At 66.0% G+C, this 55502-nt stretch carries 55 protein-coding genes and 7 pseudogenes (2 of these 62 only partly in view); 39 read left to right on the top strand and 23 right to left on the bottom strand.

What is annotated here, in order from left to right; genetic code table 11:
- The 4 genes and pseudogenes from ACSQ76_RS01680 to ACSQ76_RS01665 form a co-directional block, all read left to right on the top strand.
- Window positions 1-867, top strand: partial view of an acyl-CoA dehydrogenase gene (locus tag ACSQ76_RS01680; protein WP_437155203.1) — the 3' portion only. 849 nt of this gene lie to the left of the window's left edge; only the last 867 of its 1716 coding nucleotides appear in the window; its start codon lies beyond the left edge, outside the window; it ends in the stop codon at window positions 865-867.
- On the top strand, window positions 867-1907 hold the full coding sequence (locus ACSQ76_RS01675) for an MBL fold metallo-hydrolase (protein WP_437155202.1): 1041 nt from the start codon (window positions 867-869) through the stop codon (window positions 1905-1907). Before ACSQ76_RS01680 ends, ACSQ76_RS01675 begins: the two co-directional genes overlap by 1 nt.
- A gap of 6 nt (window positions 1908-1913) precedes the next feature.
- Window positions 1914-2368, top strand: a pseudogene (locus ACSQ76_RS01670) (hypothetical protein).
- Window positions 2369-2452: 84 nt separating this feature from the next.
- Window positions 2453-2590, top strand: coding sequence for an aa3-type cytochrome c oxidase subunit IV (locus tag ACSQ76_RS01665; RefSeq protein WP_306130915.1), 138 nt, complete (start codon window positions 2453-2455; stop codon window positions 2588-2590).
- A gap of 95 nt (window positions 2591-2685) precedes the next feature.
- Here ACSQ76_RS01665 and ACSQ76_RS01660 read toward each other — a convergent pair whose 3' ends face one another.
- Window positions 2686-3009, bottom strand: a complete 324-nt coding sequence (locus ACSQ76_RS01660; protein ID WP_437155201.1) for an AzlD domain-containing protein — start codon at window positions 3007-3009, stop codon at window positions 2686-2688.
- Window positions 3009-3722 (bottom strand): AzlC family ABC transporter permease, encoded by a 714-nt coding sequence (locus ACSQ76_RS01655; RefSeq protein ID WP_306130913.1) that lies wholly within the window; start codon window positions 3720-3722, stop codon window positions 3009-3011. The genes ACSQ76_RS01660 and ACSQ76_RS01655 overlap by 1 nt, the downstream gene beginning before the upstream one ends.
- Window positions 3723-3783: 61 nt before the next feature.
- Between ACSQ76_RS01655 and fdhD the strand changes: the two genes are divergently transcribed.
- From fdhD to ACSQ76_RS01635, 4 genes and pseudogenes are all read left to right on the top strand, one after another.
- Complete coding sequence (gene fdhD, locus ACSQ76_RS01650) at window positions 3784-4668, top strand: formate dehydrogenase accessory sulfurtransferase FdhD (protein ID WP_437155200.1); 885 nt, start codon at window positions 3784-3786, stop codon at window positions 4666-4668.
- A pseudogene (gene mobA / locus ACSQ76_RS01645) lies at window positions 4665-5308 on the top strand (molybdenum cofactor guanylyltransferase MobA). The gene fdhD and the pseudogene mobA overlap by 4 nt, the downstream one beginning before the upstream one ends.
- Entirely contained in the window at window positions 5305-5796 is a 492-nt protein-coding gene (gene mobB / locus ACSQ76_RS01640) for a molybdopterin-guanine dinucleotide biosynthesis protein B (protein WP_437155199.1), read from the top strand. Before mobA ends, mobB begins: the two are co-directional and overlap by 4 nt.
- Entirely contained in the window at window positions 5793-7901 is a 2109-nt protein-coding gene (locus tag ACSQ76_RS01635; protein WP_437155198.1) for a molybdopterin-binding protein, read from the top strand. Before mobB ends, ACSQ76_RS01635 begins: the two co-directional genes overlap by 4 nt.
- A 57-nt stretch (window positions 7902-7958) precedes the next feature.
- Here ACSQ76_RS01635 and hemF read toward each other — a convergent pair whose 3' ends face one another.
- The 4 genes from hemF to clpS are packed head-to-tail and all read right to left on the bottom strand — an operon-like array spanning window position 7959 to window position 11082.
- Window positions 7959-8846 carry an oxygen-dependent coproporphyrinogen oxidase gene (gene hemF / locus ACSQ76_RS01630; RefSeq protein WP_437155197.1) on the bottom strand — a complete coding sequence of 296 codons (888 nt, stop codon included), beginning with the start codon at window positions 8844-8846 and terminating at the stop codon, window positions 7959-7961.
- 48 nt (window positions 8847-8894) lie between these two features.
- Window positions 8895-9695, bottom strand: coding sequence for an SDR family NAD(P)-dependent oxidoreductase (locus ACSQ76_RS01625; RefSeq protein ID WP_306130907.1), 801 nt, complete (start codon window positions 9693-9695; stop codon window positions 8895-8897).
- A 45-nt stretch (window positions 9696-9740) separates the two neighbouring features.
- A complete protein-coding gene (locus ACSQ76_RS01620; protein WP_437158141.1) occupies window positions 9741-10700 on the bottom strand; it encodes a class I SAM-dependent methyltransferase in 960 nt (319 codons plus the stop codon).
- A 43-nt stretch (window positions 10701-10743) separates the two neighbouring features.
- On the bottom strand, window positions 10744-11082 hold the full coding sequence (clpS, locus tag ACSQ76_RS01615; RefSeq protein WP_103763109.1) for an ATP-dependent Clp protease adapter ClpS: 339 nt from the start codon (window positions 11080-11082) through the stop codon (window positions 10744-10746).
- 92 nt (window positions 11083-11174) lie between these two features.
- Between clpS and ACSQ76_RS01610 the strand changes: the two genes are divergently transcribed.
- Window positions 11175-11876 (top strand): HAD family hydrolase, encoded by a 702-nt coding sequence (locus ACSQ76_RS01610; RefSeq protein ID WP_437155196.1) that lies wholly within the window; start codon window positions 11175-11177, stop codon window positions 11874-11876.
- A 119-nt stretch (window positions 11877-11995) separates the two neighbouring features.
- Here ACSQ76_RS01610 and ACSQ76_RS01605 read toward each other — a convergent pair whose 3' ends face one another.
- Complete coding sequence (locus ACSQ76_RS01605; RefSeq protein ID WP_437155195.1) at window positions 11996-12709, bottom strand: DUF1223 domain-containing protein; 714 nt, start codon at window positions 12707-12709, stop codon at window positions 11996-11998.
- Between the two features lie 218 nt (window positions 12710-12927).
- Between ACSQ76_RS01605 and acnA the strand changes: the two genes are divergently transcribed.
- From acnA to ACSQ76_RS01585, 4 genes are all read left to right on the top strand, one after another.
- Entirely contained in the window at window positions 12928-15717 is a 2790-nt protein-coding gene (acnA, locus tag ACSQ76_RS01600) for an aconitate hydratase AcnA (RefSeq protein WP_437155194.1), read from the top strand.
- A 265-nt stretch (window positions 15718-15982) separates the two neighbouring features.
- Window positions 15983-16327 carry a YbaB/EbfC family nucleoid-associated protein gene (locus tag ACSQ76_RS01595; protein ID WP_437155193.1) on the top strand — a complete coding sequence of 115 codons (345 nt, stop codon included), beginning with the start codon at window positions 15983-15985 and terminating at the stop codon, window positions 16325-16327.
- A gap of 16 nt (window positions 16328-16343) precedes the next feature.
- On the top strand, window positions 16344-16937 hold the full coding sequence (recR, locus tag ACSQ76_RS01590; RefSeq protein ID WP_437155192.1) for a recombination mediator RecR: 594 nt from the start codon (window positions 16344-16346) through the stop codon (window positions 16935-16937).
- 109 nt (window positions 16938-17046) lie between these two features.
- A complete protein-coding gene (locus ACSQ76_RS01585; RefSeq protein WP_437155191.1) occupies window positions 17047-17946 on the top strand; it encodes a DMT family transporter in 900 nt (299 codons plus the stop codon).
- Between the two features lie 75 nt (window positions 17947-18021).
- Here the strand turns inward: ACSQ76_RS01585 and ACSQ76_RS01580 are convergent, their stop codons facing one another.
- Entirely contained in the window at window positions 18022-18780 is a 759-nt protein-coding gene (locus ACSQ76_RS01580; protein ID WP_306128633.1) for a DUF1013 domain-containing protein, read from the bottom strand.
- A 131-nt stretch (window positions 18781-18911) separates the two neighbouring features.
- On the opposite strand from ACSQ76_RS01580, the gene ACSQ76_RS01575 reads away from it, so the two are divergent.
- Window positions 18912-19541 (top strand): ribonuclease T2 family protein, encoded by a 630-nt coding sequence (locus tag ACSQ76_RS01575; RefSeq protein WP_437155190.1) that lies wholly within the window; start codon window positions 18912-18914, stop codon window positions 19539-19541.
- 334 nt (window positions 19542-19875) lie between these two features.
- Here ACSQ76_RS01575 and ACSQ76_RS01570 read toward each other — a convergent pair whose 3' ends face one another.
- The 4 genes from ACSQ76_RS01570 to ACSQ76_RS01555 form a co-directional block, all read right to left on the bottom strand.
- Complete coding sequence (locus ACSQ76_RS01570; RefSeq protein ID WP_437155189.1) at window positions 19876-20427, bottom strand: hypothetical protein; 552 nt, start codon at window positions 20425-20427, stop codon at window positions 19876-19878.
- Window positions 20424-21542, bottom strand: a complete 1119-nt coding sequence (locus ACSQ76_RS01565) for an exo-alpha-sialidase (RefSeq protein WP_437155188.1) — start codon at window positions 21540-21542, stop codon at window positions 20424-20426. The genes ACSQ76_RS01570 and ACSQ76_RS01565 overlap by 4 nt, the downstream gene beginning before the upstream one ends.
- Before the next feature lie 4 nt (window positions 21543-21546).
- Window positions 21547-22530 (bottom strand): NAD(P)H-quinone oxidoreductase, encoded by a 984-nt coding sequence (locus tag ACSQ76_RS01560; RefSeq protein WP_437155187.1) that lies wholly within the window; start codon window positions 22528-22530, stop codon window positions 21547-21549.
- Between the two features lie 211 nt (window positions 22531-22741).
- Complete coding sequence (locus tag ACSQ76_RS01555) at window positions 22742-23431, bottom strand: COQ9 family protein (protein WP_437155186.1); 690 nt, start codon at window positions 23429-23431, stop codon at window positions 22742-22744.
- A gap of 292 nt (window positions 23432-23723) precedes the next feature.
- Here ACSQ76_RS01555 and ACSQ76_RS01550 point away from each other — a divergent pair, with 292 nt between their 5' ends.
- The 10 genes from ACSQ76_RS01550 (at window position 23724) to ACSQ76_RS01505 (ending at window position 33253) form a co-directional block, all read left to right on the top strand.
- Complete coding sequence (locus ACSQ76_RS01550) at window positions 23724-24953, top strand: CAP domain-containing protein (protein WP_437155185.1); 1230 nt, start codon at window positions 23724-23726, stop codon at window positions 24951-24953.
- Window positions 24954-25072: 119 nt separating this feature from the next.
- Window positions 25073-25279, top strand: a complete 207-nt coding sequence (gene rpsU / locus ACSQ76_RS01545; protein WP_007818122.1) for a 30S ribosomal protein S21 — start codon at window positions 25073-25075, stop codon at window positions 25277-25279.
- A 151-nt stretch (window positions 25280-25430) separates the two neighbouring features.
- The gene (rlmN, locus tag ACSQ76_RS01540) at window positions 25431-26612 is read left to right on the top strand and encodes a 23S rRNA (adenine(2503)-C(2))-methyltransferase RlmN (protein WP_437155184.1); all 1182 of its coding nucleotides are present in this window, start codon (window positions 25431-25433) and stop codon (window positions 26610-26612) included.
- Between the two features lie 64 nt (window positions 26613-26676).
- Window positions 26677-27090 (top strand): universal stress protein, encoded by a 414-nt coding sequence (locus tag ACSQ76_RS01535; protein WP_437155183.1) that lies wholly within the window; start codon window positions 26677-26679, stop codon window positions 27088-27090.
- A gap of 97 nt (window positions 27091-27187) precedes the next feature.
- The gene (locus ACSQ76_RS01530) at window positions 27188-29428 is read left to right on the top strand and encodes a mechanosensitive ion channel domain-containing protein (protein WP_437155182.1); all 2241 of its coding nucleotides are present in this window, start codon (window positions 27188-27190) and stop codon (window positions 29426-29428) included.
- A gap of 301 nt (window positions 29429-29729) precedes the next feature.
- Window positions 29730-29918, top strand: coding sequence for a hypothetical protein (locus tag ACSQ76_RS01525; protein ID WP_306128643.1), 189 nt, complete (start codon window positions 29730-29732; stop codon window positions 29916-29918).
- Window positions 29919-29986: 68 nt separating this feature from the next.
- Complete coding sequence (locus ACSQ76_RS01520; RefSeq protein ID WP_437155181.1) at window positions 29987-30859, top strand: S-methyl-5'-thioadenosine phosphorylase; 873 nt, start codon at window positions 29987-29989, stop codon at window positions 30857-30859.
- A gap of 14 nt (window positions 30860-30873) precedes the next feature.
- A complete protein-coding gene (locus ACSQ76_RS01515; RefSeq protein ID WP_437155180.1) occupies window positions 30874-31500 on the top strand; it encodes a LysE family translocator in 627 nt (208 codons plus the stop codon).
- Complete coding sequence (locus tag ACSQ76_RS01510; RefSeq protein ID WP_437155179.1) at window positions 31497-32777, top strand: DoxX-like family protein; 1281 nt, start codon at window positions 31497-31499, stop codon at window positions 32775-32777. The genes ACSQ76_RS01515 and ACSQ76_RS01510 overlap by 4 nt, the downstream gene beginning before the upstream one ends.
- Before the next feature lie 2 nt (window positions 32778-32779).
- Window positions 32780-33253: a DUF2269 family protein gene (locus tag ACSQ76_RS01505; protein ID WP_437155178.1), complete on the top strand. Its 474-nt coding sequence runs from the start codon at window positions 32780-32782 to the stop codon at window positions 33251-33253.
- A gap of 5 nt (window positions 33254-33258) precedes the next feature.
- Here the strand turns inward: ACSQ76_RS01505 and ACSQ76_RS01500 are convergent, their stop codons facing one another.
- On the bottom strand, window positions 33259-33426 hold the full coding sequence (locus tag ACSQ76_RS01500) for a hypothetical protein (RefSeq protein ID WP_306128648.1): 168 nt from the start codon (window positions 33424-33426) through the stop codon (window positions 33259-33261).
- A gap of 189 nt (window positions 33427-33615) precedes the next feature.
- Here ACSQ76_RS01500 and ACSQ76_RS01495 point away from each other — a divergent pair, with 189 nt between their 5' ends.
- Window positions 33616-34155, top strand: coding sequence for an adenine phosphoribosyltransferase (locus tag ACSQ76_RS01495; protein ID WP_306128649.1), 540 nt, complete (start codon window positions 33616-33618; stop codon window positions 34153-34155).
- 86 nt (window positions 34156-34241) lie between these two features.
- Here the strand turns inward: ACSQ76_RS01495 and ACSQ76_RS01490 are convergent, their stop codons facing one another.
- Window positions 34242-35060: an LOG family protein gene (locus tag ACSQ76_RS01490; RefSeq protein ID WP_437155177.1), complete on the bottom strand. Its 819-nt coding sequence runs from the start codon at window positions 35058-35060 to the stop codon at window positions 34242-34244.
- Window positions 35061-35148: 88 nt separating this feature from the next.
- Between ACSQ76_RS01490 and ACSQ76_RS01485 the strand changes: the two are divergent.
- The 5 genes and pseudogenes from ACSQ76_RS01485 to ACSQ76_RS01465 all read left to right on the top strand — a co-directional run.
- Window positions 35149-36060 (top strand): annotated as a pseudogene (locus ACSQ76_RS01485) (threonine/serine dehydratase); the annotation flags it as partial.
- A gap of 136 nt (window positions 36061-36196) precedes the next feature.
- Window positions 36197-36379 (top strand): annotated as a pseudogene (locus tag ACSQ76_RS01480) (SH3 domain-containing protein); the annotation flags it as partial.
- A gap of 90 nt (window positions 36380-36469) precedes the next feature.
- Window positions 36470-36799, top strand: a complete 330-nt coding sequence (locus ACSQ76_RS01475; RefSeq protein WP_437158140.1) for a DUF1236 domain-containing protein — start codon at window positions 36470-36472, stop codon at window positions 36797-36799.
- 173 nt (window positions 36800-36972) lie between these two features.
- Complete coding sequence (gene dapD, locus ACSQ76_RS01470) at window positions 36973-37800, top strand: 2,3,4,5-tetrahydropyridine-2,6-dicarboxylate N-succinyltransferase (protein WP_437155176.1); 828 nt, start codon at window positions 36973-36975, stop codon at window positions 37798-37800.
- Window positions 37801-37832: 32 nt separating this feature from the next.
- Entirely contained in the window at window positions 37833-38165 is a 333-nt protein-coding gene (locus tag ACSQ76_RS01465; RefSeq protein WP_437155175.1) for a hypothetical protein, read from the top strand.
- Window positions 38166-38178: 13 nt separating this feature from the next.
- Here the strand turns inward: ACSQ76_RS01465 and ACSQ76_RS01460 are convergent, their stop codons facing one another.
- Window positions 38179-39249: a Hint domain-containing protein gene (locus tag ACSQ76_RS01460; RefSeq protein ID WP_437155174.1), complete on the bottom strand. Its 1071-nt coding sequence runs from the start codon at window positions 39247-39249 to the stop codon at window positions 38179-38181.
- A gap of 2 nt (window positions 39250-39251) precedes the next feature.
- Window positions 39252-40838 (bottom strand): Hint domain-containing protein, encoded by a 1587-nt coding sequence (locus tag ACSQ76_RS01455; protein ID WP_437155173.1) that lies wholly within the window; start codon window positions 40836-40838, stop codon window positions 39252-39254.
- 277 nt (window positions 40839-41115) lie between these two features.
- Between ACSQ76_RS01455 and dapE the strand changes: the two genes are divergently transcribed.
- From dapE to rnr, 3 genes are all read left to right on the top strand, one after another.
- Window positions 41116-42294 carry a succinyl-diaminopimelate desuccinylase gene (gene dapE / locus ACSQ76_RS01450; RefSeq protein WP_437155172.1) on the top strand — a complete coding sequence of 393 codons (1179 nt, stop codon included), beginning with the start codon at window positions 41116-41118 and terminating at the stop codon, window positions 42292-42294.
- Window positions 42294-42872, top strand: coding sequence for a TIGR04282 family arsenosugar biosynthesis glycosyltransferase (locus tag ACSQ76_RS01445; RefSeq protein WP_437158139.1), 579 nt, complete (start codon window positions 42294-42296; stop codon window positions 42870-42872). Before dapE ends, ACSQ76_RS01445 begins: the two co-directional genes overlap by 1 nt.
- 89 nt (window positions 42873-42961) lie before the next feature.
- Window positions 42962-45253: a ribonuclease R gene (rnr, locus tag ACSQ76_RS01440; protein ID WP_437155171.1), complete on the top strand. Its 2292-nt coding sequence runs from the start codon at window positions 42962-42964 to the stop codon at window positions 45251-45253.
- Here the strand turns inward: rnr and ACSQ76_RS01435 are convergent.
- A pseudogene (locus ACSQ76_RS01435) lies at window positions 45250-46142 on the bottom strand (calcium/sodium antiporter). The gene rnr and the pseudogene ACSQ76_RS01435 sit on opposite strands and share 4 nt — an antisense overlap.
- 232 nt (window positions 46143-46374) lie before the next feature.
- Here ACSQ76_RS01435 and ACSQ76_RS01430 point away from each other — a divergent pair.
- The 3 genes and pseudogenes from ACSQ76_RS01430 to ACSQ76_RS01420 form a co-directional block, all read left to right on the top strand.
- Window positions 46375-46494: pseudogene (locus ACSQ76_RS01430) on the top strand (HTH domain-containing protein); the annotation flags it as partial.
- Between the two features lie 14 nt (window positions 46495-46508).
- Window positions 46509-47063, top strand: a complete 555-nt coding sequence (locus tag ACSQ76_RS01425; protein WP_437158138.1) for a helix-turn-helix transcriptional regulator — start codon at window positions 46509-46511, stop codon at window positions 47061-47063.
- Between the two features lie 240 nt (window positions 47064-47303).
- Window positions 47304-48506: a lytic murein transglycosylase gene (locus ACSQ76_RS01420; protein WP_437155170.1), complete on the top strand. Its 1203-nt coding sequence runs from the start codon at window positions 47304-47306 to the stop codon at window positions 48504-48506.
- A gap of 207 nt (window positions 48507-48713) precedes the next feature.
- Here ACSQ76_RS01420 and ACSQ76_RS01415 read toward each other — a convergent pair whose 3' ends face one another.
- From ACSQ76_RS01415 to ACSQ76_RS01395, 5 genes and pseudogenes are all read right to left on the bottom strand, one after another.
- Complete coding sequence (locus ACSQ76_RS01415; RefSeq protein ID WP_437155169.1) at window positions 48714-49343, bottom strand: class I SAM-dependent methyltransferase; 630 nt, start codon at window positions 49341-49343, stop codon at window positions 48714-48716.
- Window positions 49340-50302, bottom strand: coding sequence for an agmatinase (gene speB, locus ACSQ76_RS01410; protein ID WP_437155168.1), 963 nt, complete (start codon window positions 50300-50302; stop codon window positions 49340-49342). Before speB ends, ACSQ76_RS01415 begins: the two co-directional genes overlap by 4 nt.
- The gene (locus ACSQ76_RS01405) at window positions 50299-51153 is read right to left on the bottom strand and encodes an NlpC/P60 family protein (protein WP_437155167.1); all 855 of its coding nucleotides are present in this window, start codon (window positions 51151-51153) and stop codon (window positions 50299-50301) included. Before ACSQ76_RS01405 ends, speB begins: the two co-directional genes overlap by 4 nt.
- Window positions 51150-52528: pseudogene (locus ACSQ76_RS01400) on the bottom strand (leucyl aminopeptidase family protein). The gene ACSQ76_RS01405 and the pseudogene ACSQ76_RS01400 overlap by 4 nt, the downstream one beginning before the upstream one ends.
- A gap of 65 nt (window positions 52529-52593) precedes the next feature.
- Window positions 52594-52974: a hypothetical protein gene (locus ACSQ76_RS01395; RefSeq protein ID WP_306128666.1), complete on the bottom strand. Its 381-nt coding sequence runs from the start codon at window positions 52972-52974 to the stop codon at window positions 52594-52596.
- Between the two features lie 152 nt (window positions 52975-53126).
- On the opposite strand from ACSQ76_RS01395, the gene ACSQ76_RS01390 reads away from it, so the two are divergent.
- The 3 genes from ACSQ76_RS01390 (at window position 53127) to ACSQ76_RS01380 (ending at window position 55161) form a co-directional block, all read left to right on the top strand.
- Window positions 53127-53777, top strand: coding sequence for a carbonic anhydrase (locus tag ACSQ76_RS01390; protein WP_437155166.1), 651 nt, complete (start codon window positions 53127-53129; stop codon window positions 53775-53777).
- Between the two features lie 93 nt (window positions 53778-53870).
- Window positions 53871-54848 (top strand): sodium-dependent bicarbonate transport family permease, encoded by a 978-nt coding sequence (locus ACSQ76_RS01385; RefSeq protein ID WP_437155165.1) that lies wholly within the window; start codon window positions 53871-53873, stop codon window positions 54846-54848.
- A 1-nt stretch (window position 54849) separates the two neighbouring features.
- Entirely contained in the window at window positions 54850-55161 is a 312-nt protein-coding gene (locus tag ACSQ76_RS01380) for a P-II family nitrogen regulator (RefSeq protein ID WP_306128669.1), read from the top strand.
- Between the two features lie 298 nt (window positions 55162-55459).
- On the opposite strand, the gene ACSQ76_RS01375 is transcribed toward ACSQ76_RS01380, so the two are convergent.
- Window positions 55460-55502: the end of a mucoidy inhibitor MuiA family protein gene (locus ACSQ76_RS01375; protein ID WP_437155164.1), read on the bottom strand. The gene runs 1598 nt beyond the window's last position; 43 of the gene's 1641 nt are visible here — the last part of the coding sequence; its start codon lies beyond the right edge, outside the window; the stop codon is at window positions 55460-55462.

Here is a 55502-nt window from a genome sequence, read left to right as displayed (position 1 = left end):
CGCGCCATGTTCACCATGATGAACAACGCCCGCCTTGGCGTGGGCACCCAGGGTGTCGGCGTGGCCGAAGGCGCCTATCAACACGCGCTGGCCTACGCCCAAGAGCGCAAGCAGGGCCGCAGCACGATAGAGAACGGCACCGGCACCATCATCGACCACGCCAACGTGCGCCGGATGCTGGCCACGATGAAGGCCGAGACCTTCGCCGCCCGCGCCATCGCGCTCACCTGCGCCGCCGCAATCGACATGGAAACCGCCACCGCCGCGCCCGACTGGGCCGCGCGCGCCGCGTTCCTGACGCCCATCGCCAAGGCGTTCGGCACCTATACCGGCATTTCCGTCGCCAACATGGGCATCCAGCTGCACGGCGGCATGGGCTTCATCGAGGAAACCGGCGCCGCCCAATACCTGCGCGACGTGCGCGTGACCGCCATCTACGAAGGCACCAACGGCATCCAGGCGATGGACCTCGTGGGCCGCAAACTGATGGACGGGGGCGAGGCCGCCTATGCCATCCTCGACGAGATCGAAAGCACCGCCGAAGCCGCCCGCGCCAAGCATCCCGAGTTGGCCGAGCCGGTCTGGCAAGCCACCGAATCCCTGCGCGAGGCGACCGAGTGGATGGTCGCCCAGAACGACATGAACAACCGCTTCGCCGGCGCCGTGCCGTTCCTGCGCGCTTTCGCCCGGGTCCTCGGCGGCCACGCGCACCTGCTGGCCGCGATGCACGACACCGATGGCACCCGCAAACGTCTCGCGCGGTTCTACATCACCCGCATCCTGCCCGAGGCGCAGGCCCATATCGCCCACGCCACCGCCGGGGCCGACGACCTCTACGCCCTCGCACCAGAAGACTTCGCCGCCTGATGGCCGACGGAAGCAAGATCACCACCCCCTGGGACGAAGCGCCCGAGCATGGTGCGGCCGTCGAGGTCGCGCGCGGCATCCTGTGGATCCGCCTTCCCCTGCCCATGGCGCTGGATCACGTCAACATCTACGCGCTGGACGAGGGCGACAGCTGGACCATCGTCGACACCGGCGTGCGCACCAAACGCTCCATCGCGCTTTGGCAGGACGTGCTGGCCGGTCCGCTCGAGGGCAAACCCGTCTCCCGCGTGATCCTCACCCACCACCACCCCGACCATATCGGCATGGCGGGTTGGTTGATGGACCGCTTCGGCGCGGAGCTCGCCATGACCCGCACCGCCTACCTGATGGCCCGGATGCTGATCCTCGACGTCGAGGATCGCCCCACACCGCAGGCGCTCGAATACTGGCGCCGCGCGGGCATGGACCCGGACATCTTCGAGGCTCGCAAGAACGACCGCCCCTTCAACTTTGCCGACACCTGCGCGCCGATCCCGGTGGGCTACACCCGCCTGCAACAGGGCGGCACGCTCACCGCCGGCGGCCGCGCCTGGGATATCCATGTGGGCTACGGCCACGCACCCGAGCACCTCACGCTCTGGTCGCGCGACGACGCGCTTGTGATCGCGGGCGACCAGATCATCTCGTCCATCAGCCCCAATATCGGCGTCTATCCGACCGAGCCCGAGGCCGATCCCATCGGCGATTGGCTGGAAAGTTGCGAGCGTCTCTCGGCCCTCGCCCGCCCCGATCAACTGGTCCTGTCGGGTCACAAGCTTCCCTTCACCGGGCTGCCCACCCGAATGCGCCAATTGGCCGAGAATCACCACGGCGCGCTCAAGCGGCTGGAAAAGCACCTCGCCACGCCCCGCACCGCCGCCCAATGCTTCCCCCCGCTCTTCAAGCGCAAGATCGACGGCGGCACCTACGGGCTTGCCCTGGTCGAAGCGGTTGCACATCTCAACCACCTGCATCAGGCTGGCCGCATCACGCGCACCCTCAGCGACGATGGCGCGTGGCTCTGGCAGACGAAGGACTAGACCGGCATGGATGAAAAGATCGACACCACCGCCGAACGGATCGAGGGCGCGGTCCTCGCCCGCTGTCACGAGGTGCACGCCGATCCCGACACCCCTGCACCGAAGTGCCCGAGAAACTGGCCGACAAACAGGCCCTGGCCGAAAAAAGCCCCGCGAAATGGGCCTACGAGCGGCTGATTCTCTATATCCAGAATTTCGAGAAGACGCTCGACAACGAACACGAGGTCGCCATGGGCTTCGCCGGCGGCGGCCCCGGCACCCTGCGGATCGAGGGCATGGGCTATTTCGACCCCGACATCGTTACCTTCTACGGCTCCGATCCGTCGGGCGCCAAGACCCAGCTCATCCAGCATGTCAGCCAGCTTGGCGTCATGCTCCGCGCCCTGCCCAAACCGCCCGAGACCGCCGAGCCGGTGCGCATCGGCTTCCGGCTGGCGCAGGACCTCGAAACCTCTGCCTGACTGCGACGTTCCGGGCCGTGACAGCCGGATCGGAATCCGTTATCCAGACGCGAACAGTGACAACCGCACACGAGGATCGGGATCATGGCCAACGAACACAAGCACGGTGAAATGGATATCAGGGTTCAGGAAAAGACCTTCGAGGGCTTCCTGAAGGCGTCGGCCTACGTCGCGGCCGGCTCCATCATCTTTCTTATCCTGCTGGCGATGATCAACATCTAGGCCGCGCATCGGCCAACCGACAGAAATCCGACGCCCCCCGGGAAACCGAGGGGGCGTTCTGCTTTGCAGCAATGCTCCGGCCCTCGTCCGGCCCGTCACCCCACCAGGTACAGCATCAAGTAAAGGGCGGCACCGCCCGCAAGGATCGCCGCGATGATGTTCCGCGTCCATCCGCCCACCACGACAGTCACCGCCGCCGCTGTCAGTCGCGCGGGGTCCATCTCTCCCTCCGTCGCCGCGGGCCACAGGACCCGCGGTGCCACCAGCCCGGGCAGGATCGCGACCGCGGTATAGCGCAGGTGCCGCAAAAGCCAGGGCGGCATCGGCCTGTCCCCCACGATCCCGATAAAGAAAAAACGCAGCGCGTAACTGCCCAGCCCCAGCAGGATGATCACGGTCCAGATGGTTACGCTGTCCATCACGCGCCCCCCTCCGGCTGCGTCCGCCGCTCGATCTCGGCGCCTGTCATCATCGCCAGGATCCCCGCCACGAACAGGCCGAGGTTATAGGGCAGAAAGGCAAAGACCAAAGCTCCCACCACCGACACCAGCGCCGCGGCCAGATGCGCCCGCGTCCGCAACATCGGCATGATCAGCGCGATGAACGTGATCGGCACCGCGAAATCCAGCGCCATCCACTCGGGGATCGACGTGCCAAGAACGGCACCGACCACCGTGAACAGGTACCAGAACGGACAGACGGGCACGACCGTCCCCCAGAAATAGATCAGCTTCTGGCGCAGGCTCCATTGCCGGTTCTGTTCATAGCGGATCGAGGCGAGCGCATAGCTCTGGTCGACGATGAAATACGCCGCCAGCGCCCGGTGCCACAGCGGCGCCCCGCCCAGGTACGGCGTCAGCGCGGCGGAATACATCGCCATCCGCAGGTTCACCGCCAGCGCCGAGGCCAGCACCAGGATCACCGGCGCCTGGTCCACCATCAGCTGCAGTGCCGTGAACTGAGCCGCCCCCGCGATCACCGCAAAGGAAAAGGTCAGTGCCTCCAGCACGTTCAGCCCGGCCTCGGTCGCGACCACGCCAAAGAGCGTGGCAAAGGGCGACACGACCAAAACAAAGGGGGCCGCATCGCGTACCCCTTTGAAGAAAATCGACTTGTCGGTTTCCGTTGTCATCCCGACGCCCTAAGTTAGCATCTGTACGAAAGTGCCTATCCTGCAATTGGGGGGATCGCAATTGGCGAAGACCGACAATCTGAACGCGTACATCATCGCCCCCGACCCCAAGGCGCCGCGCCTGACGCGGGCCGTGGACGGGGTGGATCATGACGGCACTCCCACCAGCATCGCGGTGGTCGAGGAGCGCCCGCTGACCATCTTCCTCAACGGGCAGGAGATCGTCACGGCCATGACCATCGGCGACTATCCCGACTATCTCGCCCTCGGCTTCCTGCGGAACCAGGGGATGCTCAAGGACGGCGAGACGGTAAAGGGCGTCGACTATGACGAGGATCTCGAAACCGTCGTGGTGCGCACCGATGGCGAAACCACCTACGAGGAAAAGCTCAAGAAGAAGACCCGCACCTCCGGCTGTGCCGTGGGCACCGTCTTCGGCGACATGATGGAGGGGCTGGAGGACACGACCCTGCCCGACCTGCGGGTCAAGACCTCGGACCTCTACGCGCTGTCGGCGACGATCAACCGCACGCCGTCGCTCTACCTCGAGGCCGGAGCGATCCACGGCACCGTGCTCTGCCAGGGCGACCGCCCGCTGGTCTACATGGAGGATGTCGGCCGCCACAACGCCGTCGACAAGATCGCCGGCTGGATGCTGTCCGAAGGTGTCTCTCCCGACGACAAGCTGCTCTACACCACCGGCCGGCTGACCTCGGAAATGGTCATCAAGACCGCGCTCATGGGCATCCCCGCCCTCGCCTCCCGCTCCGGCTTCACCGCCTGGGGGGTCGAGATCGCCCGCGAGGTCGGTCTCACGCTTATCGGCCGGATGCGCGGCCGCCGCTTTGTCTGCCTTGCGGGCGAGGAACGGCTGGTGCGCGACGCCGACCCGTCCTCGATCCCCGAGGAGGACAAGAAACACCGCCGCAAAAGCGCCGACGCATGAGCAAACCCTTGGGCGTGATCCTCGCGGGCGGCCTCGCCACCCGGATGGGCGGCGGCGACAAGGGCCTGCTGCCATTGGGCGACGGCACGATACTCGATCAGGTCATCGCCCGCCTCGGTCCGCAGGTTTCCGGCATGGCCCTGAACGCCAACGGCGATCCCGAACGCTTCACGAATCTCGGCCTGCCCGTCCTGCCCGACCCCTGCCGGATTTTCCGGGGCCTCTCGTGGGTGTGCTGGCCGGTCTGGATTGGGCCGCGACCCAAGGCGCGGAGACCATCGCCACCGTCGCAGCAGACACGCCGTTTTTTCCCGAGGCTCTCGTCTCCCATCTCACCGAGACGGCAAAGGACATGCCCCATCCCTTGGTCCTCGCCGCCACCCCGCGCGGCGCGGACGAGAAAACCAAGTCCATGTCCCGCTCCGGCCTCATCCGCCACCCCACTTTCGGCCTCTGGCCCGTGGCCCTGCGCGACGACCTGCGCGCCGCCTTGCAGGACGGCCTGCGCAAGGTCGTCCTCTGGACCGAAAAGCATGGCGGCCGAGAGGCGCTGTTTGACATCCCGGGCGATCCGTTCTTCAACGTGAACACGCCCGAAGATCTGGCGCGGGCGCAGGACATGATGAAAGATCAGGCATGAAACTGTACGGTGTCGTAGGGTGGAAGAACGCCGGCAAGACCGGCCTGATGGAACGGCTCGTGACCGAAATCTCGGGTCGCGGCTTCTCCGTCTCCACTGTCAAGCACGCCCATCACCGCTTCGACGTCGACCACCCCGGAAAAGACAGCCACCGCCACCGGGTCGCCGGCGCCACCGAGGTGCTGCTGGCCTCGCGCAACCGCTTTGCCTTGATGCACGAACTGCGCGACGAGGACGAACCGTCCCTCGACACACTCCTGTCCAAACTCGCACCCGTCGATCTCGTTCTCATAGAAGGCTACAAGCGCGACGCGCATCCCAAGGTCGAGGCGCACCGCGCCGTCACCGGCAACCCGCTGATCGCGCCCGATGACCAGACGATCCGCGCCGTGGCCAGCGACACACCTCTCGACCTCGACCGCCCGGTCTTCGACCTCGACGACACCAAAGCCATCGCCGATTTCATCCTGGGGCAGGTCGGTTTGTGACCGGTTTCGACACGGTCGCGATCGTCGACTGGTCCGGCGGCAACGACACCGGCACACGCCCCCGGAAAGACGCCATATGGCTCGGGATCACCCGTGACGGGATCGATACCGAGCCGCGCTACATTCGCAATCGTGTGGACGCCGAGGCGATCCTCGCCGCTCTCATCGAAACCGAGACAGCCGCCAATCGCCGCCTTTTCATCGGCCTCGATTTCCCTTTCGCCTATCCCGCCGGTTTCTCCCGCGCCCTCACCGGCGCCGACGATCCCTTCGCCGTCTGGGCATGGCTGGCCGATCACGTCACCGACACTCCCAAAGCCAACAACCGCTTCGACGTGGCGGGGCGAGTGAACCGCGCTCTCGGCAACGGCACCGGCCCGTTCTGGGGCAATGGCCGCCCCGGTCACGACGTCCCCGGCCTGCCGCGCACCAAGCAAGGCTATCACAATCCCTTCCCCGACCGCCGCGCGGTCGAACGGAAGGCCAAAGGCAGCTTCACCTGCTGGCAACTCTCTGGCGCGGGCGCGGTCGGCGGCCAGGTCCTCACCGGCTTGCCCGTCCTGCACCGCCTGCGCCAGCGCTTCCCCGACCTCATCGCCGTCTGGCCCTTCGAGCCCCTCGACAAGCTCGTTGCCCTCGTCGAAATCTGGCCCGGCCTCATCCACCCGATCGTCAAGCAGGCCGAGGCGCGGGGCGGCATCCGCGACGCCCACCAGGTCCGCCTGCTGGCCCGGGCCGTCGCCCGCTTGCACCCCGACGCCTTGGCCGCCATGCTGGACGTCACCGCCCCGGTCGAAGGCTGGATCATGGGGCTCGGACACGAGGAAACGCTGATGGCCGCCGCCGACGATACACTTCGCCCCCCGCCCCTGCGCGACGATTGCTTCGCGCTGCCCGCCGGCGTGGACTGGACCCCGGTCGACGACGCGCTGACCCTGCTGCGCGACCGGCTCCACGCCTTCGTCGCGACCGAAACCGTGTCGCTGGACCAGGCCCTGAACCTTATCCTCGCCGCCAACGTCACCGCCAGACGGGCCAACCCGCCCCTGCCCAACACCGCGGTCGACGGCTACGGCTTCGCCCATGCCAGCCTGACCGAGGGCAACCAGACCCTGCCCCTCATCCCCGGTCGCGCCGCCGCAGGCATGGCCTTCGAGGGCACCGTGCCCCCCGGCCATGCCATCCGCATTCTCACCGGCGCGGCCCTGCCGCAGGGCGTCGACACCGTGATCCTGCAAGAGGACGTCACCGCCAGCGACACCGCCATCGCCTTCCGCCCCGGCATCAAGCGCGGCGCCAACACCCGAAAGGCGGGCGAGGACGTACAGGCGGGCGATATGATCCTGCGCAAGGGTCGCAGGCTCACTCCCGCCGACCTCGCCCTCCTGTCGGCCACCGGCAATACCGACCTCCCGGTATATGCCCGCCTGCGCGTTGCCGCCCTCTCCACCGGCGACGAACTGGTCGAGCCGGGCGCCACCGCCGCACCGGGCCAGATCTTCGACGCAAACCGCCCCATGCTCCTGGGCCTCATCGAACGCTTCGGGTTCACCCCTGTCGACCTGGGCCGCGTGCCCGACGACCGCGCGACGCTACGCGCCACACTCGACCGCGGCGCAAAGCAGGCCGATGTGATCCTCACCTCCGGCGGCGCTTCGGCGGGCGACGAAGACCATGTCTCGGCTCTGCTGAACGAGGCCGGCGCGATGTCCCAATGGCGCATCGCGGTCAAGCCGGGCCGCCCACTGGCGCTTGGCCTCTGGAACGGGACCCCGGTCTTCGGCCTTCCGGGCAACCCGGTCGCCGCGCTGGTCTGCACGCTGATCTTCGCCCGCCCCGCCATGGGCCTGCTCTCGGGCGAGGGCTGGAAACGCCCGCAAACCTTTGTCCTGCCCGCGGGCTTCTCGAAGTCCAAGAAACCCGGCCGCCGCGAGTATCTGCGCGCCCGTGTCACCGATGGGCAGGCGGAGGTGTTCAAATCCGAAGGCTCCGGGCGCATCAGCGGACTCAGCTGGGCCGAGGGGCTCGTCGAACTGCCAGACGGCGCCGCCACGGTCAATCCCGGCGACCCGGTCACCTACATCCCGTTTGCCAGCTTCCTCTGACCCGCGCTTTTTCCTGCCCGAAGTAGTCTTGCCGAAGGCATTCTTCTCTTCCGGCGCTCAGGTCCACTTCGCCACTGGCGGCAGGCTCATCAGGACGGCATCGGCATCATGGCCCGTGGCCAGCCCGAACTTGGTGCCCCGGTCGTAGACGAGGTTGTACTCGGCATAAAGCCCACGATGCACCAGCTGCACCTCCTTGTCGGCGTCGCTCCAGTCCTGCGCGCGGCGCTTTTCCACCAGCGGCAGATACGCTTTCAGGAAGGCTCGCCCGATATCCTGCGTCAGGGCGAAATCCGCCTCCCAGTCGCCGGTATTGCGATCATCCATGAAAATGCCGCCCACGCCCCGCGCCCGGTGGCGGTGCGGGATATAGAAATATTCGTCCGCCCAGGTCTTCAGCGCCGGATAGATATCCGTTCCGTGCGGATCCAGATGCGCCTTCTGCTGGCCGTGGAAATGCGCGGTATCCTCGTCATACTCGATGCACGGGTTCAGGTCCGATCCGCCCCCGAACCACCAGGCGTGCGGTGTCCAGAACATCCGCGTGTTCATGTGCACCGCCGGCACATGCGGGTTCTGCATATGGGCCACGAGGCTGATGCCACTGGCCCAAAAACTGGGATCGTTTTCCATCCCCGGCACGCCCCGCGCCGCCATGGCCTTCTGTGCCTGCTCTCCCAGCTGGCCGAACACTTCCGAGACGTTGACGCCCACCTTCTCGAACACGCGCCCGCCGCGCATCACGCTCATCAGCCCGCCGCCCGCGTCCGAGCCGTCCTCGCTGGTGCGCCGGGTAGGTTTCACCTCGAACCGCCCCGCGTCCGCCTCCGACAGCGGGCCGCTCGCGTGGCTGTCCTCCAGCCCCTCGAAGGCCGCGACGATCTCATCGCGCAACTGGTGAAACCATGTCGCTGCGCGGCTTTTCTGCTCTGTCATGTCTGTCATGGTACTTCCTTCAGCGAGACCGCCCCGGCGGGCGTCCGAGCGGGCCCATCAGTGCGCGGGCGCCGACACCGGGTCAAGCAGCGACCGCCCGCCATCCACCGTCATGATCTGCCCGGTCATGAAGCTCGATCCGTCGCAGGCGAGGTATTGTACCGCCTCGGCCATCTCGTTCGGCGCCGCGATCCGCCCCAGCGGCGTATGGGCCTCGATATCCTCGCGATAGGTCTTGTTGTCGCGCAACGTGTCCTGCAACGACGCGCTCATCACCGAGCCGAAGGCCACCGCGTTCACCCGGATCCGGTGCGGCGCCAGCGCCACCGCCAGGCTGCGCGTCATCTGGTCCACCGCCGCCGAGGCGATGGAATAGCCCAGCAGGTCCGGATGCGTCCGCCGCCCGGCAATCGACGACAGGTTCACGATCGAGCCCACCGGTCCCTCGTCGCGGCCCTCCGCCTGCTTGATCATCCGCTTCGCCACCAGCTGGCTCAGCCGCAGCGCGGTCATCAGGTTCTGGTTCCAAAGCTGCTCCACCGCGTCGTCATCGGGGTTGAGCGGGTCCGACGGCAGCATCTGCCGCGACGCGTTCACCAGCACGTCCACGTCCTCGTAGGCGTCGATCGTCGCCGACAACAGGTTGGCCAGCGTCAGCTTTTCGCGCAGATCCCCCGCGTACCAGCGTTTGTTCGCGCCGTCCTCGTTCTCGCCCAGCTCGTGCTTCAGCAGCTTCTCGTTCGTGTCGGCGAACATCACGTTCGCCCCCTTGTCGACGAAATGCCGCCCGATGGCGAGACCCACGCCACTGGCCGCGCCTGTCACGATGGCGGTCTTTCCCTGTATCGAAAAGGACATGGCTCGATCTCTCCCTGATGGCCCGTCGGACCTTGTTAGCGCAACTCAGCCGCGGGTGCGAGACGGTCGTGCCGCCTGAACGATCTTGAACCGGGTATCGCCGCCAATCTCGCGCACGTCGCCGAAATTGGCGGCCAGATCACCCTCGTAGGGCAGATGCCGGTTGGCCACCATGTAAAGCTGCCCGCGCGCGCTCAGCATCCGCGCCGCCGCCCGGATGAAGGCACGTCCCAGCTCGGGGTCGCTGGCCCGCCCGATATGAAAGGGCGGGTTCATCACCACGGCATCCATCGGCCCCGGCGCGGACCAGTTCAGCGCATCGGCCCAGTGAAACACGGCCCGCGCGTCACCCACGTTCTGGCGCGCACAGCCCAGCGCGACGTGATCGGCCTCGACCAGATGCAGTGCCTGCACGCTCTCACGGCTCAGAACGTGATGCGCCAGGTACCCCCAGCCGGCCCCAAGGTCGACCACTTGCGCACCCAGCTTCTCGGGCAGGGCGTCGGCCAGCTGCCGCGACGCCGGGTCCACCCCGTCGGCCGAGAAAACCCCCGGCGCGGTGACGAATGTCCTGCCACCCTCTTCGACCGTCCCGCGTTCCGCCAGCGCCCAGTCGGAAAAATCGGCCCCTGCCTCGATGCTGAACAGCTTGCCATGCGCCTTCGACAGCGGCGCCGACACCTCGGCGCGCTTGCGACAGGCTTTCAGGATCGATTCGATCCCGTCCGTCTTGGCCCCGTCCACCACCACGATCCCGTCGCTGACACTTGCGGCCTCGGCAATCAGCCCCTGGCACAATGCCTTGGCGCGCGTGGCAAAGACCACCGCCGCGCCATACCGCCCCTCGGCCTCCAGCACACAGTCCCAACCGTCAGCCTGAAACGCCTCCCAATCCGGCCGGAGGCGCGTGATGATCTGGGTACGGTCCTTGGGCAGCGCCGACAGATCCGCCCCCGTGCGCGGCGCGAACACGGCCACCCGCGCGCCCTCGGGCCACGCGATCATGCCATCTTCCACGGCCAGCGACAGGCGCGATGCCGTGCTCACCCTATTCCTTTTCCATGGTGCATTGCAGCGGATGCTGGTGGCGCCGGGCGAAATCCATCACCTGCCCCACCTTGGTCTCCGCGATCTCGTGGCTGAATACGCCCACGACCGCGACACCCTTCTTGTGCACGGTCAGCATGATCTCGAACGCCTGTGCGTGATTCATGCCGAAGAATCGCTCCAGCACCGCCACGACGAATTCCATCGGCGTGTAATCGTCGTTCAGCAGCAACACCTTGTAAAGTGGCGGCCGCTTCGTCTTGGGCTTGGTATCGACGACCACGGCGGCATCGCCGTCGCCGTCATCGTCCTTGCCCGACATGATCACCTGGTGCTGCATCGATCCCCGTTGCGCGTATGGCATTTCGTGAGCGTTTTATATAACTTCCAGAATGCGTCTGAAAAGGGGGCGCAACCGGGGCAAAGGTCGCAATGGCGCAAAATATCACGACAATCGCATTCGATGCCGACGACACGCTCTGGCACAACGAACGGTTCTTCAAGCTGACCCAGGACAGATTCGCCGATCTCCTGCGCGATTACGTCGAAGGGCCTCACCTTGCCGAGCATCTGCTGGCCGCCGAGAAACGCAACCTCGGACATTACGGATTCGGCATCAAGGGCTTTACCCTGTCGATGATCGAAACCGCCATCGACGTGACGGACGGCCGCGTTCCCGCCTCGGTCATTTCCGAACTGATCGCGGCGGGGCGCGAGATGCTGGAACATCCCATCGAGCTTCTGCCCCATGCCCGCGACGCGGTCGAGGCGGTGGCGGGCACCCACCGCGTGCTGCTGGTGACCAAGGGCGACCTTCTCGACCAGGAGCGCAAGCTGGCCCAGTCCGGTTTGGGCGATCTTTTCGACGCGGTCGAGATCGTCTCGGACAAGACGCCGGACGTCTACACCCGCATCTTCGACCGCCACGGCGACGGCGCGTCTCGCGCGCTGATGGCCGGCAATTCCCTGCGCTCGGACGTGAACCCGGTGATCGCCGCCGGCGGCTGGGGCGTGCACGTCCCCCACGACCTCACCTGGGGCTACGAAGTCGACGACGCACCCGAGGATGCCACGCGGTTCCGAAAGGTGCAGGATTTGGGCGAATTGCCCGCGCTGGTCGAAGCGATCGGATGAAGCCGTGCCCCCCTGTCCCGGACTTGATCCGGGACCTCGCGCCGCTGAATGACCATGAACCGGCGCGCACATTCCCCGCGTAGGGTGGGTGAAAACCCACCACACCCCAACCGTCAACCCTATTCCAGAACCGCCGCCGCTTCGATCAACCCGGCGCCGCCCTTGTTCTGCAACAACACCACCACCGGCGCATCGCCGCCGGCCTCCGCGGCCAAACGCAACGGCGCCGCCCCATCCCATTTGCCAAGCTCCCGCATCTCGGTCACCACATTGGCATAGGTGATCGTCCGACCCGCGTTCTCGCCGCGCTTGATATGCACCGTACTTTCCGGTTGGAACCGCACCAGCTGCACCGTCAGCGGCCCGTCAAGTTCTGCAAGGGGCTCTGCCTCGACCACCACGCTATCGCCCTGCCGCGTCAGGTCCATATCCACCGTTTGCGGCAGCCGCCGGTGCCTGTCGATCACGTCCACCACATCCATGGGCCGGTTGCCGACCACGTCGTCGGCCCCGTTGATCACCATCTGCGGGGTATAGATCACGTTCCGCTCCGCCGTCTTGGCATAGGCCCTCTGCCGCTTGGTATGCGCGGGGCTCGCGAAACTGTCCTTCCAGCCAATGTAATCCCAGTAATCCACGTGCAACGACAGCGCGATCACGTCTTCATGCTTCGCCAGCTTGTGAAAGAACTTGTCCGCTTCGGGGCAGGACGAGCAGCCCTGGCTGGTGAACAATTCCACCACCACGGGGCGGCCCGTATCCTGTGCCGCCACCGGTGCCGCGAAAAACAGCACAAGGGCCGCAGCCCCCGTGTACACTTTGCTGAAATCCATGTCTGGCGCTCTACTTCGTTGTTCGTGACGTCGCTTCTGAGTATTCATCCCGGCATGAAACTGCCAATCAAGGTTTCGAGAGAGTCGCGTGAAAACTGTAACATTCACAAATTGTGTGCAATAGTATACAATAATTGCCTGCCCCTCTTGAACGACTCCCCGGTTTCGGTCAGAAGCAAGCCAGACAATCCTGCCTTCATACGTGAAAGGATATCCAGATGCCCATCACCGTCGGTCACGACAGCTCCAAGACCCGCAAGACCCTGAAGGTCGGCGACACCTCCGTCGCCTACTATTCCATCGCCGCCGCCGAAGAGGCGGGCCTTGGCGATTTCTCCAAGCTGCCCGCCGCGCTGAAGGTGGTGCTGGAAAACATGCTGCGCTTCGAGGACGGCAAAACCGTCACCACCGACGACATCATGGCATTCTCCGACTGGGCCAAGGAAGGCGGCAAGGGCACGCGCGAACTCTCCTACCGGCCCGCCCGCGTGCTGATGCAGGATTTCACCGGCGTCCCCGCCGTGGTGGACCTCGCCGCGATGCGTGACGGAATCAAGGAACTGGGCGGCGACGCGCAGAAGATCAACCCGCTCAACCCCGTCGACCTGGTGATCGACCACTCGGTCATGATCGACGAATTCGGCAACCCCCGCGCCTTCCAGATGAACGTCGACCGCGAGTACGAGCGGAACATGGAACGCTACCAATTCCTGAAATGGGGCCAGGGTGCCTTCAACAACTTCCGCGTCGTGCCACCGGGCACCGGCATCTGCCACCAGGTGAACCTCGAATACCTGGCGCAAACCGTCTGGACCGACGAGGACCAGAACGGCGAAACCGTCGCCTATCCCGACACGCTCGTGGGCACCGACAGCCACACCACCATGGTCAACGGCGCGTCCGTCCTCGGCTGGGGCGTCGGCGGGATCGAGGCCGAGGCCGCCATGCTGGGCCAGCCGATCTCGATGCTCATCCCCGAGGTCGTCGGTTTCGAGCTTTCCGGCAAGATGGTCGAAGGCACCACCGGCACCGACCTCGTGCTCAAGGTCGTGGAAATGCTGCGCGAGAAGGGCGTCGTTGGCAAGTTCGTCGAATTCTACGGCGACGGGCTCGACACCCTGCCGCTGGCCGACCGCGCAACCATCGCCAACATGGCCCCCGAATATGGCGCCACCTGCGGCTTCTTCCCGATCGACGACGAGACCCTGCGCTACCTGCGTCAGACCGGCCGTGACGAGGACCGCATCGCGCTGGTGGAAACCTACGCCAAGGAAAACGGCTTCTGGCGCGGGCCGGATTACAACCCGGTCTACACCGACACGCTGCATCTCGACATGGGCACCATCGTGCCCGCCATCTCCGGCCCCAAGCGCCCGCAGGACTACATCGCCCTCGACAAGGCCGCGACCGCCTTCCACGCCTACGTCAAGGGCATCCGCGAAGGCAAGGATGCCAGCGCCGACACCGAGGCCCGCTGGGAAGGCGAAGGCGGCGCACCCGAGCCGCGCGACATCCCCGGCAACGAAGGTCATCACAGGATGGGCTTCTACACCGACGAGGACGGCAACAGCCACCAGTTGCATGACGGCTCGGTGGTGATCGCCTCGATCACCTCCTGCACCAACACCTCCAACCCCTACGTGATGATCGGCGCCGGCCTCGTGGCCCGCAAGGCGCACGAACTGGGCCTCACCCGCAAGCCCTGGGTCAAGACCTCGCTCGCGCCGGGCTCCCAGGTGGTGTCGCACTACCTCGAGGCCGCCGGGCTCCAGGACGATCTCGACGCCATCGGCTTCAACCTCGTGGGCTACGGCTGCACCACCTGCATCGGCAACTCCGGCCCGCTGGCCGAACCGATCTCAAAGTCGATCAACGACAACGACCTGATCGGCGTGTCGGTGCTCTCAGGCAACCGCAACTTCGAGGGCCGCATTTCTCCCGACGTGCGCGCCAACTACCTCGCCTCGCCGCCGCTGGTGGTGGCCTACGCGCTGGTGGGCGACATGAACGTCGACATCGCCAACGACCCGCTGGGTCAGGACAAGAACGGCAACGACGTCTACCTCAAGGACATCTGGCCGTCGCAAAGCGAAATCGCCGAGCTGGTCGAAAAGACCGTCACCCGCGAGGCGTTCCAGTCGAAATACGCCGACGTCTTCAAGGGCGACGAGAAATGGCAGGAGGTCGAGACCTCCGACGCCGAAACCTACGACTGGCCGCCGCAATCGACCTACGTCCAGAACCCGCCCTACTTCCAGGGCATGAGCAAGGACCCCGGCACGATTTCAAACATCGAGGGCGCCCGTGTTCTGGCGCTCCTGGGCGACATGGTCACCACCGACCACATCTCGCCCGCCGGTTCGTTCAAGGAAACCACGCCCGCCGGGCAATACCTGCGCGAACGCCAGGTGCCGGTGCGCGAGTTCAACTCCTACGGCTCGCGCCGCGGCAACCACGAGGTGATGATGCGCGGCACCTTCGCCAACATCCGCATCAAGAACGAGATGCTGGATGGCGTCGAAGGCGGCTACACTAAAGGCCCCGACGGCAAGGAGACGTCGATCTACGACGCGGCCATGGCCTACCAGGAGCAAGGCACACCGCTGGTGATCTTCGGTGGCGAGCAATACGGCGCGGGCTCCAGCCGCGACTGGGCCGCCAAGGGCACCGCGCTTCTGGGCGTCAAGGCCGTGATCGCCGAGAATTTCGAGCGCATCCACCGCTCGAACCTCGTCGGCATGGGCGTCATCCCGTTCGAGTTCACCGGCGGCGACACCCGCAAGACGCTGGAACTCACCGGCGACGAAGAGGTCTCGATCCACGGTCTGGACGACATCAAGCCGCAGGCCGAAGTGCCCTGCACGATCACCTATAAAGACGGCTCGACGAAGGAGATCACCCTCAAGTGCCGGATCGATACGGCGATCGAGATCGAATATGTCGAACACGGCGGCGTGCTGCACTACGTCCTGCGCAACCTCGCGCAGGCACCCATGGCCGCCGAGTAAGCAACGCAGAACCAAACGCAGGGCGGGGATTTTCCCCGCCCTGTTTCTTTTTTTGCCCCCCGGCTCGACGCACCCGGATTCTTGAAAAGAATCCGACCCGATTTCTTTTCAAGAAATCGCCCCCCCCGCGCCAAACTCGATCCCCACCCGCGTAGGGTGGGTGACAACCCACCTCAGACCCACGCCTTCCGTCCCGCTCCCCTTGCCGACCACCCCCACGGCCCGTATCTATGTCCCAACACCCTTCAAACCCCGGGAGAGAACGATGTTCAAAGGATTAGGCCAGCTTGGCGACATGAGCAAAATGATGAAGGCCGCGCAGGAAATGCAGACCAAGATAGCCGAGCTTCAGGAAGAGATGCACAACATCACCGTCACCGGCGAATCCGGCGCGGGCCTGGTCAAGGCCGTCTGCTCCGCCAAGGGCGAGCTGAAAAGCCTCGATATCGACCCCTCGATCTTCAACTCCGACGACAAGGAAGTGGTCGAGGACCTGATCCTCGCCGCCATCAAGGACGCGCAGGCCAAGGCCAGCGAAAAGGCGCAGGAGGAGATGGGCAAGCTGACCGAGGGCATGGGCCTGCCCGAAGGCATGAAGCTGCCGTTCTGAGGCGCCCCCCGCGCTCATGAACTCCACTCGCGACATCGACGCCCTGATCGAGATGATGGCCAAGCTGCCGGGCCTGGGCCCGCGCTCGGCCCGCCGCGCGGTGCTGCACATGATCCGCAAGCGCGAGCTTCTGCTGTCGCCGCTTGCGGACCTCATGGGCCAGGTCGCCCTCACGGCCCGCGAATGCATCGTCTGCGGCAATGTCGGCACCACCGAGACCTGCGATATCTGCCTGTCGGCGAAACGCGCCAACGGCATGATCTGCGTGGTCGAGGACGTGGCCGACCTCTGGGCGATGGAACGCGCGGGCGTCTTCAAGGGCCGCTACCACGTGCTCGGCGGCACGCTTTCTGCGCTCGACCAGGTCGGCCCCGAACAGCTCCGCATCCCCCGGCTCGTGGACCGCATCGAGACGGAAAACATCACCGAGGTCATTTTGGCGCTGGCCGCCACCGTCGACGGCCAGACCACGGCCCATTACATCGCCGACCAGCTCGAGGACCGCGTCACCCTCACCTCGCTGGCGCAAGGCGTCCCCATCGGCGGCGAGCTCGATTATCTCGACGACGGCACCATCACCGCCGCCCTCAATGCCCGCAAGGCACTCTGATCCGCTCCTGACGCGACCTGTCCGCAACACCCCGTAGGGTGGGTGAAAACCCACCACTTTGGTGGGTGACAACCCACCACTCCGATGGGTGAAAGCCCACGCCCCCAACATGACGTCCCCGAACAACACCACCCGCGCCATCCTCGTCATCACCTTCGCGGTGGCGGCCCTCGCGCTCGGCGACGCGCTGATCAAGCTCTCATCGGGCGCGAAATCGCTCTGGCAGATGTTCATCCTGCGCTCGGCCCTCGTGCTGCCCGTACTGCTGGCCCTCATGGCGCTCTTCGCGCGGTCCGCCTTTGCCCTGCGCCACCCCGGCTGGACCGGCCTGCGCAGCCTGGTCCTCGTCGCGATGTGGGTCGCCTACTATGCCGCCCTGCCGCATGTGCCGCTGTCGGTCGCGGCGGCGGGCTATTACACCTCGCCGCTCTTCATCACGCTCTTCGGCGCGCTGGCCACCCGCAGCGCCATCGCCCCGCGCCACTGGCTCGCCGTGGCGATCGGCTTTGCCGGCGTGCTCCTGATCATCAAGCCCACACCCTCGGGCCTTTCGGCCTACGCGCTCCTGCCTCTGCTCGCGGCCATGCTCTATGCCGTCGCCATGCTGATGACCGGAACGCGCTGCCGGGGCGAGCACCCGCTGATGCTCTCGGCCGTGCTGAACGTCGCCTTCATCCTGGCGGGCGGCTTCGCCTTTGCCCTCCTGCCGGCCCCGACGGGCACGCCCGCGCCCTTCACGGCAGCATGGACAACGCTCGACGCCGCCGACTGGCGCACCATCGCGGTGCTCGCCACCGCCATCCTGATCGGCAGCATCGGAGCCGCCTATGCCTACCAGAACGGACCGCCTGCCGTGATCGGCACGTTCGACTTCACCTATGTCGGGTTCTCGGCGCTCTGGGGCTGGCTCATCTTCACCGAACGCCCCGACGCGCTCTCGTCGCTCGGCATTGCGTGCATCGTCGGCGCGGGCCTGCTAGCCATCTCGCGCCCCGCAGCCGTCCCCTGATCACGCGCGCCGCCCAAGAAAAAACCGCGCCCGATCCGGGGCGCGGTTCCAATCTGTCGCGAGGTCCGACAGGCCTTACGCCTTGTCGTCGTCCTCGTCATCCTCACCGTCATCGTCCGGCAGGTTGAAGAAGCTCTCGGCGTCGTATTCCTTCTCCGGTTCCGCCTTCTCCGTGTCGTCCCCGCCCAGGCTGAACGTCTCCAGCCCCTCGATGGCCGTCGGCATCCGCGGCTCGACATCCGATTCCAGGCTCTGCTCGGTCGACAGCAGCTTGCGGCGCTCGTCATCGTCCATCGCCTGGCCTTCCTTGGCCTTCTTCGCGGCAGCCTTCTGCACGGCGGCATCCAGCTCTGTCTGCTTGCACAGGCCCAGCGCCACCGGGTCGATCGGCTGCATGTTCGAGATGTTCCAGTGGGTGCGCTCGCGAATCGTCTGGATCGTCGGCTTGGTGGTGCCCACCAGCCTGGCGATCTGCGCATCGGCCAGCTCGGGATGGAATTTCACCAGCCACAGGATCGCGTTCGGCCGGTCCTGCCGCTTCGACAGCGGGGTATAACGCGGCCCGCGGCGTTTCTCCTCGCCCACGGCGGCGGCGTTGAACTTCAGCTTCAGCCTGTGCAGCGGGTCCTTTTCCGCCTTGTCGATATCGTCCTGCGTCAGCTGGTTGTTGGCGACGGGATCGAACCCCTTCACCCCGGCGGCCACGTCGCCATCGGCGATCCCCTGGATCTCCAGCTCGTGCATCCCGACGAAATCGGCGATCTGCTTGAAGCTGATCGTGGTGTTGTCCACCAGCCAGACGGCGGTGGCCTTGGCCATCAACGGTTTCGACATTTCTCAAAGGCTCCTTCACGCATATCTTTCCCCTCGCCTGAAACGGCGGTCCCGGGGGCCGGGACGGGTTCTCGTTGTCGGGGAACTTGGCGGCTATATAGTAGCCCCGAACACAAAAAGAAAGAGCGAACATGCGCGCGCTTTTCGCCCTGCTTTTCCTTGCCGCCCCGGCGCTGGCCGACGGCGACCGCCCCGGCGACTTCGACTATTACGTCCTGTCGCTCAGCTGGTCGCCCACCTGGTGCGCGCTCGAAGGCGACGACCGCGCCTCGCCCCAATGCGACGCGGCGCGTGACCATGGCTGGATCCTGCACGGCCTCTGGCCGCAATACCACCGGGGCTGGCCCGAACACTGCCAGTCGCCCGAACGCCCGCCGTCCCGCGCCATGACGAACGACATGGCCGACATCATGGGCACATCCGGCCTCGCATGGTACCAGTGGAAGAAACACGGCACCTGCTCGGGCCTCTCCGCCCCCGCCTATTACGCCCTGTCACGAGAGGCCTACGACCGCATCACGAGGCCGGAGGTCTTTCGCAAACTGAAAGACCCGGTCAAGCTCCCTGCCTCCGTGGTCGAAGAAGCGTTCCTCAAGGCCAACCCCACGCTCGAGCCCGACGGCATCACCATTACCTGCCGCGCGGGCCGCATCCAGGAGGCCCGCATCTGCCTTTCCCGCGACCTCTCCCCGGTCCCCTGCGGCCGCGACGTGATCCGCGACTGCACGCTGGACGACGCGCTATTCGATCCGATTCGCTAAGAGCCTGCCACGCGCCTCTGCGCCTGTAACCTTTGCCACTGCGTAAAGGACCGACTCGCGAACGTTGCTGCCGTTAAAGACGGAGGCTATCGTCAGCCCCTGGGGTGATGATCCGACGGCAGTTATGAAGCACTTTATGCCTGCCAAAGACATCCTCGGAATGATCGTTGCGCCCAGCCCCCGCCAAATCGCCAGCCCGTGGGAGGGCCTGACGATGGCCGGGCCGCTTCGCGGCTGTTAATCGGCTGGATGGTCAAACCCAATGTCGGGCTCGAAACCACCTTTGTCTTTAGCGTCCAAAGCTCACCTGCGAAACGACCCCGCGACCACCCACTCAAAACACCCGCAGCACCAGCACCACAACCGCCACCGGCACCAAGAGCACATGCAGCACCATGTCGAACCAGTTGCTGCTGCCCCAGCCCATGACCCACGCCAACTGCCCCAGAACGGCCACCCCCGCCAGAAACCAGTTCCCCGTCACCAGCGCATAAAGGCACACCGCCAGCACCATCCCCGCCACCGGCACCGGCGCATAGCCGACCCGGTACACATCCACCGGGATCACCCCGAACGCACAAGCCAGGAACGCCACGTAGGCACACAGGAACACCGCGATCTCCACGCCCGAAAACCCCGGCACGTCCCAACCAACCGACACCGCCACATGCCGCAGTGCCAGCGCCGGCAGCATCACCCCGAACGGCGCCAGCACCGCCACCGCGCCATTCACCGCCACGGTATCGCGCCACAAGACGCCGACCAGAACCGCGGCCACCAGCGCCAGCCCGGCGGCCAGCGAGGACGACAGCACCAGCCCGCTCAGCGCGAACACCACCCAGCCCAGCACCACCGCCACGCCCAAAGTCGCCCCGACGCCGCTCATTGCGCCGCCACCCAGGCACCGTTCAGCACATGCGCCCGCAGCCCCGTCTTGTTCCCGACCGAATAGGCCAGCGCGATCTCGCCGCCCTCCAGCCGCCGCAACATCGGATACCGCGCCCCCGCCCCGTTCGGCGCCAGCTCCCGCAGGACCCGCCAGTTGTCCCCTTCATCCTCGGACAAGAGCAACCGCAGCCGGTCGCCACCATCCGGATCGTCATTGGCCGCCATAAGGATCCGTCCACCGCCCAACGCCAGCGCCGCCACCGGCGCGCTCGGGTTCGGCATGTCGGAGGGCATCACTTCAGACCACGTCCTGCCGCCATTTTCCGTATGGCTCACCAACAGCTTCCCCGAGGGCGCGAAATCCCGCAGCCACGCCACCGCCCGGTTCTCGCCCAAGGGCACGATCATCGGCTGAATCGGCTGACCCTTGCCCGCCATCCGCGCCGTATCCCGCACCCGGCCACCCGGCCCGAACCGCACCAGAACCCCATGCGCCGCGCCCATCTCGAAATAGGCCGGCAATCCCACGCTCCCGTCGGCAAACGCCACCATCGGCGCCTTCACCAGGTGCGAGCGGTTCAAAAACGGCGACAGGTTCAGCTTGCGGGCCCGCACAGGCCCGCCCGCCCCCATCTCCACATTCGCGACCGAGGCCATGGCCCAGCCTCCGACCGACACCACCGTGGCGAACACACGGCCCGGGACGCGCTCGTTCTCCACCGTGTTGCCCAGCGTCACCACCAGCTGCGGCGGCTCCATCGCCTCGCCCAGCGCGCCCCGCGTGATCCGCACATCCCGCCCGGCCACCTGCCAGCCCTCCGGCCCGCGCCGGACCGCGGCGCCATGTATATCCACATCCGCCTGCGCCTCCTGCGAGCCCTCGAACCACAACACGTCGAACCCGTCCCCGGTCACCACCACCGACGCCGAATGCGCCTGGCCTACCGCGACATCGTACGCGAACACCGTCTCGAACCGCGGCACACCCGTCTCCGGCACCTTCTCCGGCACGGCAAAGCGCCAGACCGGCGGCACGTCGCGCGCCACCGCCCAGGCGCTCAGGCCGATGCTCAGCGTCATCAGGCAAAGGATCACCACCTGCGCCGCACCCATCGCCTCAGCCCACCTTCAAAACGATCTTGCCGATATGCGCGCTCGTCTCCATCCGCGCATGCGCCTTCGCGGCCTCCTCCAGCGGAAACTCCGAATCCATCACCGGCCCCACGCGCCCGGCGGCCAGCAAGGGCCAGATCTCCCGCCGCAGATCCTCCGCGATCCGCGCCTTTGCCAGCCCGCTCTGCGGCCGCAGCGTCGAGCCGGTAATGGTCAGCCGCCGCGTCATGACCTGGGTAAAGTCCATTTCCACCTCCGGCCCCTGCAGAAACGCGATTTGCACCAACCGTCCCTCGTCCGCCAGCGCCGCGATGTTGCGGGGCAGGTAATCTCCACCCACCATGTCCAGGATCAGATCGGCGCCCCCGCGCACCCGCATCTCCTCCACGAAATCCACCTCGCGATAGTTGAACGCCCGCTCCGCGCCCAATTCCTCGCACACCCGGCATTTCTCGTCCGACCCCGCCGTCGCGAAGACCCGCGCGCCCCGCGCCGCCGCAAGCTGGATCGCCACGGTCCCGATCCCGCTCGACCCGCCCTGCACAAGAAAGCGCTCGCCGGCCTGCAACCGCCCCCGGCCAAACACATTGGTCCACACGGTAAAGAACGTCTCCGGCAGACAGGCCGCCCGGTCCATCCCCATGCCCCCGGGCACCGGCAGGCAATGCGCGGCGTCCGTCACCACGGCTTCGGCATACCCGCCGCCCGGCACCAGCGCACAGACCCGGTCGCCAACGCCCCACCCGTTCACGCCCGGCCCGAGTGCCGCGATCTCGCCCGACACTTCCAGCCCCGGCAGATCGCTCGCCCCCGGCGGCGGATCGTACATCCCCGCCCGCTGCAACGCATCGGGCCGGTTCACTCCGGCATAGGCCACCCGGATCACCACCTGACCATGCGAGGGCTTCGGCCAGTCCCGCTCGGCCAGCGCCAGCACCTCCGGCCCGCCCGGCGCGGTGATCTCGATAACCTTCATCCTGTCCGGCATCATCTTTCCCCGTCGCCCCGTCGTACCAGCCCCCCCGGAAAAAGCAACAAACGGCGCCCGCAAGCACCGCTCCGGAGACCCCAGGGCCCCACCTTTTCCTCTGGCCAAAAATATCCCCGCCGGAGGCTCCCGCGGGTGCCACCGGGCGCGCCGCCCGCCCGCACCGGGTAGGGTGGGTGACAACCCACCACTCCCACAAACGAAAAACCCGCTACCGCGTCCAGCGCCCCGGCAACCCGCCGGTCCGCCCCGGCGCCGGCTTGCGGATCTTCGAGAACACCGACAGCGGCCCGGCCATCAACCCGCTCACCAGGCGGTTCTCGCGCGCCTTCGCCTTGACGTTCTCGATACGCATCACGTCCTCGATCCGCCGGTCCAGAAACGCCCAGGTTCGCGCATGTCCTTCACTTTCATCCCCCAGCCAGTAAAGCACCGTGGACGAATAGACCCCCGACAGGGTCGCCCGCTTCGTGTACCAGTTGACGTCATCCGAGGTATCGCCCAGCGCATCCCAGATCTTGTCGCAAGTGTCCCAGATCGCCCGGGCCCCGTCCATCGCGTGATGCGGCAGCGCAAACAGCGTCACGCCCCGGCGCACCAGTTCCTTGTCCTCCACGACCTCCAGCCGAAACCGCACCGCCGCGGCCACCTTGTCGCGAAACCGCATCTGGTCCAGCTCCGCAGCCTCCAGCCGCGCCAGCATCGCGGCGTCGCCTTCCTCGTGATAAGCCAGCGCGAGGTCGACGGCACCGCGCGGACAGGCCGCTTTCACCAGGCTGCGCGAAATGCCGGCATCCTCGGCGGCGGCACGCAGGCTCGCCTCGCTCCATCCGTCGAAGGGAACATGCGGCTTGATGCTCTCCAGAAGCCGCGCCTTGGTATCTGATGAACGCTGGGTCATGCGCTGAATGTAGGGCGGCGATCGCTCCACGGCAACAACGCGCAATCGCCCTGGCGGACACGGTCGCGACCAGGGAACATTTGCCCGGGTGGCCCCCGGTTGCGAAACGCGAATCCGTCACGACGTCGCGTCGTTCCACCCGCGCCCGGCGCCCGCGCGCAAAATATCGCCAGCTTGCCGCCCAATTTCTGCACTTTTTTGCCGGAACCATCGCCGCGTCCGCATTTGCTTGCGCTGTTTGCTGCGTCGGTCGACATAACGGCGCGCCGATCACAACTACAGGGTTACAACGATGTCCGTCGCCGACAGTTACGAACGCCAGATGCTCGACCTCATCAATGCCGAGCGCACGTCGCGCGGCCTCGCGCCCCTCACGCTTGAACTGCGCCTGAACGAGGCCAGCGAGGATCACAGCACCTGGATGGACGACACCCTGATCTTCAGCCACACCGGGGTCGACAACTCCAATCCCGGCGACCGGATGCGCGACGCGGGTTTCGTCTTTTCCGGCAACTGGACCTGGGGCGAGAACATTGCCTGGCAATCCGAGCGCGGCGCACCGGGCCTCTCGGACGACGTGGTGGACCTGCACAACGGCCTGATGAACAGCCCGGGCCACCGCGCCAACATTCTCAATCCCGATTTCGAGGTGATCGGCCTCGGCATCGAGACCGGCTTCAACCGCGGCTACGAGGCCGTCTATGTCACCCAGGTCTTCGCCCGCACCAGCGCGCCGCTGCAGCTCGACGTGGTCGCTAACGACCCGCCGCCGCCGGATGAAAACGGTCCGGACGCCGAACTGATCGGAACCGACTCCGACAACCGCCTCGAAGGCGGCGTCGGGAACGACACGCTCATCGGCCTGGGCGGCGACGACACCCTGCGCGGCGAAGGCGGCGCAGACGAAATCAATGCCGGCGACGGCGCCGACACGGTCTATGCGCATGACGGCGGTGACGAGGTGAATGGCGGGATGGGCAACGACATGCTCGACGCCGGCAAGGACGCCGACATGATTAAGGGAGGCGTCGGTAACGACACGCTGATCGGGGCATCCGGAAATGACACGCTCTCGGGCGGTTCGGGTGACGACTCGCTCGACGGAGGCTCCGGCAAGGACCGCCTGCGCGGCGGGTCGGGTGACGATATGATCTACGGCGGCAGGGGGTCGGCCAAGGACACGCTGCTCGGCGGGGCGGGGAACGACCTACTCGACGGTGGCAACGGCAAGGACAAGCTGTTCGGCGAGGCCGGCAACGATGTTCTGCTCGGTGGCGGCGGCGAGGACGTCTTCGTGTTCACCTCCGGCGATGACGACGTACTCGATTTCGATCCGTCGCTGGCCAGGGAACGCATCGACCTCGGCGAGACCGCCGCGATCACCAGTTACTGGGACCTCATGAACGGCGGCCATATCTACCAATCCGGCAGCGCGACCGTTATCGACGACCTCGACGGCAACACGATGACGCTCCACAACGTCTCGCTGGACGACCTTCAATCGGGCGACTTCATATTCTGATCCGGGCGCGGGCCACGTGCCCGCCCCCGTCTGAAGGCTGGACAAGCCCGCCGCGGTTTGCTAGACGGCCACTTCCTGCACTTTATGCAACTTCAACCTAGAAAGGTGGTGACAACCACATGCAGGTCAGTGTTCGCGACAACAATGTCGATCAGGCGCTTCGTGCCCTGAAAAAGAAACTGCAGCGTGAGGGCGTTTTTCGCGAGATGAAGCTTCGGCAACATTTCGAGAAGCCGTCCGAGAAAAAAGCGCGCGAAAAGGCCGAGGCTATCCGCCGCGCCCGCAAGCTCGCACGCAAGAAGGCCCAGCGCGAAGGTCTCCTCTAGGACCCGCCGCCAAGGCCACACGCATTGTCATGACGACCCCCGGGCACCCGCTTCGGGGGTTTGTCTTTATTTCAGGGGGCACTCCCCCGTTTTGGAATCAGCCGTCCGCGCCTATATGATGGCGCAACCCGAACCCGTTGAGATCTAGCCGATGACCGATTCTGCGCCCATCACCCAGGATGTCCTGACCATCCCCCGCAAGCTGCCCGAGGGGCCGATCAACCTTGTCGGCCTCACCCGCGACGCCCTGCGCGACACGCTCGTCGCCCACGGCACCCCGGAAAAGCAGGCCAAGATGCGCGTGAACCAGATCTGGCAGTGGATCTACCAGTGGGGCGTGCGCGACTTCGCCGCCATGACCAACCTCTCCAAGGCCTACCGCGCCGAGCTGGCCGAGAAATTCGTCATCGAGATCCCCGAGATCGTCGACCGCCAGGTCAGCGCCGACGGCACCCGCAAGTACCTGGTGCGAATCGCCGGCGGGCATGAGGTCGAAACCGTCTATATCCCTGAGGAAGACCGCGGCACGCTCTGCATCTCCTCCCAGGTCGGCTGCACCCTCACCTGCTCCTTCTGCCACACCGGCACCCAGAAACTGGTGCGCAATCTGACCGCCGGCGAAATCATCGGCCAGGTCATGCTGGCGCGCGACGATCTGGACGAATGGCCCAAACCCGGTGTCGGCATGGGCACCGATGGCCCGCGCCTTCTGTCGAACATCGTGCTGATGGGCATGGGCGAGCCGCTCTACAATTTCGACAACGTCCGCGACGCCATGAAAATCGCGATGGACGGCGAAGGCATCGCGCTCTCGCGCCGCCGCATCACGCTGTCCACCTCCGGCATCGTCCCGGAAATTCACAAGACCGCGCAGGAAATCGGCTGCATGCTCGCCGTCAGCTTCCACGCCACCACCGACGAGGTTCGCGACAAGCTGGTGCCGATCAACCGCAAATGGAACATCGCCGCCTTGCTGGATGCGCTCCGCGCCTATCCCAAGGCCTCGAACTCCGAGCGGATCACGTTCGAGTACGTCATGCTCAAGGACGTCAACGATTCAGACGCCGACGCCCGCCGCCTCGTGAACCTGATCAAGGGCATCCCGGCCAAGATCAACCTGATCCCTTTCAACGAATGGCCCGGCGCCCCGCACCAGCGCTCCGACTGGGACCGGATCGAGAAATTCGCCGACATCATCTACAAGGCCGGCTACGCCTCGCCCATCCGCACGCCAAGGGGCGAGGACATCATGGCCGCCTGCGGCCAGCTCAAATCCGCCACCGAACGCCAGCGCAAGTCCCGCCGCGAGATCGAGGCCGAGGCCGGCCTGTAGGGCGGGGTTCCACCCCGCCTGCCCGCCGACCGCCCGCACATCCCTAAAAGACTGGAATACCAATATGGCCCGCGACGTCGAACTGCTTCTCTGCCCCGTCAACCTGCGCCACGCCGAAACCAACACCAACGCCTATGACGAGGCCGTCGCGATGGCCCGGCGCCGCAATGCCAGGCTCATCGTGGCCACCGTCGCCCCCGAAATGGAGCGGAATCTCAACATCCGCGACTCCGAGGCCTATTGGTCCCAGCAACTGGCGAAGTTCGTCAAAGACAACCCCGCCGAGGGCGTGGAGGTCGAGACCATCGTGCGCAAGGGCGCGGTGCACCGCCAGATCGTCAGGCTGGCCTGCGAGCGCAAGGTCGACGTCATCGTCATGAACTCGGCCAACCCCAAGGTGCAGGATTACCTGCTGGGCACCACCGCCAGCCACGTCGTCACCCACGCCGAATGCTCGGTGTTTGTCGTGCGCGCCTGATCTCGCGCGCGCGCAAACGCCCCGGCAAGCTCAAGGTTGCGGTCAGGGATGACAGTGCTAAGTGTCTGACAAACCAAAGACCAGCACTGGACGATCGATGTTTCTTCTGACCCGTATCCTGTTCGTGGCCGCGCTCGGCCTGATTTTCCTGGCGCCGGCCAGCGCACAGGAGGCCGACGTGCCCTCCGCCGAGGCGCAGCAACTCATCGATCTTCTCGAAAATCCCGAGGCCCGCGAGGCGCTGATCCAGTCGCTGCGCGGCGCCGCCGAGACCACCACGAACGAGGTCGTCGACCCGGAGGAAGACACCTCCGTCGGGCGCCAGCTGGCCGACTTCACCAAGTCCTTCTTCGAGACCGCTGCCAATTCCATCGGTGCCGCCTTCGGCGCGGTCATCGCCCTGCCCAACACGCTCATGGCGCTGGATGGCGGCAATCTCGACGTGCTGTGGGAGGCGCTTCAGGCGCTGGCCCTCGTCATAGCGGTCACCGTCGCCGCCTACCTTCTGCTGCGGGCCGGGGCGCGGTTGATCTATCGGCGCATGGGCGACAAAGCCCATGACTGGGGCTTCGTGCGGACGCTTGCCGTGGTCATCGCCACGACCCTCATCGACGTGCTGGTTGTCCTCGCCGCCTGGGGGCTGGGCTATCTCGCCGCGCTCTACTTCTACGGCGAAACGGGCGTCATAGGCCTGCGTCAGACGCTCTATCTCAACGCATTTCTCATCGTCGGACTGGCCAAGGTGGCCATCCGCGCCGTCCTGTCGCCCACCACGCACGAGTTGCGCTTCATCGCCATCTCCGACAAGGCCGCCCGGCGCATGTCGGCATGGTTCAGCAACATCGCCTCGGTCATCGGCTACGGCCAGCTTCTGATCGTGCCCATCGTCAACCGGCAGGCCTCCTACGCCGCCGGGCGGGGCATCTCGACCCTTCTTGCCTTCGTCGCCATCGCCATGGCCGCCATCCTGGTGGTCCGCTCACGCAAGGAGGTCACCGGCTGGATCCTCGGCCCCACCCCCGAAGAGCGGCCCAGCGCCCTGCGCTTCATCGCGCGCAACTGGTACATTCCCGTGCTGCTCTACCTCGCCGGCCTCGCAGTGATCGTGGCCGCCCGGCCCGATGGGCTGATCCTGCCGCTGCTGCTGAACTCGGCACAGGTGGTCGGCATCATCGTGCTGGGCATCCTGCTCTCCGGCGGGCTCTCGCGCTTCGCGTCGCGCGGGATGCACATGCCGCTGAACGTCAGCAGCCGCATGCCCACGCTCGAGCCGCGCATAAACTCGCTCCTGGGTCGCGTGATCCAGGTCGTGCGCATCTTCATCGTGATCGGCGTGCTGGCCTTCGCGCTTGATGCCATCGGCCTCTGGGACATCTCCGGCTTCATGCGCAGCGAGTTCGGGGTCCGGGCCGCCGGCGCCATCGTCAGCATCGCGTTCATCCTGTTGACCGGCGCGATCCTGTGGCTGGCGCTGGTGTCGTGGGTCGACTATCGCCTCAACCCCGAGTTCGGCACCGCCCCCACCTCGCGCGAGATCACGCTACTGACGCTCCTGCGCAATGCGGCGACCATCGCGCTCATGGTCATCATCCTGATGTTCGTTTTGGCCGAGCTTGGCGTCGATATCGCCCCGCTCATCGCGTCGGCCGGTGTGCTGGGCCTCGCCATCGGTTTCGGTGCGCAAAAGATGGTGCAGGACATCATCACCGGCATCTTCATCCAGTTCGAGAACGCCATCAACGTGGGCGACGTCGTCACGCTGGGCGGCACCACCGGCACGGTCGAGAAACTGACCATCCGCTCTGTCACCCTGCGCGACTTGCACGCCGTGGTCCACGTGATCCCGTTCTCCTCCGTGGACATGGTTTCGAACTACGTGCGCGACTATTCCTACTTCGTCGCGGATGTGGGCATCGCCTACCGCGAGAACGTCAACGAGGGCAAAGAGGCCATGGTCGACGCCTTCGAGGAACTGTGCGCGACCGAGGCCGGCGAAAACATCACCGGCGAGTTCGAATGGTTCGGGGTGCAGTCGCTGGGCGACAGCGCCGTGGTGCTGCGTGCCAGGATCAAGACCGTGCCGGGCACGCAATGGGGCATCGGCCGTGCCTATAACGAGATCTGCAAGCGGATCATGGACGAACGCGGGATCGAGATCCCCTTCCCGCACCAGACCGTCTATTTCGGCGAGGACAAGGTCGGAGCCGCCACCCACCTGCGGCTGGAACATCAGACGGTCGACACCAAACCCGCCGAAACGTCCGACCAGCTGCCGGCGAAGGACACCAAGAAGACCCCCGACCCCCATCTCGACATGAAAGACGACCCCGACACCTGACGGAGTCGGCGCACCCGCCATGCCCGGCGTTATCTAAGCAGAAAATGTTCCGGAAACTTGCGCATTCTCCGGGCGGCACCGTGCGGTCAGTTAACCCGACAAACCTGCGCAAACGGCACCGTCGCGATACCACCTAAATACCGACGCGATACCGACACGCGATTTCGGTGATCGAAGCGGCGGTTAACCAATCTGTCGGCAATTTGCAGAAATCTTTTCCGCGCCACATTTCGGGACGATTGTCGCCACGTCGCAGAATTATCCCCGTCTCATCAACCTATTTGTGGAAGGGTAGGAAACGATGGGACTCGAAACCAAGAATGACATCCGCGATTTCGTCATGCGCGAACGCCTCCGCTGCGTCTCGGACCGGGAATGGAAATTCCGGCTGCGCGGCTACGGCTTTGCCATCCGCGACACCGAGCAGGGCCCGATGGTCACCTCGCTGACCGGCCGCGGCGATCTCTGCACGCTGGGCGCCGCCGCCTGATACCGCGGTTACAGGGTTGAATTTCCGCGCCGCACGGTATTCGCTGTGGCAAATCGGAAAGGACATCCATGACATCCTATCTCGGCGTGATCGGTGGCTCCGGCCTCTATCAGATCGACGGCCTGCAATACCCTGAATGGGTCACGGTGGACACGCCATGGGGCGCGCCCTCCGACCAGATCCTGACGGGGATGCTGGGCGACACATACATGGCCTTTCTGCCCCGTCACGGGCGCGGCCATGTGCACAGCCCCTCGACGGTGCCTTACCGCGCCAATATCGACGCGCTCAAGCGTCTGGGCGCGACCGACATCATCAGCGTCTCCGCCTGCGGCTCGTTCCGCGAAGAGATGGCACCGGGCGATTTTGTCATTGTGGATCAATTCATTGACCGCACCGTCGCCCGCGAGAACTCCTTTTTCGGTCATGGCTGCGTCGCCCATGTCAGCGTGGCCCATCCCACCTGTCCCCGCCTTGGCGCGGCTTGCGCCGAGGCCGCCCGTGCAGCCGGTGTAACGGTGCACGAGAGCGGCACCTACCTCGCCATGGAAGGCCCGCAATTCAGCACGCTGGCGGAATCGAAAATGTACCGCGACAGCTGGGGCGCCGACGTCATCGGCATGACCAACATGCCCGAGGCCAAGCTCGCCCGCGAGGCCGAGCTTTGCTACGCCTCCGTCGCCATGATCACCGATTACGACAGCTGGCACCCCGACCACGGAGAGGTCGACGTCACGCAGATCATCGCCACGCTTCTGGGCAACGCCGACAAGGCCCGCGACATGGTCGCCCGCCTGCCCGCCCTGCTGGGCTCCGAGGACCGCGACGCCTGCGCCCATGGTTGCGACCGGGCGCTCGAACACGCCATCCTCACCGCACCAGATGCCCGCGACCCCGCCCTCGTGTCCCGCCTCGACGCGGTCGCAGGCCGCGTTCTTTAGAAAGGCTTAACTTCATGCCTCTAGACCTGTGGCTGACCTTCGTCGCGGCGACAATCGCGCTCCTGCTGATCCCCGGACCGACCGTCTTGCTGGTCCTGTCCTACGCCCTCAGCCAGGGCAGGCGAATCGCCGTCGCCTCGGCCACAGGCGTCGCCCTGGGCGATTTCGTGGCGATGACCGCGTCCCTTCTGGGGCTCGGCGCATTGGTGCTGGCCTCGGCCACGCTCTTTACCGTGCTGAAATGGATCGGCGCGGTCTACCTGGTGTATCTCGGGATCAAGCTTCTGCGCAGCGCCCCCAGCGCCGGCCTGGGCCAGGTCGCAACCGGCGCCAAACCCACCAGCGGCGTCTTCTGGCACGCCGCCGCCGTTACCGCGCTGAACCCCAAGTCCATCGCCTTCTTCATTGCCTTCGTCCCGCAATTCGTCAGCGTCGACAGGGCCCTGGCCCCGCAATTCGCCATCCTCATCGCCACCTTCGTCGGTCTCGCCTGGCTCAACGCGCTGGCCTATGCGCTTCTGGCCGACCGCCTGCGCCAGACCATCGGGCGTCCCTCGGTCATCACCTGGCTCACCCGCGGCGGCGGCGCGGCGCTCGTGGGGATGGGCGTGATGACAGCCGCCCTGCGCCGCACCGCGTGAGCGGCGCGCCCGGCACCGTCCTCATCCTCGGGGCCGATGGCTTCATCGGCCGCCATCTCGCCTTCGGTTTGCGCGACGCGGGCTGGGACGTGCTCGCCTGCGCCCGCCGCACCGCGCGCCTGAAACACATGGGGTTCAGCACGTTGCAGGTCGATCTCACCGACCCCCGGGCCCACGATCCTGCCTTCTGGCGCAACCACCTCACCAGCGTCACCCACATCGTCAACAGCGCCGGCGTCCTCGACGCGCCCCAAGCTATCTATACAGCCGTGCACGTCACCGCCCCCGAGGCGCTCTATTCCGCGTGTCCCGACGCACAGGCCCTGCTGATCTCCGCCGTCGGCATCGACGGATCGGTCACCGACTTCGCCCGCTTTCGCCACGCGGGCGAGAAAATCGCCTTGGATCATAACGTTACCACCCTCCGCGTCGGCCTCGTTCTGGGCGAGACCTCTTATGGCGGCTCCTCTCTCGCCCGCGCTCTGGCGGCCCTGCCGCTTGTCACCCCGGTGGTCGGCGACGGCCAGCAGACCTTCAACCCGATCCACGCCGCCGACCTCGCCCGCGCCGTCGATCACCTGCTGCGCCATCCCCCCGGCCCCGGCCCGCATGACATCGGCGGTCCCGAGACGGTGACCCAGGCCGGAATGCTGCAATCCTTGCGCGCCTGGTTCGGCCTGCCCCCGACACGCCTGCTACGTCTGCCTGTCAAGCTGGCTGGCTGGATGGGGCGCGTCGGGGATCTCATGCGCCTCGGCCCCATCTCCGCCACCTCCGTCGCGCAGCTCCAGAACGGCGTCCTGGCCGACCATGCCAGGCTGACCGAGACCCTGCCGGAGAAACCGCGCGGCTTTTCCACCTTTCTCGCCGCACGTCCCGCCGGCACGCAGGATCTCTGGCACGCCCGGCTCTACCTCGCCCGTCCGGCTCTGCGCATCGTGCTGGCCCTTCTGTGGCTGGCCTCCGGCCTCCTGGGCCTCTTCCTGCCACGCGCCGACTTTCTGCCGCTCATTCCCGCCACGGCCCTGCCCGACACGGCGCTCGTCGTCATGGCCCGCGCGGGCGGTGTTCTCGACCTCGCCCTTGCCGCCGCGCTCTTCCGCGGCTGCCGCCCCCGCCTTGTCGCCGCGCTTCAGGCCGGGCTGGTGGGGGCTTACACCCTTGCCTTCACGACCCTCGCCCCCGGCCTCTGGCTTCTGCCCTTGGGCGGTCTGCTCAAGAACCTGCCCATCCTCGCCCTCATCGCGATCCACTTCATCCTCGAAGACGAGCGGTAGACATGGATCCGTACCTGATCACCAAATGGCTCCATATCCTCAGTTCCACCGTCCTCTTCGGCACCGGCGTCGGCACCGCCTTCCAGATGGTCTGGGCGATGCGCACGGGCCGGGTGCAGACCATCCACTCCGTCGCCTCTGGCGTGGTGGTGGCCGACTGGCTCTTCACCACCCCCGCCGGAATCGTTCAGCCGCTCACCGGACTTGCCCTCATCCACATGGCGGGCTTCGACCCGTTCGCGCCGTGGCTGCTGGCAACCTATGCGCTCTACCTTCTGGCTTTCCTCTGCTGGGCGCCCGTGGTGCGTCTGCAAATCCGCATCCGCGACCTCGCCGCCGAGGCCCTGCGCACCGACGCCCCCCTGCCGCAGGCCGCGCGCCGCGCCTACCGCATCTGGTTCGCCCTGGGCTGGCCCGCCTTCGCGGCGCTGACATGCGTCTTCTGGATGATGGTCACGAAACCCGCGCTCTGGTAGACGTATCAGCCGTTCTTCTTGATGAATTTCCGGATGAACCCGCGAATTTCCCGTGCGGCGCTGGTGTCCATCTCCTTGCAAAGCTCGATGAACGTGTCGCGGTCGTTCTTGTTCAGCCGCAGGATCAGCTGGCTGTCCTTCTTCCCGGCTTTCTTGTCGTCACTCTTGGCCACGCGAGCTCCTGATTTGCGTTTTCCGTCACCGGCTTGCCAAGGTATATACAAAGCATATGCAGCGTTGGCAAACCCTCTTGCATTTCAACTCCTTGCACGCCGAAACCCCGCCTATCTCAGCCAAACCTTGCGATTTTGCGCCAGTTGCGCCAAACGACAAGGCGGACAGGCCCAACCGGAGACCCCGCCATGCCCAACGCGAAAACGGTCAAGGATTACATCCGCACCATCGTCGACTTCCCGCATGAAGGCATCATGTTCCGCGATGTCACCACGCTATTCGCCGACCCGCGCGGGCTGCGTCTGGCGGTGGACCAGCTCCTGCACCCCTATGCGGGCATGGAGATCGACAAGGTCGCGGGGCTCGAGGCGCGCGGCTTCATCCTTGGCGGCGCGGTGGCGCACCAGCTGGCCAAGGGGTTCGTGCCCATCCGCAAGAAGGGCAAACTGCCCGGCAAGGTTATTTCCGAGGAGTATCTGCTGGAATATGGCGAGGCGATCGTCGAGATCCACGACGACGCCATCACCCCCGGCGAGAAGGTTCTGCTGGTCGATGACCTTCTGGCCACCGGCGGCACCGCCGAGGCCGGCATCCGGCTGATCGAGCGGCTGGGCGGCGAGATCGTCGGCTGCGCCTTCGTCATCGACCTGCCGGATATCGGCGGCCGCGCCCGGCTCGAAGCGCTCGGCATGGATGTCCACGCCCTTTGCGCCTTCGAAGGCGACTAGAGCGTTTCCGGGTCAGTCTGAATCATGCATCGCTTTTTGCGTTTGAAAAGGCAGCGAAAAGCGATTCAATGTTTCCCGGAAACGCTTTAAAGCTCCGCGTACCAATCGTCGATGATCTTCACCGCCTCCTCGGCGCTCTCGACGAACTGAAAGAGGTCAAGGTCCTGGGCGCTGATCGTGCCTGCATCCGCCAGGGCCTCCCAGTTGATGATGCGACGCCAGAACTCCTCGCCGAACAGCAGGAAGGGCACACGTTTCATCCGGTCCGTCTGGATCAGGGTCAGCGCCTCGAACATCTCGTCAAGCGTGCCGAACCCGCCGGGGAAGCAACAGATCGCCTTGGCCCGCATCAGGAAATGCATCTTGCGGATGGCGAAGTAATGGAAGTTGAAGCACAGTCCCGGCGTCACGTACTCGTTCGGCGCCTGCTCGTGCGGCAGCACGATATTCAGCCCGATCGACGTGCCGCCCGCATCCGCCGCCCCGCGGTTGCCCGCCTCCATCACGCCCGGCCCGCCACCCGTGGCCACGACAAACTCGCGGCCATAGCTCTGCATGGACTTCTCGGTCAGCATCTTGGCAAACGTTCGCGCCTCGTCATAGAACCGCGACAGGCCCGCCAGCGTCTCGGTCCGGGCGGTGTCCTTCAACGCAGGTGGCGGAATGCGCGCACCGCCGAACAACACCACCGTGCTTTCGATCCCGCGCTCGTTCAGGATCATCTCGGGCTTCAGCAATTCCAGCTGCAACCGCACGGGGCGCAACTCGTCGCGGCACAGGAAATCGTCATCGGCAAAGGCCAGACGATACGCCGGCGCACGGGTCTGCGGCGTGTCGGGCACCTGCGCGGCGGTGCTGCGGTCGGCCTCGGCGTCCCGGAACTGGCTATTGCGGTCGTCTTTCATCCTGCACTTCCCTGTTGGGTTCGTTTCCTCAGGCGTATAGGGTTCCGCACGATTTGCCTAGCCACGGGCGCGTGCGAAAGGGGTTGAAATGGACTGGAAAACCGAGATTGCAGCCGCGAAATTCCGCATTGCGCCGCACCTGCGCCGCACCCCGGTTGCCAATGTGTCGGGCTTCGATCTCGACCGCCCCATCGAGGTCAAGCTGGAGCACACCCAGCACACCGGCAGTTTCAAACCGCGCGGCGCGTTCAACACCCTCCTGACGCAGGACGTGCCCAAGGCCGGGATCGTCGCGGCCTCGGGCGGCAACCATGGCGCGGCGGTCGCCTTTGCCGCCGCAAAACTGGGCCACCGCGCCCGCATCTATGTCCCCGAAATGGCCGGCCCCGCCAAGATCTCCCTGATCCGCGACCAGGGCGCGGACCTGCATGTGGTCGAGGGCGCCTATTCCAACGCGCTGGACGCCGCCCGCGAATACGAGGCCGAAACCGGCGCGATGCAGATCCACGCCTATGACGCCCCCGCCACCGTGGTGGGCCAGGGCACCTGCATCGCCGAGTGGGAGGACCAAGGGCTGGAGGCCGACACGGTGCTGATCGCCGTGGGTGGCGGCGGGTTGATTGCGGGTACGCTCGCGTGGCTCGACGCGCGGCGCAAGGTCGTGGCGGTCGAGCCGAAAACCTGCGCCGCACTGAACGCGGCGCTCGAGGCGGGCAGGGGTGTCGATGTCGAAGTGTCGGGCGTGGCCGCCAACGCGCTTGGCGCCCGGCGCATCGGGTCGATCTGCCTCGAGCTTGCGCAGGCCCAGGACGTGACCGCCGTCACCGTCACGGACGACGCCATCACCGCCGCCCAGCACGCGCTCTGGAAAGATGCCCGCCAGCTTGTCGAACCCGCCGGGGCCACGGCGCTCGCGGCCCTGACCAGCGGCGCCTACCGGCCCGAAAAAGGCGAGCGCATCGCGGTCCTCATCTGCGGCGGAAACCTCGCGCCGGACCCCTATCGGCGGATTGACGCCGCATTTCCCGGCCCCGTCGCAGCGGCGGGAACACTCTTCGACACGACGCGTTGCAGCATCAGAATGCCAGCGGGCGCCCCGTCCGCATGGCGGGTACACGTGAGTAGGAGGAACACCCATGAAGACCCGACTTCTGAGCCTGACCCTAGCAGGAACCCTCGGCGCAGGCGCTGCACTGGCCGATGTCGATGCAACCGCCGTCACCGACCTGAACCTGCGCGCCGGCCCCAGCCCGGCACAACCCGTCATCGCCGTCATCCCCAATGCGGGGGCCGTCAGCATCCAGGGCTGCATCGAAGCAAGCTCGTGGTGCGAGGTCAACTATAACGGCACCCAGGGCTGGGCGTACGGCGACTATCTTGCCGCATCCACCGATGGCGGTTCGGTCCGCGTGATCGAAAACCGCAGCATGATCGAGGTGCCCACCGTCACCTACGAATACAGCGCAGCCGACACCGTTCAGGCGGGTGGCGCTATCAGCCCCTATGTCGGCGATACCTACGTTGCTCCGTCTGTCCCCGCGGACAACGCCCTGGTCTACGTGCGCAACAACCCGGTCGAGCCGATCTATCTCGACGGCGAGATCGTGACCGGCGCGACCCTCCCCGAAGTCGTGTCCCTGCAACCTGTCCCCGAAACCGAGTACCGTTATGCCTATGTGAATGGCGTACCGGTTCTGGTGGAGCCGGCGGAGCGCCGCGTGGTCTACGTGGTGCGGTAACGCCTCTTTCAAAGCAGTGCACTCAGGCGGGCGTTCCTTGGACGCCCGCCTTTTCGTGCCTACGCGACCGGACCTGCCGCGAAAGCATGGGGCAGCGTCGCATTGCGATCTTCCCCGTCCGCCCGTATAGGGCATTCCAACACAACACGACCTGCACCGGGAGCACGCAACAGATGTCCAACGCACAGCTTGAAACCGCCATCGAATCCGCCTGGGAGACCCGCGACCAGATCACGCCCAGCACCGGCGGCGAAACCCGCGAGGCGATCGAGGCGACCCTGAACGCGCTCGACAGTGGCGAACTCCGCGTGGCCGAGCGTCGTGACAACGGCGACTGGCACGTCAACCAGTGGGCCAAGAAGGCCGTGCTTCTGGGCTTTCGCCTGAAAGACATGGAGCCGCAGGCCGGCGGCCCGCAGGGCAGCACCTGGTGGGACAAGGTCGACAGCAAGTTCAAGGGCTGGGGCGATGCCGAATGGAAAGCCGGCGGCTTCCGCGCCGTGCCGAACTGCATCGTGCGCAAATCGGCCTATATCGCGCCGGGCGTGGTGCTGATGCCATCTTTCGTGAACCTCGGCGCCTACGTGGACGAGGGCACGATGGTCGACACCTGGGCCACCGTAGGCTCGTGCGCGCAGATCGGCAAGGGTGTGCACCTGTCGGGCGGCGTCGGCATCGGCGGCGTGCTGGAACCGATGCAGGCCGGCCCCACGATCATCGAGGACAACTGCTTTATCGGCGCGCGGTCGGAGGTGGTCGAAGGCTGCATCGTGCGCGAAGGCTCGGTTCTGGGCATGGGCGTCTATATCGGCAAGTCCACCAAGATCGTCGACCGCGAAACCGGCGAGGTCGTCATGGGCGAAGTTCCTCCCTACTCGGTTGTCGTGTCGGGCTCGATGCCGACCAAGAACAACCTCAACCTCTACTGCGCCGTGATCGTCAAGCGGGTGGACGAACAAACCCGCTCCAAGACCGCCATCAACGAGCTTTTGCGCGACTGATCCCTGCGTGGCAGGCCCGGCACGAGGTCCTCATGGCCAAAGACCCTGACAAGAAAAAACCCCAGCAGGTCTTCACCCTGCTGGTCGAGATCGGCCGCAAACAGGGCGACGGCCTGCCCGACACCGCCACCGGTGCCGCGCTGGTGGTTTATGCCTCCGGCGTCGACGAGGCCGAGGCGGTGCGCGAAACCGTGGCGATCCTGAAACAGGCCGACACCGCGCCGCTGGATGTCTCGGGTTACGGCACGCTTGACGAGCGTTTGGCCGAGGGCCATGAAATCAGCGACGACGAAAAAGAGCTCATGCAACGCGCGCTGGACGAGAACGCCGTAATCGTCGCCCAGATGACGCCCTTCTACGATTGACCCCGCGCGAACCTCAGGCCGCGCGGCTGGTCGCCAGCGTCACCGCCTCGAACGGTTTCAGCACAGGCCAGACGGGCTTGGCGTGCTCCGGCAGGCGGTTGCGGTCGAACGCGGCCAGGACACTGGACGCAATCGCTTCGGAATTGCGCCGCATCCGGCCGATATAAAGACTCTCCAGCGCGCATCCCGCCGCCAGCACGGCCTCGTGACCCGGCAACAGAAGGTGATGATAGGTCACTAGGTCGGGCCCTTTGGCGTGAAAGGCCGAGCGGTCGTTCACAAGATGCCGCGCCGGCACCAGCACCGCCTCGCGGCCGAACATGTATTCCACTTCGCTGCCATGCATCACCAGCCGCTGCTGCGGCGACACCACGATATCCTGCGTCAGCTTGAAGAACGGCGCCCGCAGGCGGATTGGCCGGAAACTGCCACGCGCGGGCACGGTGCGTTTGACCACCTGCAACACCGGCACGCGCTGGCCGTCATCCGTCACCACGATATCGCCGCGCCTGATCTCGCTCGCCGGGCGCTCGCCGCGGTCGGTCAAGATCGGCACCTGCGCGGTCAGCGCGGGCAACGGCCCGACCGGCTCGATCTTGTCCGAAAGGGCCAGAAACACCACTTCTTCGTCGACTTCGAAATTGCAGCCATGCGCGAAGATGGCGTTAAGGTCGTCGACCGGCAGCGGCAAGGTGGCATTAAGCGCGACACTCTCCACCTGGTCGGTCTCGGGCCGTTCCAGCGTCAGCCGGGCCCAGCCTTGCGCGCTGTCCCACGAATAGGTCAGCCGCAGGATATCCAGCCGCCCGTCGCCTTTCAATCGCAGGGTTGCATGGCAGATATCGTCGCCCTGCGCGTCCACCAGCACGATCCCGCCCTGCGGCACCGCCTGGATCGAGAACACTCCCGGCATCGGCCATGTCCGCCGGAACGCCAAGAGGGTCTGCGGCCGCGCCTCGGCCGAGATGCGCGTCTCGATCACAAGGCTGCCCCGGTGCACCACCCTGTCCGCGCCCGTCTCGGTCAGCCGCGGGTCCAGCTTGAACCAGCCGTCATTTCTGTCTCGAAGTCCGATCCAACCCATCGTCATGCCGCCCATTTTCTGGAAAGGATCTGCGCCTCATAGCCGCGCAGCATCCGTCGTGCCGCGGGGCTGTACCCTTCGGCGGTTTCAATATTCAACTCGGGGAACAGCTTGCAGATCTCGTGCACGATCTCGGCCTCGAAACTGTTCTTGATCTGCGGTCCGGGCAGGAAGCTCTCGGTCGGCAGACCTTCGGACATGATCACCTGGTGTCGGTCGAACAGCAGGTGAAAATAATCGACGCGCTCGACCTCGACACGCCGCACGCTGCCGTCGTTCACAAGGTCCTTGGCCGCCACCAGCACCTCGCGCTCGCCGAACAGCAGCTCGGCCAGGCTGTCCCGGATCAGCACGCGGTGCAATGGCGACAGCCACAGCTCATTATGCTCGCCGAACGTACCCGCCGCGATGCGGATCGGCGCATAGGCCGCCGCTCCCGCAACCTCCCGGTGCCCGACCCAGCGCAGAGGTTGCAGGCCGTCGTCCCGGGTCACCACCAGGTCTCCCACCCGCAACTCCTCGACCGGCACCTCGCCCTGCTCGCACAAAATACGCGACCCGCGCACAAGACAGGGGATCGAATTCAGCGTGACAAAGCCGGTATCGGTCTGCCCGGTTGCACTCTGCACCGTGTAGGTAAAGTTGACTTCCTCTACATCCCCGTCGCCCACGACCGTGATGGTGCCGTCCGCGTTCAGCTGAACCGTCTGGCCCGTGGCCAGGGTGACGGTGCTGCCCGCCACGACGTTCTGCCCGTTGATCTGGGTGATCGTCAGCGCGCCGCTGGTGTTGTTCACATCGTTGTCCAGCACGTCCAGCGTCTTGGATCCGGTCGGAAACAGGTTCGATACATCGTCCTGCGCCACCAGTGTCGTCTGCACGCTGTTGCCCGCGATGATCAGGGTCGAATCGTAGTTGGCATCCGTCACGTCCGCGATGCCGATGCGTATCGAGTTCACGTCGCCGGAATTGACCGGAATGGTCAGCGTCATCGTGACGGTGAATCCATCCATCTCGGTGTTGTACTGGTCCGAGGTATTGTCGACGTAGAGGTTCGCGTTCGACCCGGCATTGAGGTTGTTGGGGTCGATATCCCCGTCCCCTACGCTCAGCGGGACTTGCGTGCCGTTGATCCAGACTCCTACGAAGTCCTGAAAGGATCCCATCGCGTATTCGGGGAACTCTTCCGAGGCGAAGACGAATTGCATCGTCATCACATCTCCGGTCGGGATGAAATCGACGTCGAGGTAAGAGGCGTCGTAGGTATTTGTTCCAGCCGCCGCGTTGAACATCGGGTCGTTGTTGGGACCGCTGGAACTCGTCGTCGTGTTGGTGGACTGGTTGGAATCGTTCGACCACCACCAGGTCGAGTTGGTAAACCCGCTCAGGTCACCCGTCGAGAACATCACCCCGGTGTCCGACGGCATCACCCCTGGCGAGACGGAATTGCCCTGTGTGTAGATCCCCGATGAATCGTTATCGCCGGTGTAGGAGGCGCCGAGCACCTGAACGCCGTCGCCAAAGATCGTCTCGGCCATTTCTCTCGCCGACGCACGATCGTCTATAGGGATTTCGACGCCCCTGACCATACTGCCCACCTCATCATTGTCCAAGGTCAGCGCATGCCAAGAATCGGCTTTTCCGGTGATCCGGTCTGACACGCTGCGGCTTTGATTTATTGTGCCTGCTTGCGTGTCGGGCGATTTGCCCAGCTGCTCTTTGTGCCCTGCCTCGGGTCGTTTATTAAGGATGCGTTAGCACGTTTGCCGCGCCTTGTTAAGAATTTCGACGGTCCTGTCGCGCAGGTGATGCTTTTCCGCCGCTCCGGGTTTGCGGTCTCGCCCCAGTCGCGCTAGGTCAGCGGAAATGCCCCACAGGATGAATCCACATGCCGCAGGACACCCCCCGATAGATCCCGTCGACCTGACCGCGCAGCTGGTGCGCTGCGCTTCGGTCACGCCCGAGGAAGGCGGCGCGCTCGTGCTGCTGGAAGAACTCCTTTCAGCGGCCGGATTCACCTGCACCCGCGTCGACCGCAGCGGCATTGCCAACCTCTATGCCCGCTGGGGCGACAAGGCCGCCACACGCAGCTTCGGTTTCAACGGCCATACCGACGTGGTGCCGGTGGGCGACGCCGCGGCCTGGACGGCTGATCCCTTCGGCGCCGAGATCCGCCAGGGCCAGCTCTGGGGCCGGGGCGCCACCGACATGAAATCCGGCGTCGCCGCATTCGCCGCGGCCGCCATCGACTTCGTGCGCAACACGCCCCCCGACGGTGCCGTGATCCTTGCGATCACCGGCGACGAGGAAGGCGACGCCCGCGACGGCACGCTTGCCCTGCTCGACTGGATGCAAACCGAGGGCGAAGCGATGACCGACTGTCTGGTGGGTGAACCAACCTGCCCGGAAATCATGGGCGAGATGATGAAGATCGGCCGCCGGGGCTCGCTTTCCGCCTGGATCACCCTCACCGGCGTGCAGGGCCATTCCGCCTATCCGCACCGCGCCTGCAACCCGCTGCCCGCCATGGCGCGGCTGGTGGACCGCCTGTCGTCGCACAAGCTGGACGAGGGCACCGACCATTTCGACCCTTCGACCCTGGCCGTGGTGACCATCGACACCGGAAACCCGACCACCAACGTCATCCCCGAAACCACGCGCATGACCGTGAACATCCGCTACAACGATGCTCATAGCGGCGACAGCCTGACCAACTGGCTGCAATCGGAACTCGATGCGGTGTGCGAGGTGTTCGGCGTGCGCGGCGACATGCAGGTCAAGAATTCCGGCGAAAGCTTCCTCACCCCACCGGGTCCGCTGTCGGATCTCGTGGCAAGCGCGGTCGAGGCCGAGACGGGCGTCACGCCCGTCCTGTCGACCAGCGGCGGCACCTCGGATGCACGCTTCGTCAAGGATCACTGCCCGGTGGTGGAATTCGGCCTCGTGGGACAGACAATGCACCAGGTCGACGAACGAGTCGAAGTGGCGCAGATCGAACAGCTCAAGGCGATCTATGCCCGCATCCTGAAAGACTATTTCGCGTGATCCGGCGACAGCTTGTCGTCATGCTGAAAAACCCGCGCCCGGGCCGCGTCAAAACCCGCCTGGCCCGCGATATCGGCACGATCGACGCAACTTGGTGGGTCCGCCACCAGACCGCCCGCCTGTTGCGCCGCCTGCGCGATCCCCGCTGGTACCTCGTGCTGGCCGTCGCCCCGGACGTGGCAGGCATGACCAGCCGCGCTTGGCCTGCCGACCTTGAACGCACGCCCCAGGGCCCCGGCGATCTCGGCGCCCGCATGGCCCGGGTCATGCGGACCCGCCCGCCCGGCCCGGTCTGCATCGTCGGCGGCGACATTCCCGGCATCACCCGCGCTCACATCGCCCGCGCCTTTGCCACCCTCGGGCGGCAGGACGCGGTCTTTGGCCCTGCCCCCGACGGCGGCTATTGGCTGATCGGGCTGAAGCGCACGCGCGCCGTGCCCGCCGGTTTCCTGCAGGGCGCCCGCTGGTCCACCGAACACGCGCTGGCCGACAGCAGGGCGACCTTGCCGGACGCGCGCATCGGTCTTGTCGATACGTTGCGGGACGTGGATACGGTCGACGACCTTCGCCCCGTCTGACCCGCCCTGCCCCGAAAAAGCAGGGCGTCTCTCCCGGTTCCGCAATCTTCGCATGGAACGCCCCCCACCTTCGTGCTACGTCCCGAGGCATGAGCGAACTGCCCTCCAAATCACAGGTCCTGCAATGGATCTCCGACAACCCGACCCTGACCTCCAAGCGGGACATCGCCAAGGCGTTCGGCATCAAGGGGGCGGCGCGGATCGACCTCAAGCGCATCCTGAAAGAGCTTGAGGCCGAAGGGCATCTGGAAAAGCGCAAGAAGACCTATCGCGACCCCGACAAGCTGCCCCCGGTCAGCGTGCTGCAGGTCAGCGACCAGACCCCCGATGGAGAGCTTCTGGCACGGCCCCTCGAGTGGCATGGCGAGGGGGTCGAGCCGGTCGTCCTGCTGATCCCCCGCGCCAGCGATCCCGCGCTCGGCCCCGGCGACCGCATCCTGGGCCGGCTGCAGGAGGTCAAGGGCGAGGCGCATCATTACGAGGCGCGGCTCATCCGCCGGATCGGGACCAACCCGCGCAAGGTGCTAGGCGTCTTCAAGAAAACCGCCGAGGGCGGGCGCATCCTGCCGATCGACAAGGGCGACGGCAAGGAATGGCTGGTCGCGTCCTCCGCCACCGGCGGCGCCAAGGACGGCGAGTTGGTCGAGGCCGAACAGGCCGGCCCCAAGGGCCGCATGGGGCTGCCGCAGGCCCGCATCCTCGACCGGCTGGGCGATCCCTCCGCGCCCAAGGCCGTGTCGCTGATCGCCATTCATCAGCACGGCATCCCCGACGATTTCCCCGACGACGTCATTGCCGAGGCCGACTCGAAGAAACCGCAAGGCCTCAAGGGCCGCGAAGACCTGCGCGACCTGCCGCTCGTCACCATCGACCCGGCGGACGCCCGCGACCACGACGACGCCGTCTGGGCCCATGCCGACGATGACCCCAGGAACGAGGGCGGGCACGTCATCTGGGTCGCCATCGCCGATGTCGCCTGCTACGTCACCCCTGGCTCGGCCCTCGACGCAGAGGCCCGCAAGCGCGGCAATTCCAGCTACTTCCCCGACCGCGTCGTGCCGATGCTGCCCGACCGCCTGTCGGGCGATCTCTGTTCGCTGCACGAAGGCGTGCCGCGCGCCTGCATTGCCGTGCGGATGCAGATCGACGCTCATGGCGAGAAGATCGGCCACCGCTTCGTGCGCGGGCTGATGCGCTCCGCCGCCTCGCTCACCTACCAGCAGGTACAGGCCGCCCGCGACGGCACCCCGGACGACAAATGCGGGCCCCTCATGAAGGAGGTCATCGACCCGCTCTACGAGGCCTTCGCCGCCCTTCAGGAGGCCCGCGCCAACCGCCAACCGCTCGACCTCGACCTGCCCGAACGCAAGGTCGTGCTCAGCGACGAAGGCAAGGTCACATCCGTCAACTTCGCCGACCGCCTCGATGCCCACAAGCTGATCGAGGACATGATGGTGCTGGCCAACGTGGCCGCCGCCGAGACGCTGATTGCCAAGAAATCCCCCCTCCTCTTCCGCGTCCACGAAGAACCGCCGCCAGAAAAGCTCGATACCCTGCGCGAGGTGGCCGAGGCCGCGGGCCTGACGCTCGCAAAGGGGCAGGTGCTGAAAACCTCGCACCTCAACCAGCTTCTGCACGGCGCGGCGGGCACCGACCACGTCGAAGTCATCAACCTCGCCACCCTGCGCTCGATGACCCAGGCCTATTATGCCCCGTCCAATTTCGGGCATTTCGGCCTCGCGCTGCAATCCTACGCGCATTTTACCTCGCCCATCCGCCGCTATGCCGACCTGATCGTGCACCGCGCGCTCGTATCGGCCCATGGTTGGGGCGAGGACGGGCTTTCAAAGGCCGACGAGGAACGCCTGCAAAGCACCGGCGAGCATATCTCGGAAACCGAGCGCCGCTCGATGATGGCCGAGCGCGACACGAACGACCGCTACCTCGCCGCCTTCCTGTCGGAACGCATCGGCGAGGAATTCACCGGCCGCATCAGCGGCATCGCCAAGTTCGGCGCCTTCGTCCGGCTGGACGAGACCGGCGCGGACGGCCTCATCCCGATGCGCGCGCTTGGCAACGAGTATTTTCACCTCGACCGCGACCGCGGCACCTTGATGGGCTCGGATACCGGCATGATCATCGGCCTCGGCCAGCGCGTCGTCGTCCGCCTCAGCGAGGCGGCGCCTGTCACCGGCGGCCTCGGGCTGGACCTCGTGCGGCTCGACGGCAAGACGATCACGCCTGGCGCATCGGACACACCCCGCAAGGGGCGTGGACGCGGCGGGCCCAAGGGCGGACGCGGCGGCCCCAAGCGCAAGCTGGCGCGCGAAAAGCACAAGTCCGACAAGACCAGGCGCAAGGTGTCACGCAAGCGTCGTTAGACGCCTGCCAAAAGCCAGATCATGTAAGCGCCATAGGCGGCCAGCAGCACGGCCCCTTCGCGCCGGTCGATCCGCGCGCCGGTAAACGCGAACGCCACGAACACCACTGCAGACCCCACGAGCACGGCAAGATCGACGCTGGTGATCGGTAATGGCGCCGCCATCGGCACCACCAGCACCGTCGCCCCAAGAATGCCGAGGATGTTGAAGATGTTGCTGCCGATGATATTGCCGAAGGCGACCTCACCCTCCCCCTTCGGGCGGCCAGCACCGAGGTCACCAGTTCCGGCATCGACGTGCCGATCGCCACCACAGTCAGCCCGATCACCGCGTCACTCATTCCCAGCATCTGGGCCAGTCCCACGGCCCCGGACACCAAGAACCGCGCGCCCGCCAGGATCACCACCAACCCGATCAGCAGGCCCAGTGCCGCACGGCCCGCCCGCACCGGCGCTTCGGGCAGCAAATCGCCTTCCGCCGCATAAACCTCGCCCGCCGGGGTTGGTCCCCTGCGCTCGGCCAGAAAGGTAAAGATCAGGTAGGCCCCAAGCCCCAGCATCAGACCCACCCCGGCCACGCGCCCCATCTGCTCACTCAGCACAAGGCCCGCGCAGATCAGCGTCGCGGCCATCATCACCGAGCCGTCCCGCGCCAGCGCCCGCCGCGCGACGAGGATCGGCGAGATCAGCGCCGCGATTCCCACGATCAACAACGTGTTGCCGATATTGCTGCCCACAACGTTGCCCAGCGCGATACCCGGCGCGCCGACCCATGCAGCCTGCAAGCTGGTCACCAGTTCCGGCGCGGAGGTGCCGAATCCCACGATCGTCAGCCCGATCACCAGCCGCGACACACCCAAACCCCGTGCCAGCTGAACGGCGTTGCGCACCAGCAATTCGCCACCAAGGACCAGCCCAGCCAGCCCGGCGATCACGAAAACGATATCCAATCCAGGTAACTCCGATCCCGCGCCCCGGGCGCGTTGCCTGAGAATCTTGGTTGCCGCACCGCAACGTCAAGATGACGCGGGAAATTTTCCGCCTGGGTTACATGTCTGTGCGTCCTGAAGCGCCGAACCCTGCTGACAAAACCTGTCATCATATGGCAGCATACTCCGCGCCATGACCCGGACCGAACGCCTTTTCAAGCTGATGCAGACCCTGCGTATCCTGCCGCCCCCCGCCACGGCGCAGGCGTTGGCAGATCGGCTCGACGTGACAGCCCGCACCATCTATCGCGACATCGACGCCCTGCGCTGCCTGGGCGCGGTGATCGACGGCGCGGCGGGCTTCGGCTATCGCCTGATCGAGGACGCAGCCCTGCCCCCGCTCAACTTCGACGAAGACGAGCTCGAGGCGCTGGTGCTGGGCCTGCGCGAGGTCGAAGAAGTCGGCGACAGCACACTGGCCGACGCCGCGCAGTCGGCGCTTGCCAAGCTGCGCGCCCGCCTGCCGCAGGCCCAGGCGCACCGGCTCGATCATGCCGTTTTGTCGGCCCGCCGCTTTACCCCCTCCCGCAATCGGGCGTCGACACCGCCCGCCTGCGCCGCGCCACTTGGGAGGAGAAGACGATCCGTTTCGACTATTCCGACGCCGAAGGCCGCGAAACGACTCGCGAGGTCGATCCCCTATCGGTCGTCCTCATGCAATCCTCGCTCTGCCTTCTGGCCTTCTGTCACCTGCGCGGCGACTTCCGCGCCTTCCGCCTCGACCGGATGCGCGGGCTCGAACTTACCGGCGCCTCGTTCCGCCCGCGTCGTGCCATTTTGCTGCGCGAATGCCTCGCCGCCATGACCTGTGAAACGGGCTGAGCACCGGCGACACTTCGCCCGACATCCTCATTGAACACTTTTGAAACAGGCTGTTTCAGGCTATGCTCCGCTCAAACCCATCAAAAAGGGGCGAGCAATGTTTGTCAGGTATCTCTTTCCAGTTCTGGGCGCGGCGTTTCTGTCGGGCGGAGCCGCGGCCACGGCCATCGAATCGTCGGTCCGGCCCGTCGCGCGGCCCGCAGCGGTCCCCCCGCCACGGCAACCCCACAGGTCACCCGCGTGGCGCTTTCCACCAAATCCCTGCGCCCCCGCCTGCGCCCCGAGGCACTGAGCGAAAGCACGGACGAGGCGCAGGTCACCCGCGTCTCGAACCCCGCCTTCGACAACTGGGTCCGTTCGTTCCGCAACCGCGCCCTGTCGCGCGGCATCAGCGCGCAGGTCTTCGACGCCGCCTTCCAGGGCATCAACTACAACGCCGATGTTGTCTCGAAAGATCGAAACCAGGCCGAGTTCAAGCGTCAGATCTGGGACTACCTCGACAGCGCCGCCTCGCCCGAGCGTGTCGGCATGGGCCAGCAAGCCCTGCGCCGCCACCGCCGCGCCCTGAACCGGATCGAACAGGCCTACGGCGTCGAGGCCGAGGTCGTCACCGCCGTCTGGGGGCTGGAAAGCAAGTACGGCACCCGCATGGGCGACATCCCCGTGATCGAAGCGCTCTCGACGCTGGCCTTCGACGGCCGCCGCGGCGAGTTCTTCGAAAAACAGTTGATGGCCGCGCTGAAGATCCTGCAGAACGGCGACACCACGCCGCGCAACTTCCTCGGTTCCTGGGCCGGGGCAATGGGCCATACCCAGTTCATCCCCACCTCCTACGAGGCCTACGCCGTGGATTTCACCGGCGACGGCCGCCGCGACATCTGGTCGAACGATCCCTCCGACGCGCTTGCCTCCACCGCCGCCTATTTGAAACGTTTCGGCTGGCGCAAAGGCATGCCCTGGGGCGTCGAGGTGCGCGTGCCCAGCGGCGCCCGCTTCGGCAACACGTCCCGGATGCCCTCGCAATGGGCCGCCCAGGGCGTCGTTGGCGTCGATGGCCGCCCGGTGCGCGATTACGGCTCGGCCCGCATCCTGCAACCGGCCGGCCCTGCCGGCGCGTCCTTCATGGTCTTTTCCAATTTCGACGTGATCAAGCGCTACAACAATGCCGACGCCTACGCCATCGGCGTCGGGCACCTGTCGGACCGCATCAAGGGCGGCCCCGCGATCCAGGCCAGCTGGCCTCGCGGCTATACCCCCGTCAGCTTCGAGGAGCGCAAGGAAATCCAGCGCCGGCTGAAGCAGATGGGCTATCCGCTGGAAAAGATCGACGGCATCATCGGGCCTAATACGTCCAAGTCGATCATGGGCTTCCAGCAAAGCGCGGGCATGAAGGTCGACGGCTACGCCTCGCGCGAGGTGCTCAACCGCCTGCGGTCGCGCTGACCACGTGCACCCGCCCCGGGATTCGCAGCGCGCCGTCCGGGGTTTCGTACACCTTCAGCGTTTCGCGCAGCTTCGCCGCCACGGCGGCGAACTCCGCACGGCCGCCCTCCATCTCCTTGACGATCCGCCCGGCCGGCCCTTCGCGAGAGGCGAATGTGGCGTTCTGCTCCAGGTCCCCGATCGGGGTCAGCGTGATCTCTTCGGTGGTCAGCCCGACCCCTCGAATCCGGCGCTTTCAAGAACGTCCCGCACATAGTCCGCCTCGGAAAACGCCATCGGCCCGGGCGCACGCGCGTCCTGTGGCGGCGGAGCGCCCACCACCGATTTCGCCGCCTCGGCGGGGATGCGGAACCACGGATTTACCTCCATCCCGGCCCAGCACACGAAGGTCATGCGCCGGTCCGGCTTCAGCGCCGTCCGCAGGTTGGCAAAGGCCGCAACCGGGTCGTCAAAGAACATCACGCCAAAGCGGGATACCACGTGATCCGCCGCCATGTCCCCGAACGGATGCACCTGCGCATCCGCCAGAACACAGGTGGCGTTTCCGACGCCTTCCGCGCCCAGCCGCTGACGGGCCAGCTCCAGCATCGGCCCCGACACGTCCAGCCCGGTCACGTGGCCGCCCTCGCCCACGATCTGCGCCGCTGCGATCAGCGCCGCCCCGGTGCCGCAACCGATATCGACCACCCGGTCGCTTGCCTGCAATCCGGCCCGGTCCAGCAAAAGGTCCAGCACCGGCGCCATCAGCCCGTCGAACATGGCCTGTTCGCGCACCCAGACCTCGCCGGCCTTGCCCGACCAGTGCTCGGCCTGCTCGGTATTGACGATCCCGCTCATGACGCACGGCCCGCCGCCATCACGCACAGGATCTCGAACATGATCGACACGCCCAGAAACGCGGTGTTCCCGCTGGCATCGAACGGCGGCGACACCTCGACCATGTCGGCCCCCACGATATTGACGCCCTCAAGCTCCCGGCCCACCTGCAACGCCTGGTACGAATTCGGCCCGCCCACCTCGGGCGTCCCGGTGCCGGGCGCGAAGGTCGGATCGACAAAGTCGATGTCATAGGACACGTAGGTGGGCTTCTCGCCCACAATCTCGCGCGCCTCCGCCATCACGTCGGCGACACCACGCTCGAAGAACTCTTCGATCAGGATCAGGCGGATGCCCTCGGCCTTTGCGAAATCGCGGTCCTCGGAATCGTACATGCTGCCCCGCAGCCCGATCTGCACCACGCGCTTGGGGTCCAGCAGACCCTCTTCCACCGCGCGGCGGAAGGGCGTGCCGTGGGTATACATCTGCCCGTTGAAATAGCTGTGAAAAAGGTCCGTGTGGCTGTCGAAATGCACCATGCCCAAAGGGCCATCCTTGGCCACCGCGCGCAGCACCGGCAGGCTGGTCAGGTGATCGCCCCCCGCCGTCAGCGGCGTTATCCCGGCATCCACCACGCCTTTATAGAACGTCGTGATCCGCTCCATGCTGTCCGCGATGTCGGCCGGGTTCGGGCCCACGTCTCCCAGATCGGCACAGTTCAGCGCCTCGAATGGCCGCACACCGCTCACCGCATGCTGCGCCCGGATCATCGTGGACGCATCGCGCAACTGCCGCGGCCCGTGGCGTGGTCCGGGCCGGTTGGTGGTGCCGCTGTCCCAAGGCACCCCGATGATCCCCACATCCACATCACCATACCGCGCATGATCCGGCAGCAGATGCGGCAGCCGCATGAAGGTCGGCACACCGGCGAAACGCGGCAGCTCGAAGCCCGAAACGGGTTGAAAGAAAGGATCACTCATGTCTTTGTCTCCAGTCTCTTGCGGGCCGTCACCGGCCCGTCTCCCTGCGCCTCGATCCGCGCGATGGCGTCTTGCAATGGTTCATAAGCGACGGCCATGTGATACGCATTGGCGTGCAGGATCGTCTCGGGGTCAACCACCCAGGCCACATGCCCCTTCCAGAACAGCAGGTCGCCACGCTGCAACGGCGCATCTGCGGGCAGGTCCTGCCCAAGCTCGGCGGCCTGCATGTCGCTGTCACCGGGGCAGGCCACGCCGCAGGCCAGGCACCCGACCTGCACCAGCCCCGAACAGTCGATCCCAAGCGCCGAGTTTCCGCCCCAGACATAGGGCGTGCCGATCAGCCGTTCGGCTACGCCCACCGGGTCGCTCTCGACCGCGCTGGCCTCGCGCAAGTGGATCGACGGCACATACATCCGGCCCTCCGGCGCAAGGATCTCGGCCCAGCGTCCCTTGGTGCCGGTAACGCTCACTCGGGCCCCCAGGCTCAGCATCATATGCTCGGTCTGCGCCTTGAAATCCGGCGCTCCCAGCGCATGGGTCATCCGCGCCTGCACGATGTGGTTCGGCGGCCCTTTCGGCGCGGCCAAATCATCCGCTTTGACATACCCCGCATAGCCATCGCGCAGCGCATAGCCAAAGACCCAGCCGTTGCGCTCTTCCAGCAGGCGCACACCCTCGCCAAAAATCAGCTCACGCTCGCGCTTGCCCTCCGGCTCAGACAGGATCGGCGTGACCGGCACCATCACCTGCCGGTCCTCGCCTTCCACGAACAACTCCGCCTCGACCTGCCCCAGCAGCCCCGCCTCGGCCACGCGGCCATTGGAATGCAGCCGCCGCCGGTCGGTCATAGCGCCAGCACCTCGGGCAGCGCCTGCAAGAGCGCCCGCGCGCCCATGCCGACCCCGCCCTTGGGCCGGCCCGGCGCGGCGCTCTGGTTCCAGCCGTAGATGTCGAAATGCGCGTATCGCGTGCCAGCCGCGAACCGGCGCAGGAACAGCGCCGCGGTGATTGCGCCGGCGAACCCGCCCGAGGGCGCGTTGTCCAGATCGGCGATCCCCGGCTCGATCATCGTCTCGTAGGGCTCGTGGAACGGCAGCCGCCAGACCGGGTCCGCGACCTCGGCCGCCGCCGCGTCCAGCGCGCCCGAGAGCACGCCATCGTCGGTAAAGTAGGGTGCGATATCCGGCCCCACGGCCACCCTTGCGGCCCCGGTCAGCGTCGCCATCGAGATCATCAGGTCCGGCTCGGCCTCGGCCCCGAAGCTCAGCGCATCGGCCAGCACCAGCCGCCCCTCGGCATCGGTATTGTTGATCTCCACCGTCTTGCCGTTCCGGGCGGTCAGGATGTCTCCGGGCCGGAACGCATTGCCGCTGACCGAGTTCTCCACCGCCGGGATCAGCACCCGCAACCGCACCGGCAGCCTCAGCGCCATGATCATCCGCGCCAGCCCCAGCACCGTCGCGGCCCCGCCCATGTCCTTCTTCATCAGGCCCATACTCGCGCCCGGCTTCAGGTTCAGCCCCCCGGTGTCGAAACACACGCCCTTGCCCACAAGCGTCAGGCTGGGCCCCGTATCCCCCAGCGCATGTCGATCAGGCGCGGGGCCTGCGCGGCGGCGCGGCCCGCCGTGTGGATCATCGGAAAATTCTCGTCCAGCAGCGCCTCGCCGCGAACGACCTCGATCTCCGCGCCCTGTTCCTTTGCCATGTCGGCACAGGCCGCTTCCAGCTCCACCGGCCCCATATCCGAGGCGGGCGTGTTGATCAGGTCGCGCGTCAGTGCCTCGCCGGCGGCAATCGCCTGCAGCCGCGCCGCATCCACGCCCTCTGGTGCCACCAGCCTTGCCTTGGCGGGTTTCTGATCCTTGTAGCGGTCAAAGGCATAGCCCGCGAACAGCCAGCCCAGCGCCTCTTCGGCGGTCCGCTCCGGCGCCAGCCCTTCCAGACGATAGACCCCCTCGGGCAAGCTCGCGGCCTGCGCGGCCAGGTGGAACCGCCCCCGCTTGCGCGCCGCCTCGGTCCCGTAGCCCGCCAGCGCCATCACCGGCGCGCCATTGCCGTCGGGCACCAGCACCGACTGGCCCAGCCCACCGGTGAAGCCCGCCGCCTTCACCCAGGTGGAGACGGTGGCCGTCTGGCCCGACAGCCAGTCCTCCAGCGCCTCCTGATCGATCACGTGAAGCGGAAGGGCATCAGCCCCTTCCGGTGCAAACTCAAGCGGCATGTCGCATGTCCCGGGATGGTTTCGTTCCCGCTCAGCCTAGCCTGCCGCGCCGCACCTGCAAGACCTCAGACGGAATAATCCTGCAAGTCCCAAACCTCGAGCAGCGACCGCTCGCCGATCCGCAGCAGCCGCGACAGCGTGGCGGCCATCGCGACCTCGTCGTGCAGGTCGATGCTCTGCGTCACGTCCCGCGCCACGCCGGCAAGCTTGCTCATACCGATCTGCTCGGCGATGGCGATCAGACTGCGGGCGCTCTTGCGCATGTCCTGCACCCGGTTGCATCGAAAGCACCGCTCGGTATGGGACAGGCGCACCGCCAGTTCTTCCAGCGCCCGGCACAGCACATCTTCCGCCCCGGCCTCGCCCAGTTGCAGGTAAAGCTGCTCCAGCCGACCCTCGTCCAGCTGCACGACCTCGGTCTGGTTCAAAAGGGTAATCGTTTCCACGGTGTTTCCCACATATCCAAGCCCACTCGGCACGCCGGACCATGGCGACAAAGCCTTTGGGAATGGTTGCCATGCGACCAATTTCTGTCTCGAATTCTTTTCGAATTCCGACTATCACCGCCCGGACAGTGTACAGACCGACAGGCGCCGAAATGAAAAGAGTCCGCCCGCTCCCCAGCTATCTCGTGCAACGTTACAAGGGCTGGAAGGCCACCAAGTACCAGGACAACCAGGCCTGGTACCGCCACCTCGCCCAAGAGGGGCAGCATCCGCGCGCCATGGTCATCTGCTGCTGCGACAGCCGCGTGCACGTCACCGCCATCTTCGGCGCAGACCAGGGCGAGTTCTTCCTGCACCGCAACATTGCCAACCTCGTGCCGCCCTTCACCCCCGACGGCCAGCAGCACGGCACCTCGGCGGCGGTCGAATATGCCGTCACCGCACTCAAGGTCGCGCATGTCATCGTGCTGGGCCATTCCAACTGCGGCGGCGTGCGCGGCTGCGACGCGATGTGCTCGGGCGAGGCGCCGGAACTCAACGACAAGACCAGCTTTGTCGGCCGCTGGATGGACATCCTGCGCCCCGGCTATGAGCGGGTGAAAAAGATCAAGGACACCGAAGAACGCGTTGCGGCACTGGAAAAGCAGGCCGTGCTCGTCAGCCTCGAAAACCTCGTCACCTTCCCCTTCGTGGCCGCCGCCATTGAATCGGGCAACCTCACCCTGCATGGCCTCTGGCACGATATTGGCGAAGGCGTGATCGAGCATTACGTGCCCGAGGAAAAAGGCTTCGTCCCGGTCTGACCTTGGCGCCGTCCGCCGCCCCGCGTGATTTCCTGTTGTCTTCTTTCATGAATGTCCTAAACCCCGTTAAATTTCATTCGGAGGGGATGCTGGATGATGGAAATATTCGCGCTGGCCGCCGACAACCTGATCTCGCCGATCGTATTATCCTTCGCACTCGGCCTCGCCGCCGCGCTGGCCCGGTCGGACCTTTCGGTGCCCGAGGCCGCGGCAAAGGCCCTGTCGATCTACCTGCTCTTCGCCATCGGGTTCAAGGGCGGGGTCAGCGTCGCCGATCACGGCATCGACGCGACCCTTGGCCTGACCCTGCTGGCCGGTGTGATCCTGTCGGGCCTTCTGCCGTTCGTCGCCTTCGCGCTCCTGCGTGTCGCCACCGGCATGGACCGCCTCAATGCCGCCGCCGTGGCGGGACATTACGGGTCGATCTCCATCGTCACTTTCGTCGCCGCAACCTCGATACTTGAAAGCCGGGGCATCTCGTCCGAAGGCTACATGGTCGCCGTCGCCGCTGCGATGGAGGCCCCGGCGATCCTGTCGGCCCTCTGGCTCGTGTCGCGCGGCGAGAAATCGGGCCGAATGGATTCCGGCCTCTGGCGCGAGATCCTTTTGAACGGCTCCATCGTCCTGCTGGTCGGCAGCTTCCTCATAGGCTGGACAACCGGCCCCTCGGGGCTGGCCGAGATCGACAGCTTCATCGTCGCCCCCTTCAAGGGCGTTCTGTGTCTCTTTCTTCTGGACATGGGCCTTGTTGCCGGGCGCGGGATGGCCAAGGGGCGCAAGGCCATCGGCCTCGGCGGTGTCGTCTTCGGCCTTCTCATGCCGGTCATCGGCAGCCTTTTCGGTCTCGGCGCCGCGTTGCTTCTTGGGCTCTCCACCGGCGGCACGGTCCTGCTGATGGTGCTTTCGGCCTCGGCCAGCTACATCGCCGTTCCCGCCGCGATGCGCGTCGCCCTGCCCGAGGCGAATCCCTCGATCTACCTGACGCTTTCGCTTGGCGTGACCTTCCCCTTCAACCTCGTGCTGGGCATCCCGCTCTACGTGGCGATTGCCAGCGCCGCTGCAGGAGGCTGACATGCAGACACACAATGCCAAACGAGTCGAAATCACGATCGAGAAGGTCATGCAAAGCCGCCTGACCGATGCGCTTCTGGCCGCTGACGTGACCGGCTACACGATCCTTCCCGTCTTCGGCGGCTCGGGCCGGTCCGGCTCCTGGGATCGCACTGGCCAGGTGGGCCGGGCTGATGGCATGGTGCAGGTCGTGTGCATCATCCGGCCCGAGCGGCTCGACAGCTTGCTGGAAGCGGCCTTTTCCGTGGTCGAGCGCCACATCGGCGTCGTTTGCGTCACCGATTGCCAGGTGCTTCGCGCCGAACGGTTCTGAGCCGGGCGATCACCGCCATGCCGCTGAAGTTTCGCCGCCTACCGGCGGCAGGTTGGGCCTGACACATCCAGGCAACGAGCGAGGTGGCGACGGCCCCGACCAGCTTCCGGGGCCGACCGAAGGTACGCAAGGCGGCGCGCCGCCATGCGCGGGCAGCCGCACCCACAACCGCGCCGGAAAAGCCGCTCTTTCGCGTCACCTTCCTGGTCGGAACCCTATTCACCCTGATCGCATCGGCGCCGCGGCCGTTCAATGTATTATGAGCGCGCCGCGGAACCTCGCGATCACCCGACGCGCCCTACTGCAGCATCATGCCATCCGGCCATTGGATCGTGTGCTCC

This window comes from Roseovarius sp. B08, from assembly GCF_051417955.1.
Lineage (GTDB): Bacteria > Pseudomonadota > Alphaproteobacteria > Rhodobacterales > Rhodobacteraceae > Roseovarius.
Note: the sequence above shows the minus strand (reverse complement) of the source record. Positions and strands in the feature narration are given on the sequence as shown.

Coding starts and splice junctions, on each gene's coding strand:
- ACSQ76_RS01675 (WP_437155202.1), top strand. CDS start 867: ATGGCCGACGGAAGCAAGATCACCACCCCCTGGGACGAAGCGCCCGAG.
- ACSQ76_RS01665 (WP_306130915.1), top strand. CDS start 2,453: ATGGCCAACGAACACAAGCACGGTGAAATGGATATCAGGGTTCAGGAA.
- ACSQ76_RS01660 (WP_437155201.1), bottom strand. CDS start 3,009: ATGGACAGCGTAACCATCTGGACCGTGATCATCCTGCTGGGGCTGGGC.
- ACSQ76_RS01655 (WP_306130913.1), bottom strand. CDS start 3,722: ATGACAACGGAAACCGACAAGTCGATTTTCTTCAAAGGGGTACGCGAT.
- mobB (WP_437155199.1), top strand. CDS start 5,305: ATGAAACTGTACGGTGTCGTAGGGTGGAAGAACGCCGGCAAGACCGGC.
- hemF (WP_437155197.1), bottom strand. CDS start 8,846: ATGACAGACATGACAGAGCAGAAAAGCCGCGCAGCGACATGGTTTCAC.
- ACSQ76_RS01625 (WP_306130907.1), bottom strand. CDS start 9,695: ATGTCCTTTTCGATACAGGGAAAGACCGCCATCGTGACAGGCGCGGCC.
- ACSQ76_RS01620 (WP_437158141.1), bottom strand. CDS start 10,700: ATGATCGCGTGGCCCGAGGGCGCGCGGGTGGCCGTGTTCGCGCCGCGC.
- clpS (WP_103763109.1), bottom strand. CDS start 11,082: ATGCAGCACCAGGTGATCATGTCGGGCAAGGACGATGACGGCGACGGC.
- ACSQ76_RS01610 (WP_437155196.1), top strand. CDS start 11,175: ATGGCGCAAAATATCACGACAATCGCATTCGATGCCGACGACACGCTC.
- ACSQ76_RS01605 (WP_437155195.1), bottom strand. CDS start 12,709: ATGGATTTCAGCAAAGTGTACACGGGGGCTGCGGCCCTTGTGCTGTTT.
- acnA (WP_437155194.1), top strand. CDS start 12,928: ATGCCCATCACCGTCGGTCACGACAGCTCCAAGACCCGCAAGACCCTG.
- ACSQ76_RS01595 (WP_437155193.1), top strand. CDS start 15,983: ATGTTCAAAGGATTAGGCCAGCTTGGCGACATGAGCAAAATGATGAAG.
- recR (WP_437155192.1), top strand. CDS start 16,344: ATGAACTCCACTCGCGACATCGACGCCCTGATCGAGATGATGGCCAAG.
- ACSQ76_RS01585 (WP_437155191.1), top strand. CDS start 17,047: ATGACGTCCCCGAACAACACCACCCGCGCCATCCTCGTCATCACCTTC.
- ACSQ76_RS01580 (WP_306128633.1), bottom strand. CDS start 18,780: ATGTCGAAACCGTTGATGGCCAAGGCCACCGCCGTCTGGCTGGTGGAC.
- ACSQ76_RS01575 (WP_437155190.1), top strand. CDS start 18,912: ATGCGCGCGCTTTTCGCCCTGCTTTTCCTTGCCGCCCCGGCGCTGGCC.
- ACSQ76_RS01570 (WP_437155189.1), bottom strand. CDS start 20,427: ATGAGCGGCGTCGGGGCGACTTTGGGCGTGGCGGTGGTGCTGGGCTGG.
- ACSQ76_RS01565 (WP_437155188.1), bottom strand. CDS start 21,542: ATGGGTGCGGCGCAGGTGGTGATCCTTTGCCTGATGACGCTGAGCATC.
- ACSQ76_RS01560 (WP_437155187.1), bottom strand. CDS start 22,530: ATGCCGGACAGGATGAAGGTTATCGAGATCACCGCGCCGGGCGGGCCG.
- ACSQ76_RS01555 (WP_437155186.1), bottom strand. CDS start 23,431: ATGACCCAGCGTTCATCAGATACCAAGGCGCGGCTTCTGGAGAGCATC.
- ACSQ76_RS01550 (WP_437155185.1), top strand. CDS start 23,724: ATGTCCGTCGCCGACAGTTACGAACGCCAGATGCTCGACCTCATCAAT.
- rpsU (WP_007818122.1), top strand. CDS start 25,073: ATGCAGGTCAGTGTTCGCGACAACAATGTCGATCAGGCGCTTCGTGCC.
- rlmN (WP_437155184.1), top strand. CDS start 25,431: ATGACCGATTCTGCGCCCATCACCCAGGATGTCCTGACCATCCCCCGC.
- ACSQ76_RS01535 (WP_437155183.1), top strand. CDS start 26,677: ATGGCCCGCGACGTCGAACTGCTTCTCTGCCCCGTCAACCTGCGCCAC.
- ACSQ76_RS01530 (WP_437155182.1), top strand. CDS start 27,188: ATGTTTCTTCTGACCCGTATCCTGTTCGTGGCCGCGCTCGGCCTGATT.
- ACSQ76_RS01525 (WP_306128643.1), top strand. CDS start 29,730: ATGGGACTCGAAACCAAGAATGACATCCGCGATTTCGTCATGCGCGAA.
- ACSQ76_RS01520 (WP_437155181.1), top strand. CDS start 29,987: ATGACATCCTATCTCGGCGTGATCGGTGGCTCCGGCCTCTATCAGATC.
- ACSQ76_RS01515 (WP_437155180.1), top strand. CDS start 30,874: ATGCCTCTAGACCTGTGGCTGACCTTCGTCGCGGCGACAATCGCGCTC.
- ACSQ76_RS01505 (WP_437155178.1), top strand. CDS start 32,780: ATGGATCCGTACCTGATCACCAAATGGCTCCATATCCTCAGTTCCACC.
- ACSQ76_RS01495 (WP_306128649.1), top strand. CDS start 33,616: ATGCCCAACGCGAAAACGGTCAAGGATTACATCCGCACCATCGTCGAC.
- ACSQ76_RS01490 (WP_437155177.1), bottom strand. CDS start 35,060: ATGAAAGACGACCGCAATAGCCAGTTCCGGGACGCCGAGGCCGACCGC.
- dapD (WP_437155176.1), top strand. CDS start 36,973: ATGTCCAACGCACAGCTTGAAACCGCCATCGAATCCGCCTGGGAGACC.
- ACSQ76_RS01465 (WP_437155175.1), top strand. CDS start 37,833: ATGGCCAAAGACCCTGACAAGAAAAAACCCCAGCAGGTCTTCACCCTG.
- ACSQ76_RS01460 (WP_437155174.1), bottom strand. CDS start 39,249: ATGGGTTGGATCGGACTTCGAGACAGAAATGACGGCTGGTTCAAGCTG.
- ACSQ76_RS01455 (WP_437155173.1), bottom strand. CDS start 40,838: ATGGTCAGGGGCGTCGAAATCCCTATAGACGATCGTGCGTCGGCGAGA.
- dapE (WP_437155172.1), top strand. CDS start 41,116: ATGCCCCACAGGATGAATCCACATGCCGCAGGACACCCCCCGATAGAT.
- rnr (WP_437155171.1), top strand. CDS start 42,962: ATGAGCGAACTGCCCTCCAAATCACAGGTCCTGCAATGGATCTCCGAC.
- ACSQ76_RS01415 (WP_437155169.1), bottom strand. CDS start 49,343: ATGAGCGGGATCGTCAATACCGAGCAGGCCGAGCACTGGTCGGGCAAG.
- speB (WP_437155168.1), bottom strand. CDS start 50,302: ATGAGTGATCCTTTCTTTCAACCCGTTTCGGGCTTCGAGCTGCCGCGT.
- ACSQ76_RS01405 (WP_437155167.1), bottom strand. CDS start 51,153: ATGACCGACCGGCGGCGGCTGCATTCCAATGGCCGCGTGGCCGAGGCG.
- ACSQ76_RS01390 (WP_437155166.1), top strand. CDS start 53,127: ATGAAAAGAGTCCGCCCGCTCCCCAGCTATCTCGTGCAACGTTACAAG.
- ACSQ76_RS01385 (WP_437155165.1), top strand. CDS start 53,871: ATGATGGAAATATTCGCGCTGGCCGCCGACAACCTGATCTCGCCGATC.
- ACSQ76_RS01380 (WP_306128669.1), top strand. CDS start 54,850: ATGCAGACACACAATGCCAAACGAGTCGAAATCACGATCGAGAAGGTC.